Origin of the sequence: Serratia sp. AS12 (assembly GCF_000214195.1) — a bacterium.
GTDB classification, from domain to species: Bacteria; Pseudomonadota; Gammaproteobacteria; order Enterobacterales; family Enterobacteriaceae; genus Serratia; species Serratia plymuthica.
This window is the reverse complement of the sequence record NC_015566.1, coordinates 4,916,304-4,973,974: the sequence shown is the minus strand read 5'-3', so window position 1 is coordinate 4,973,974 and position 57,671 is coordinate 4,916,304. Positions and strand designations below refer to the sequence as shown.

General features: G+C 57.8%; 47 protein-coding genes and 1 riboswitch (2 of these 48 cut by a window edge). Of the genes, 25 read left to right on the top strand and 22 right to left on the bottom strand.

All coding sequences use genetic code 11. The features are described from left to right. The 3 genes from gntU to iclR all read right to left on the bottom strand — a co-directional run. On the bottom strand, positions 1-388 hold the start of the coding sequence (gntU, locus tag SERAS12_RS22950) for a gluconate transporter (RefSeq protein ID WP_013814774.1). Its footprint begins 950 nt before the window's first position; only the first 388 of its 1,338 coding nucleotides appear in the window; the start codon lies at positions 386-388; the stop codon falls past the left edge of the window. Next, on the bottom strand, positions 385-924 hold the full coding sequence (gene gntK, locus SERAS12_RS22945) for a gluconokinase (protein ID WP_004948892.1): 540 nt from the start codon (positions 922-924) through the stop codon (positions 385-387). Before gntK ends, gntU begins: the two co-directional genes overlap by 4 nt. A gap of 236 nt (positions 925-1,160) precedes the next feature. Next, complete coding sequence (iclR, locus tag SERAS12_RS22940; protein WP_013814773.1) at positions 1,161-1,991, bottom strand: glyoxylate bypass operon transcriptional repressor IclR; 831 nt, start codon at positions 1,989-1,991, stop codon at positions 1,161-1,163. A gap of 183 nt (positions 1,992-2,174) precedes the next feature. Between iclR and metH the strand changes: the two genes are divergently transcribed. Next, on the top strand, positions 2,175-5,885 hold the full coding sequence (metH, locus tag SERAS12_RS22935; protein WP_013814772.1) for a methionine synthase: 3,711 nt from the start codon (positions 2,175-2,177) through the stop codon (positions 5,883-5,885). A gap of 77 nt (positions 5,886-5,962) precedes the next feature. On the opposite strand, the gene SERAS12_RS22930 is transcribed toward metH, so the two are convergent. Beyond that, complete coding sequence (locus SERAS12_RS22930) at positions 5,963-6,688, bottom strand: UTRA domain-containing protein (protein ID WP_013814771.1); 726 nt, start codon at positions 6,686-6,688, stop codon at positions 5,963-5,965. 318 nt (positions 6,689-7,006) lie between these two features. Here SERAS12_RS22930 and SERAS12_RS22925 point away from each other — a divergent pair, with 318 nt between their 5' ends. The 6 genes from SERAS12_RS22925 (at position 7,007) to SERAS12_RS22900 (ending at position 13,470) form a co-directional block, all read left to right on the top strand. Then, positions 7,007-8,068 carry an ABC transporter substrate-binding protein gene (locus SERAS12_RS22925; RefSeq protein WP_004948876.1) on the top strand — a complete coding sequence of 354 codons (1,062 nt, stop codon included), beginning with the start codon at positions 7,007-7,009 and terminating at the stop codon, positions 8,066-8,068. A gap of 11 nt (positions 8,069-8,079) precedes the next feature. Further along, complete coding sequence (locus SERAS12_RS22920; RefSeq protein WP_013814770.1) at positions 8,080-8,877, top strand: alkaline phosphatase family protein; 798 nt, start codon at positions 8,080-8,082, stop codon at positions 8,875-8,877. A gap of 9 nt (positions 8,878-8,886) precedes the next feature. Then, a complete protein-coding gene (locus tag SERAS12_RS22915; RefSeq protein WP_013814769.1) occupies positions 8,887-9,726 on the top strand; it encodes an ABC transporter permease subunit in 840 nt (279 codons plus the stop codon). Between the two features lie 17 nt (positions 9,727-9,743). Then, on the top strand, positions 9,744-10,529 hold the full coding sequence (locus SERAS12_RS22910) for an ABC transporter permease (RefSeq protein WP_013814768.1): 786 nt from the start codon (positions 9,744-9,746) through the stop codon (positions 10,527-10,529). Between the two features lie 3 nt (positions 10,530-10,532). Next, positions 10,533-11,525, top strand: coding sequence for an ABC transporter ATP-binding protein (locus SERAS12_RS22905; protein WP_013814767.1), 993 nt, complete (start codon positions 10,533-10,535; stop codon positions 11,523-11,525). 295 nt (positions 11,526-11,820) lie between these two features. After that, the gene (locus SERAS12_RS22900) at positions 11,821-13,470 is read left to right on the top strand and encodes a Na/Pi cotransporter family protein (RefSeq protein WP_013814766.1); all 1,650 of its coding nucleotides are present in this window, start codon (positions 11,821-11,823) and stop codon (positions 13,468-13,470) included. 51 nt (positions 13,471-13,521) lie between these two features. On the opposite strand, the gene SERAS12_RS22895 is transcribed toward SERAS12_RS22900, so the two are convergent. The 5 genes from SERAS12_RS22895 to SERAS12_RS22875 all read right to left on the bottom strand — a co-directional run bounded on the left by SERAS12_RS22895 (position 13,522) and on the right by SERAS12_RS22875 (position 25,076). Next, the gene (locus tag SERAS12_RS22895; protein ID WP_013814765.1) at positions 13,522-18,345 is read right to left on the bottom strand and encodes a hemagglutinin repeat-containing protein; all 4,824 of its coding nucleotides are present in this window, start codon (positions 18,343-18,345) and stop codon (positions 13,522-13,524) included. Positions 18,346-18,390: 45 nt separating this feature from the next. Further along, entirely contained in the window at positions 18,391-20,067 is a 1,677-nt protein-coding gene (locus tag SERAS12_RS22890; protein ID WP_013814764.1) for a ShlB/FhaC/HecB family hemolysin secretion/activation protein, read from the bottom strand. Between the two features lie 411 nt (positions 20,068-20,478). Continuing rightward, positions 20,479-21,396 carry a ketopantoate/pantoate/pantothenate transporter PanS gene (gene panS, locus SERAS12_RS22885; protein ID WP_013814763.1) on the bottom strand — a complete coding sequence of 306 codons (918 nt, stop codon included), beginning with the start codon at positions 21,394-21,396 and terminating at the stop codon, positions 20,479-20,481. A gap of 147 nt (positions 21,397-21,543) precedes the next feature. Further along, complete coding sequence (lysC, locus tag SERAS12_RS22880; protein WP_013814762.1) at positions 21,544-22,911, bottom strand: lysine-sensitive aspartokinase 3; 1,368 nt, start codon at positions 22,909-22,911, stop codon at positions 21,544-21,546. A 109-nt stretch (positions 22,912-23,020) separates the two neighbouring features. After that, a riboswitch (Lysine riboswitch) is annotated at positions 23,021-23,215 on the bottom strand. 52 nt (positions 23,216-23,267) lie between these two features. Continuing rightward, on the bottom strand, positions 23,268-25,076 hold the full coding sequence (locus SERAS12_RS22875) for a sodium:proton antiporter (protein WP_013814761.1): 1,809 nt from the start codon (positions 25,074-25,076) through the stop codon (positions 23,268-23,270). 228 nt (positions 25,077-25,304) lie between these two features. Here SERAS12_RS22875 and pgi point away from each other — a divergent pair, with 228 nt between their 5' ends. Next, a complete protein-coding gene (gene pgi / locus SERAS12_RS22870) occupies positions 25,305-26,951 on the top strand; it encodes a glucose-6-phosphate isomerase (protein WP_013814760.1) in 1,647 nt (548 codons plus the stop codon). 63 nt (positions 26,952-27,014) lie between these two features. Here the strand turns inward: pgi and SERAS12_RS22865 are convergent, their stop codons facing one another. Beyond that, on the bottom strand, positions 27,015-28,451 hold the full coding sequence (locus SERAS12_RS22865; RefSeq protein WP_013814759.1) for a capsule assembly Wzi family protein: 1,437 nt from the start codon (positions 28,449-28,451) through the stop codon (positions 27,015-27,017). A 224-nt stretch (positions 28,452-28,675) separates the two neighbouring features. Between SERAS12_RS22865 and psiE the strand changes: the two genes are divergently transcribed. Further along, entirely contained in the window at positions 28,676-29,083 is a 408-nt protein-coding gene (psiE, locus tag SERAS12_RS22860) for a phosphate-starvation-inducible protein PsiE (protein ID WP_004948831.1), read from the top strand. Positions 29,084-29,236: 153 nt separating this feature from the next. Here the strand turns inward: psiE and malG are convergent, their stop codons facing one another. From malG to malE, 3 genes are all read right to left on the bottom strand, one after another. Further along, positions 29,237-30,127: a maltose ABC transporter permease MalG gene (gene malG, locus SERAS12_RS22855; RefSeq protein WP_004948829.1), complete on the bottom strand. Its 891-nt coding sequence runs from the start codon at positions 30,125-30,127 to the stop codon at positions 29,237-29,239. Between the two features lie 11 nt (positions 30,128-30,138). Then, positions 30,139-31,716: a maltose ABC transporter permease MalF gene (gene malF, locus SERAS12_RS22850; protein WP_013814758.1), complete on the bottom strand. Its 1,578-nt coding sequence runs from the start codon at positions 31,714-31,716 to the stop codon at positions 30,139-30,141. A 63-nt stretch (positions 31,717-31,779) separates the two neighbouring features. Next, positions 31,780-32,973: a maltose/maltodextrin ABC transporter substrate-binding protein MalE gene (gene malE / locus SERAS12_RS22845; RefSeq protein WP_013814757.1), complete on the bottom strand. Its 1,194-nt coding sequence runs from the start codon at positions 32,971-32,973 to the stop codon at positions 31,780-31,782. A 360-nt stretch (positions 32,974-33,333) separates the two neighbouring features. Between malE and SERAS12_RS22840 the strand changes: the two genes are divergently transcribed. The 4 genes from SERAS12_RS22840 (at position 33,334) to malM (ending at position 37,732) form a co-directional block, all read left to right on the top strand. Continuing rightward, entirely contained in the window at positions 33,334-34,305 is a 972-nt protein-coding gene (locus SERAS12_RS22840; protein WP_013814756.1) for an alpha-amylase family glycosyl hydrolase, read from the top strand. Further along, the gene (malK, locus tag SERAS12_RS22835; RefSeq protein ID WP_013814755.1) at positions 34,298-35,407 is read left to right on the top strand and encodes a maltose/maltodextrin ABC transporter ATP-binding protein MalK; all 1,110 of its coding nucleotides are present in this window, start codon (positions 34,298-34,300) and stop codon (positions 35,405-35,407) included. Before SERAS12_RS22840 ends, malK begins: the two co-directional genes overlap by 8 nt. A 29-nt stretch (positions 35,408-35,436) precedes the next feature. Then, positions 35,437-36,732, top strand: a complete 1,296-nt coding sequence (locus SERAS12_RS22830; protein ID WP_143760047.1) for a maltoporin — start codon at positions 35,437-35,439, stop codon at positions 36,730-36,732. A 97-nt stretch (positions 36,733-36,829) separates the two neighbouring features. Then, positions 36,830-37,732, top strand: coding sequence for a maltose operon protein MalM (gene malM, locus SERAS12_RS22825; protein ID WP_013814753.1), 903 nt, complete (start codon positions 36,830-36,832; stop codon positions 37,730-37,732). Positions 37,733-37,787: 55 nt separating this feature from the next. Here malM and SERAS12_RS22820 read toward each other — a convergent pair whose 3' ends face one another. Continuing rightward, positions 37,788-38,690, bottom strand: coding sequence for a nucleoside hydrolase (locus SERAS12_RS22820; RefSeq protein ID WP_013814752.1), 903 nt, complete (start codon positions 38,688-38,690; stop codon positions 37,788-37,790). A 106-nt stretch (positions 38,691-38,796) separates the two neighbouring features. On the opposite strand from SERAS12_RS22820, the gene ubiC reads away from it, so the two are divergent. Both ubiC and ubiA read left to right on the top strand, forming a co-directional pair. Then, positions 38,797-39,321, top strand: a complete 525-nt coding sequence (ubiC, locus tag SERAS12_RS22815; protein WP_006328360.1) for a chorismate lyase — start codon at positions 38,797-38,799, stop codon at positions 39,319-39,321. A gap of 17 nt (positions 39,322-39,338) precedes the next feature. Further along, positions 39,339-40,211, top strand: a complete 873-nt coding sequence (gene ubiA / locus SERAS12_RS22810) for a 4-hydroxybenzoate octaprenyltransferase (RefSeq protein WP_013814751.1) — start codon at positions 39,339-39,341, stop codon at positions 40,209-40,211. Positions 40,212-40,273: 62 nt separating this feature from the next. Here ubiA and plsB read toward each other — a convergent pair whose 3' ends face one another. Continuing rightward, a complete protein-coding gene (plsB, locus tag SERAS12_RS22805) occupies positions 40,274-42,739 on the bottom strand; it encodes a glycerol-3-phosphate 1-O-acyltransferase PlsB (protein WP_013814750.1) in 2,466 nt (821 codons plus the stop codon). 149 nt (positions 42,740-42,888) lie between these two features. On the opposite strand from plsB, the gene SERAS12_RS22800 reads away from it, so the two are divergent. From SERAS12_RS22800 to SERAS12_RS22785, 4 genes are all read left to right on the top strand, one after another. Beyond that, entirely contained in the window at positions 42,889-43,257 is a 369-nt protein-coding gene (locus SERAS12_RS22800) for a diacylglycerol kinase (protein WP_013814749.1), read from the top strand. Between the two features lie 118 nt (positions 43,258-43,375). Then, positions 43,376-43,984, top strand: coding sequence for a transcriptional repressor LexA (gene lexA / locus SERAS12_RS22795; RefSeq protein WP_004948794.1), 609 nt, complete (start codon positions 43,376-43,378; stop codon positions 43,982-43,984). Between the two features lie 101 nt (positions 43,985-44,085). Next, entirely contained in the window at positions 44,086-45,423 is a 1,338-nt protein-coding gene (dinF, locus tag SERAS12_RS22790; protein ID WP_013814748.1) for an MATE family efflux transporter DinF, read from the top strand. Positions 45,424-45,739: 316 nt separating this feature from the next. Beyond that, the gene (locus SERAS12_RS22785) at positions 45,740-45,949 is read left to right on the top strand and encodes a CsbD family protein (protein WP_004948789.1); all 210 of its coding nucleotides are present in this window, start codon (positions 45,740-45,742) and stop codon (positions 45,947-45,949) included. Between the two features lie 111 nt (positions 45,950-46,060). On the opposite strand, the gene zur is transcribed toward SERAS12_RS22785, so the two are convergent. The 4 genes from zur to SERAS12_RS22765 all read right to left on the bottom strand — a co-directional run bounded on the left by zur (position 46,061) and on the right by SERAS12_RS22765 (position 48,587). Continuing rightward, a complete protein-coding gene (gene zur / locus SERAS12_RS22780) occupies positions 46,061-46,573 on the bottom strand; it encodes a zinc uptake transcriptional repressor Zur (RefSeq protein WP_013814747.1) in 513 nt (170 codons plus the stop codon). Positions 46,574-46,759: 186 nt separating this feature from the next. After that, the gene (locus SERAS12_RS22775; protein ID WP_013814746.1) at positions 46,760-47,518 is read right to left on the bottom strand and encodes an anti-sigma factor; all 759 of its coding nucleotides are present in this window, start codon (positions 47,516-47,518) and stop codon (positions 46,760-46,762) included. Further along, complete coding sequence (locus tag SERAS12_RS22770; RefSeq protein WP_013814745.1) at positions 47,515-47,964, bottom strand: RNA polymerase sigma factor; 450 nt, start codon at positions 47,962-47,964, stop codon at positions 47,515-47,517. Before SERAS12_RS22770 ends, SERAS12_RS22775 begins: the two co-directional genes overlap by 4 nt. A gap of 89 nt (positions 47,965-48,053) precedes the next feature. Continuing rightward, on the bottom strand, positions 48,054-48,587 hold the full coding sequence (locus SERAS12_RS22765; RefSeq protein ID WP_013814744.1) for a tetratricopeptide repeat protein: 534 nt from the start codon (positions 48,585-48,587) through the stop codon (positions 48,054-48,056). Between the two features lie 204 nt (positions 48,588-48,791). On the opposite strand from SERAS12_RS22765, the gene dusA reads away from it, so the two are divergent. Together dusA and pspG are read left to right on the top strand one after the other, a co-directional pair. After that, complete coding sequence (dusA, locus tag SERAS12_RS22760; RefSeq protein WP_013814743.1) at positions 48,792-49,802, top strand: tRNA dihydrouridine(20/20a) synthase DusA; 1,011 nt, start codon at positions 48,792-48,794, stop codon at positions 49,800-49,802. A 156-nt stretch (positions 49,803-49,958) separates the two neighbouring features. After that, a complete protein-coding gene (gene pspG, locus SERAS12_RS22755) occupies positions 49,959-50,177 on the top strand; it encodes an envelope stress response protein PspG (protein WP_013814742.1) in 219 nt (72 codons plus the stop codon). A 307-nt stretch (positions 50,178-50,484) separates the two neighbouring features. On the opposite strand, the gene SERAS12_RS22750 is transcribed toward pspG, so the two are convergent. Beyond that, positions 50,485-51,468, bottom strand: a complete 984-nt coding sequence (locus SERAS12_RS22750; protein ID WP_006317799.1) for a quinone oxidoreductase — start codon at positions 51,466-51,468, stop codon at positions 50,485-50,487. A 180-nt stretch (positions 51,469-51,648) separates the two neighbouring features. Between SERAS12_RS22750 and dnaB the strand changes: the two genes are divergently transcribed. Both dnaB and alr read left to right on the top strand, forming a co-directional pair. Then, complete coding sequence (dnaB, locus tag SERAS12_RS22745; protein WP_013814741.1) at positions 51,649-53,073, top strand: replicative DNA helicase; 1,425 nt, start codon at positions 51,649-51,651, stop codon at positions 53,071-53,073. Between the two features lie 17 nt (positions 53,074-53,090). Next, complete coding sequence (gene alr, locus SERAS12_RS22740) at positions 53,091-54,170, top strand: alanine racemase (RefSeq protein WP_013814740.1); 1,080 nt, start codon at positions 53,091-53,093, stop codon at positions 54,168-54,170. 44 nt (positions 54,171-54,214) lie between these two features. On the opposite strand, the gene SERAS12_RS22735 is transcribed toward alr, so the two are convergent. Together SERAS12_RS22735 and SERAS12_RS22730 are read right to left on the bottom strand one after the other, a co-directional pair. Further along, positions 54,215-54,982 (bottom strand): transporter substrate-binding domain-containing protein, encoded by a 768-nt coding sequence (locus SERAS12_RS22735; protein ID WP_013814739.1) that lies wholly within the window; start codon positions 54,980-54,982, stop codon positions 54,215-54,217. A gap of 13 nt (positions 54,983-54,995) precedes the next feature. After that, positions 54,996-56,384 (bottom strand): amino acid permease, encoded by a 1,389-nt coding sequence (locus tag SERAS12_RS22730; protein WP_013814738.1) that lies wholly within the window; start codon positions 56,382-56,384, stop codon positions 54,996-54,998. Positions 56,385-56,738: 354 nt separating this feature from the next. Here SERAS12_RS22730 and SERAS12_RS22725 point away from each other — a divergent pair, with 354 nt between their 5' ends. Both SERAS12_RS22725 and SERAS12_RS22720 read left to right on the top strand, forming a co-directional pair. After that, a complete protein-coding gene (locus SERAS12_RS22725) occupies positions 56,739-57,206 on the top strand; it encodes an Lrp/AsnC family transcriptional regulator (protein WP_013814737.1) in 468 nt (155 codons plus the stop codon). 313 nt (positions 57,207-57,519) lie between these two features. Next, positions 57,520-57,671, top strand: the beginning of a protein-coding gene (locus SERAS12_RS22720; RefSeq protein ID WP_006317804.1) for a YitT family protein. The gene runs 466 nt beyond the window's last position; only the first 152 of its 618 coding nucleotides appear in the window; its start codon is at positions 57,520-57,522; its stop codon lies beyond the right edge, outside the window.

Sequence of the window (57,671 nt, the reverse complement as noted above, 5' to 3'; positions counted from 1 at the left end):
AGACGATGCCGATCAGCAGCACCACCGCCACGTCAAAGAACAGCGGCAGGGCGCAGATCAAACCGGCGATGCCGAGGGCATAATGCGCCTTGCTCTGACCGAAACGTTTCAGTAAATGCGCCGCAATTTGGTCCAGCGCGCCGACCTCATGCAGGATCTTGCCGAACATGGCACCCAGCGCCACCACAATCGCCAGAAAGCCCAGCGTATCGCCCATGCCTTTTTGCATGGTGTCGGCGATGCGGTCGAGTGGCATGCCGGAGAAGATACCGGCGGCGATAGACACCAGCATTAACGCGACGAAGGCGTGCATGCGCGCCTTCATCACCAGGAATAACAGCAGTAAAACCGAGCCGACTGCGGTACCGACCAGCGTTATCGTACTCACGCGCACACGTCCTGTGGCAGGAAGCTTTGGATATGGCGCACCGTATCGGCAATTACGCCTTCCAGCGGCTGATTGATGTCGACAGCCATCACGTCGCTTTCATCGACGCCTGGCTGTTCCAGCGCGGCGAACTGGGTGACCAGCATTTGCGGTTTGAAGAAGTGGCCGTTGCGCGCCGCCAGACGGGCTTCGATCACCGGGAAATCGCCGTGCAGATAGATGAATGACAGGTTGCCGTTACCGGCGCGCAGGCGATCGCGGTAATGCTTTTTCAGCGCAGAGCAGACGATGATCGACACGCTGTTGGTGCGCTGCATGGCGAAGGCGGCGTCGTTGAGCGCGGCCAGCCACGGAGCGCGGTCATCATCGTTGAGCGGCTCACCGGCGGCCATTTTCAGGATATTGCTGCGTGGGTGCAGGAAATCGCCGTCGAGGAACCCGGCGGACAGTTGGCGGGCGGTCGCCGCGGCCACGGCGGATTTGCCGCTGCCGGAAACGCCCATGATGACGTAGATCCGGTTTTGATTGTTGGTCATGGCTTAGCTCCAAAACGGCAAACAGGGTTAACTTACATGCATTGTTACCGGTAACATGTTATCGGTAACATTGTCGAAGGAAGTTTGGCCGGTTGCAATGGGCTTTAGCGGTGAGGATCGTTAACTGTGATCGGCTTCAAGGTTTTTTCGGGGCTGGAAACACTCTGCCTACAGAGTTTTACATGCTGACAACAGCATGGGATACGGGGCGCCGCTGGCGGCGCCCCGGGGTAACTTCAGCGTACGCCGCCGTACTCCAGGCTGATCTCTTTCGCGGCGTGGATCACCAGCGCGCCCAACTCAATTACGCGGTTGTCGGTGATGCGCGACACCGGGCCGGAGATCGAAATGGCGGCGAAGGCTTCCCGGTGCTCATCGAAGATGCAGGCCGCCACGCAGCGCAGGCCGAGGGCATGCTCCTCGTCGTCGAAGGAAAAGCCCTGTTTGCGGATCTGCGCCAACCCTTCCTTCAGGTTATGCGGCGTCATCGTATGTTGGGTGTAGGTCTGCATGCCCTTTTTATGCAGCAGTTTGGTGACTTGCTCATCCGACAGGGTAGAGAGAAAAGCCTTCCCCGCACCGGAGGCGTGCATCGGCAGTTTACCGCCGATCGGCGCCGACATGCGCATCAGCGCGGTGCATTGCACCTGATCGATAATGATGGCCTGATACTCGCTGGTATCCAGCACGGCCAGATTGACCGTCTCGCCGGATTCTTCCATCAGACGGCGCAGCGTCGGGTGCACCATCGCCAGCAGGTTACGGCTCTGCAGAAAGCTGCTGCCGACCACAAAGGCGTGTGAGCCAAGGGTCCACAGGCCCAGATCGCCCACCTGCCGCACGAATCCCTGCTGTTGCATGGTGGTGAGCAGGCGGTGGGTGGTGGAATTCGGCAGCCCGGCCTGCTGGGCCAGATCGGTCAGCGCCACGTTTCCCTGGGCTTCGGCAATGTATTCCAGCAGTTTCAGGCCACGGGTCAGCGATTGAACCTGACCGGTCGCCGCGCTGGCGGCCGGCGAGGCGGTGCGGGGCTTTTTGCCGCGTTTGGCGGGAGCGGGGGTGACCATAATTCGCATTCCTCTTTCCGTATTATGGAATTCATTTTCGTTTTTTGCGTATTAATTGCAAGCCGTCTGTCATCTCATCGGATGTGTTGTCGGGCAACCTGAAAAACTCTCAATAGCCGCGCGCCACTTTGGCCCTACAAGCTGTGCTAGGATGACTCGTTGGTTTTTGCGGCAGTTTAAGCGATGGGTTGGATGGCAATCGAAGGGGTTACAGTGACAAATCGAGTAGAACAACTGCGCCGGCAGTTAGCACAGCGCATTTTAGTGTTGGACGGCGGCATGGGCACCATGATCCAGAGCTACCGGCTGGAAGAGAGCGATTTTCGCGGCGAACGTTTTGCCGACTGGCAGAGCGATCTGAAAGGCAATAACGACCTGCTGGTGCTGACCAAGCCGGAAGTGATTACCGCGATCCACTACGGGTATCTGGAAGCGGGCGCCGATATTCTCGAAACCAACACCTTCAACTCCACTTCCATCGCCATGGCCGACTACCATATGGAGTCGCTGTCAGCCGAGATTAACTATCAGGCCGCCTGTCTGGCGCGCGCCTGTGCCGACGAATGGACCGCACGCACGCCGGATAAACCGCGCTACGTAGCCGGGGTGCTTGGTCCGACCAACCGCACCGCATCCATCTCGCCGAACGTCAACGATCCGGCATTCCGTAATGTCTCCTTCGACGAACTGGTGGCAGCCTACCGCGAATCAACGCGCGCGCTGGTGGAAGGCGGCGTCGATCTGATCATGATCGAAACCATTTTCGATACCCTGAACGCCAAAGCCGCCGCCTTTGCGGTGGAAACCGAATTCGAAGCGCTGGGGGTGGAATTGCCGATCATGATCTCCGGCACCATCACCGACGCCTCCGGCCGCACCCTGTCCGGCCAAACCACCGAAGCCTTCTATAACTCGATGCGTCACGTCAAGCCGCTGAGCTTTGGCCTGAACTGTGCATTGGGGCCGGACGAGCTGCGTCAATACGTTGCCGAGCTGTCGCGCATCTCGGAAACCTACGTCACCGCGCACCCGAACGCCGGTTTACCCAACGCTTTCGGCGAGTACGATCTGGACGCGCAAGAGATGGCGAAACAGGTGGGTGAGTGGGCGCATGCCGGTTTCCTCAATATTATCGGCGGTTGCTGCGGCACCACGCCGGAGCATATCGCCGCAATGGTCGATGTGGTGGCGGGCGTACCGCCGCGCCCCTTGCCGGATATCCCGGTAGCCTGCCGTTTGGCCGGCCTTGAACCGCTAAATATCGACGCCAAAACGCTGTTCGTCAACGTCGGTGAACGGACCAACGTTACCGGTTCTGCACGCTTCAAACGGCTGATCAAAGAAGAAAAATATAACGAAGCCTTGGCCGTGGCACGCCAGCAGGTGGAAAGCGGCGCGCAGATAATAGATATCAACATGGATGAGGGGATGCTGGACGCCGAAGCGGCGATGGTGCGTTTCCTCAGCCTGATTGCCGGCGAGCCGGACATCGCCCGGGTGCCGATCATGATCGACTCCTCCAAATGGTCGGTGATTGAAAAAGGCCTGAAGTGCATTCAGGGCAAAGGCATCGTTAACTCCATCTCGATGAAAGAAGGCGAAGAGGCCTTTATTCACCATGCCAAACTGGTGCGCCGCTACGGCGCGGCGGTGGTGGTCATGGCGTTTGACGAGGTTGGCCAGGCCGATACCCGCGAGCGCAAGTTCGAGATCTGTCGCCGCGCCTATAAAATTCTGACCGAACGCGTCGGCTTCCCGCCGGAAGACATTATTTTTGACCCGAACATTTTTGCCGTCGCCACCGGTATCGAAGAGCATAACAACTATGCCGTCGACTTTATCGAGGCCTGCGCCGACATCAAAACCCACCTGCCGCACGCGATGATCTCCGGCGGGGTGTCCAATGTGTCGTTCTCGTTCCGCGGCAACGATCCGGTGCGCGAAGCGATCCATGCGGTCTTCCTGTACCACGCGATCCGCAACGGTATGGACATGGGCATCGTCAACGCCGGGCAACTGGCGATCTACGACGATCTGAGTGACGAACTGCGTAACGCGGTGGAGGATGTGATCCTCAACCGCCGTGACGACGGCACCGAACGCCTGTTGGATCTGGCGGAGAAATATCGCGGCAGCAAAGACAACGAAGTGGCGGTGCAGCAGGCGGAATGGCGCGGCTGGCCGGTGGAAAAACGGCTGGAATACTCGCTGGTGAAAGGCATTACCGAGTTTATCGAGCTGGACACCGAAGAGGCCCGGCAGCGTGCGGATCGTCCGATCGAAGTGATCGAAGGGCCGCTCATGGCAGGGATGAACGTGGTTGGCGACCTGTTCGGCGAAGGCAAGATGTTCCTGCCGCAGGTGGTGAAGTCCGCCCGCGTGATGAAGCAGGCGGTGGCCTATCTGGAACCCTACATTGAAGCCAGCAAGCAGAAAGGCACCACGGCGGGCAAAATCCTGCTGGCGACGGTGAAGGGCGACGTGCATGACATCGGCAAGAACATCGTCGGCGTGGTGTTGCAGTGCAACAACTACGAAATCGTCGATCTGGGCGTGATGGTGCCGACGGAGAAAATCCTGAAAACCGCACGCGAACAGAACGTGGACATCATTGGCTTGTCGGGGCTGATCACCCCGTCGCTGGATGAAATGGTCAACGTGGCGAAAGAGATGGAGCGCCAGGGCTTTACCCTGCCGCTACTGATTGGCGGTGCGACCACCTCCAAGGCGCATACTGCGGTGAAGATTGAACAGAACTACAGCGGCTCGACCACCTACGTGCAAAATGCCTCCCGCACCGTGGGCGTGGTGTCGGCGTTGCTGTCCGATACTCAGCGTGACGATTTTGTGGCGCGCACCCGCAAAGAATACGAAACCGTGCGTATCCAGCATGCGCGTAAAAAACCGCGCACCCCGCCGGTCAGCCTGCAGAAAGCGCGCGATAACGCCATGGCGCTGGATTGGGAAAACTACCGGCCACCGGTGCCGAAGCAGCTTGGGGTACATGCGGTGGAGGCCGGCATCGAGACGCTGCGCCAGTACATCGACTGGACACCGTTCTTTATGACCTGGTCGCTGGCAGGTAAATACCCGCGGATTCTGGAAGACGACGTGGTGGGTGAGGAGGCCAAGCGCCTGTTCGCTGATGCCAACCAGATGCTGGATATGCTGGCCGCCAACGGCAGCCTCAATCCGCGCGGCGTCTACGGCTTGTTCCCGGCCAACCGCGTCGGTGACGACATCGAGGTGTATCGCGACGAAAGCCGCGATGAGGTGCTGGTGGTCAGCCGTCACCTGCGCCAGCAGACCGAGAAAACCGACTTCCCGAACTACTGCCTGGCGGACTTCGTCGCGCCGAAAAGCAGCGGCAAGGCCGACTATTTCGGCGCTTTCGCCGTGACCGGCGGTCTGGAAGAGGATGAACTGGCGGCGGCCTATGATGCGCAGCATGATGATTACAATAAAATCATGATCAAAGCGTTGTCCGATCGCCTGGCGGAAGCCTTCGCCGAGTACTTGCATGAGCAGGTGCGTAAATTGCACTGGGGCTTTGCCGCTGACGAGAATCTGAGCAACGAAGAGCTGATCCGCGAGAACTACCAGGGCATCCGCCCGGCACCGGGCTACCCGGCCTGCCCGGAGCATACCGAGAAAGCGGAGATCTGGCGCCTGTTGGACGTTAACCGCCACACCGGCATGGAGCTGACCGAATCCTTCGCCATGTGGCCGGGAGCGGCGGTGTCGGGCTGGTACTTCAGCCATCCGGAGAGCAAGTACTTTGCGGTGGCGCAGATCCAGCGCGATCAGGTGGAAGACTATGCGGTGCGCAAAGGCATGAGCATCAGTGAAGTTGAACGTTGGCTGGCGCCTAACCTGGGCTACGACGCCGATTGATGACGGAGGGGCGCGGCATGCGGCGCCCCTGTCAGCCAGTTCCTCTCGCAGGGGGCCCACATGTTGGCCCCGCCTTCTTATCCTTCGTCGTTCGCTACCGCCTCCACATCAATGTGCAGTGCGTCGTAGCGCCAATACTCCAAATCGCAATCAATCACCCGATCGTGCTGATCCCGGTTCACCCGGGTAATAAACAGCGACGGACTGCCGTAGGTGACCTTCAGCATCGCGGCTGCCTCCTGCGGTAACAGGGTCGGCAGCATATCGAAGCGCACCCGGCCATAACGGATACCGTAGCGCTCTGCGTACAGCGCGGTCAGCGACTGCGTCAAATCGGCATCCAGGATACCGGCGAAGTAGGCCGGGTTGAGGTAGTGCTCGCAATACAGCACTGCACGCGCGTCGATAAAGCGTAGCCGGCGGATGCGGTAAACCTCTGCGCCCTCCGGCAGTTCCAACCGTCGCGCCAGGGCGGCGTCGGCCTGCACGTGGCCACTGTCGATAACCTGGGTGTGGGCGCCGCGCCCCTGCTGCTGAGCCATGGCGTGGAAGTGGCTGCGCTGCAACGGGTTGTACACCAACCGTGGCGGTGAGATAAACCAGCCGCGCCTCACCTGACGGTAAATCACCCCCTGCGCCTCCAACTGGCCGAGCGCTTCCTGCAGCGTAATGCGGGTGGTGGAAAACTGCTCGCTCAGGGCGCGTTCCGAAGGCAGCTTGCCGCCGGCGCTGAATTCCCCCGCGATGATGCGGGCGTTCAACGTCTGGCAGATTGCCGCCACGGTGGTTGATCCTTCACTCATGACACATGCCCCATTTCAGTGCGTTTATACCCGTCGCCTTTCAAGTTGCAGCGTTGTTACCTGCACTCGCTCACCCAGGTTACTTACTTAAGTAAGCGCTCAGGGATGAGCGAGCTGGGCGCCTAGCTGCAACTTGAAATTCATAGGGTATAACTCTGTAGTTAAGGTAGACCAGCGGGCGGCCCCTCGAGGCGTAAATGAGATAAAACTGCTGCTTTTTTGGGCTGACATATAATTATCACATTCGTCCGTTAGATTGGCTTGGTTCTTGCTGGACTAGTCCAGCCACTTCCCACACTACCACCTGGAGCATCTGTTATGAAACGTTTGTGCGCTTCTGTGTTAACCAGTGCCATTGTACTGACCAGCCAGATGAGCTGGGCTGCGGATCCCGATCTGGCTGCGCTGGAGCAGGCTGCCAAGAAGGAAGGTGAAGTCAACAGCGTCGGCATGCCGGACAGCTGGGCCAACTGGAAAGACACCTGGCAGGATCTGCAGAGCAAGTACGGCCTCAAGCATCTCGATACCGACATGAGCTCGGCGCAGGAAATCGCCAAATTCGACGCGGAAAAGGGCAATGCCACGGCGGATATCGGTGATGTGGGCGCGGCATTCGGCCCCATCGCGGTGCAAAAAGGGGTAACCCAACCTTATAAGCCGTCCACCTGGGAGCAGGTGCCTGGCTGGGCGAAAGACAAGGATGGCCATTGGGCGCTGGCCTATACCGGCACCATTGCCTTCATTATCAACAAACAGCAGGTGAAAGAGATCCCGCATAGCTGGGCCGATCTGCTGAAAGGCACTTATCAGGTCACCATCGGTGACGTCGGTACCGCCTCGCAGGCGGCAAGCGGCGTGCTGGCGGCCACTTACGCCATGGGCGGCAACGAGAAAAACCTGAAACCGGGTCTGGAGTTCTTCGGCAAGTTGGCCAAGGCCGGGCGCCTGAGCCTGAGCAACCCGGTGATCGCCTCGTTGGAAAAAGGCGAAGTGCAGGTCGGCGTGGTGTGGGACTTTAACGGCCTGAACTACCGTGACCAGATCGACAAAACCCGTTTTGAAGTATTGATCCCGTCCGACGGCTCAATCACGTCAGGCTACACCACCATCATCAACAAATTCGCCAAACACCCGAACGCCGCCAAGCTGGCGCGTGAATACATCTTCTCCGACGCCGGTCAGATCAATCTGGCGCGCGGTTATGCTCGCCCGATCCGTGCGGAACACCTGACGCTGCCGGACGACGTAAAAGCCAAGCTGCTGCCGGCCGAACAGTATAAAAACGCCCACCCGATCGCCGATCCGGCAGCCTGGGAACAAAGCGCCAAAACGCTGCCGCGCCAGTGGCAGGAAAACGTCATTATGTTTATGCAGCAGTGAGTTAAGCCATCATGAAAACGATCCTCGTACTGCTGGACGGCCTGAACTATCAGGTGGCGCATGACGCCATGGGGTATCTGCAGGCCGAGTGTGCGGCAGGGCGCGGACGGTTGTATCAGCTGGAGAGCGAGCTGCCTTCGCTCTCTCGGCCGCTGTATGAATGCATCCTCACCGGCGTGCCGCCGGTGGAGAGCGGCGTGGTGCATAACCAGGTATCGCGCCTCTCGCATCAGCAAAGCGTGTTTCACTATGCGCGCGCCGCAGGGCTGACTACCGCTGCGGCCGCCTACCATTGGTTCAGTGAGCTGTATAACCGTACCCCGTTCGACGCCGCGCGCGATCGCCATACCGACGATGCCGGGCTGCCCATTCAGCACGGCCATTTTTATTACGACGACCGCTACCCGGACTCCCATCTGTTTGACGATGCCGAAAGCCTGCGCCGCCGTCATCAGCCCGATTTCCTGCTGATCCATCCGATGAACATCGACGATGCCGGACACCGCTTCGGCCTGTCTTCACCGCAGTACCGTAACGCGGCGCGCAATGCCGACGGTGTGCTGTCGCGCTATCTGGGCGACTGGCTAAGTGCCGGATATCAGGTGATGGTGACGGCCGATCACGGCATGAATGACGACCGCAGCCACGGCGGTGTATTGCCGGAGGAGCGACAGGTGCCGCTGTTCGTGTTCGGTGCGGCTTTCAGCCAGAACGACGCCAACCCGCAGCAAACCGACCTGTGCGGCACGCTGTGCGAGGTACTGCAGGTAGCGCACGACAAACCGCGTTGCCGTGCGCTGTTGGCATAAGGGTGAATAATGAAAGCTAAGTGGATTGCCGCGCTGTGCCTGCTGCCGTTTATCCTGCTGTTCGGCGCGTTTCAAATCGCGCCGCTGGTGTGGATTGCGGTCAGCAGTTTTTTCAGCCAGACCAGCGGTTGGGGGCTGGGCAATTACGTTGACGTCCTGACCTCGCCGTTCTATCTGCAGGCGTTTCAGTTCTCGCTGGAGATTTCCCTCTGGTCGAGCGTTTACGGGCTGCTGATTGCCCTGGTCGGCAGCTACTCGCTGCGTCAATTGGGTCAGACGCGGTTCCACGATTTTGTGATGTCGTTTACCAACATGACCAGCAACTTTGCCGGGGTGCCGCTGGCCTTCGCCTTTGTCATCCTGTTGGGGTTGAACGGCTGCCTGACGTTGCTGCTGCGCAAATACGGCCTGATGGAGAGCTTTAACCTTTACTCCAAAACCGGGCTGATCGTGCTTTACACCTATTTCCAGATCCCGCTGGGCGTATTGTTGTTGTACCCGGCGTTCGACGCGCTGCGTGAGGACTGGCGCGAGTCGGCCTCGCTGCTCGGCGCCAGCCCGTGGCGCTACTGGCGGCATATCGGCCTGCCGGTGCTGGCGCCGGCGCTGATGGGCACCTTTGTCATCTTGCTGGCTAACGCGTTGGGTGCCTATGCCACGGTATATGCGCTGACCACCGGTAATTTCAACGTGATACCGATACGTATTTCGTCGCTGGTGGCGGGGGATATTTCCCTCGATCCGAACCTGGCCAGCGCGCTGGCGATGCTGTTGGTGGCGATGATGGCGTTCATTACCCTGATCCACCAATGGCTGTTGCGCAGGAGTTACCTGAATGCGCGCTCATAATGTTGCGGAGGGCGGCCATGTCCCGTTTTGAAACCGGCTACCACCGCGTGGTGACCAGTCTGCTTTTGTTGATCCTGCTGTTACCGCTGGCGGCGACGCTGATTTACGCGCTGGCCACTCAGTGGGGCGCCACCATCCTGCCGGACGGTTTTACCCTGAAGTGGGTGACGGCGCTGTGGAGCGATCCTCGTTTCCTGTTGGCGCTGTGGCACTCATTGCTGATCTGTTTCGGCACCCTGGTGCTGGCGGTGGTGGTGATTTTGCCGATGATGTTCGTGATTGCGTACTATTTTCCCAAACTGGACGCGGTGATGAATGTGCTGATCCTGTTGCCGTTCGCCGTACCGCCGGTGGTGTCGGCGGTCGGGTTGATGCAGCTGTTCGCCGCCGATCCGCTGCCGCTGCTCGGCACGCCCTGGATCCTGATCGGCTGCTACTTCTCGATTGCCCTGCCGTTTATTTACCGGGCCATCAGCAACAACATGCAGGCGATCAACCTGCGCGATCTGATGGACGCTGCACACCTATTGGGCGCCAGCACCTGGCAGGCGGCGCTGCTGGTGGTGCTGCCGAACCTGCGCAAGGGCGGAATGATTGCGGTGCTGCTGTCGTTCTCGTTCCTGATTGGCGAATTCGTCTTCGCCAACCTGCTGGTGGGCAGCCGGTATGAAACGCTGCAGGTTTACCTCTATAACATGCGCAACGGCAGCGGCCACTTCACCAGTGCACTGGTCATTTCTTATTTCGCCGTGGTGTTGATTGTCACCTTACTGGCGAATTTGCTGAATAAAAATAAGGGCTAACGCATGGCATATCTCACTGTCACCCGCCTCAACAAACACTACGGCCAGACCCAGGTGTTTCAGGATATCGATTTTACCGCCGAGGAGGGCGAGTTCGTCACGCTGCTCGGGCCGAGCGGCTGCGGTAAATCCACGCTGCTGCGTTGCCTGGCGGGACTGACATCGGTCGACAGCGGGCAAATCTTGCTGCAGGGCCAGGATCTGGTGCCGGTGCCGCCGCAAAAGCGCGGCATCGGTATGGTGTTCCAGAGTTATGCGCTGTTCCCGAACATGACCGTTGAAGGCAACGTGGCGTTTGGCCTGAAAATGCAGAAACTGGCGGCCGGGCAGATCCAGCATCGGGTAGAGGAAGTGCTGGCGCTGGTGGAGTTGACCGAACTGGCGAAGCGTTATCCGCATCAACTGTCCGGCGGGCAGTGTCAGCGGGTAGCGCTGGCGCGATCGCTGGTGACCCGCCCGCGTCTGCTGCTGCTCGACGAGCCGCTGTCGGCGCTGGACGCACGTATCCGCAAGCATCTGCGCGAGCAGATCCGCCGTATCCAGCGTGAATTGAACCTGACGGCAATCTTCGTCACCCACGATCAGGAAGAGGCGCTGACGTTGTCGGATCGCATCGTGCTGATGAACAAGGGCCAAATCGTGCAGAGCGGTGATGCGGAAACCCTGTATACCCAGCCGGCTAACGTCTTCGCCGCCGGGTTTATCGGCAACTACAATCTGCTGAGCGCCGAACAGGCGAGCGCGCTCACCGGCCGCAGCTACGCCGGCAAGGTGGCGATACGCCCTGAATCCATCGCGCTGCTGCCGGCCGGGCAGGGGATCGAGGGGATGATCCTCAGCCATAGCCTGCTGGGGAATGTGGTACGCTACCGTGTCCAGGTTCGTGGCGTTGAGCTGTTGGTTGACGCGCTCAACCGGTCGGTCGAGGATTTGCGGCCCGACGGCAGCGAAATTGGACTACACTTGGAAACTGTTACATTACGGGAAGTTGCATGACTTCGCTGCGGCAATCAATGATAACTCCAGGGTAATTCCTGCCGTTGCGTTAACCCTCCAATATGCGGTCTGCAGCCTGTTACCGCTGTCCTGCCCGACTACCGCCCGGCAGGCAGGATAGCCTGCTATACCCGTCGCCTTTCAAGCTGCAGGTGTGTTGGCCGCGCGGTCTCACCCCAGTCACTTACTTGAGTAAGCTCCTGGGGATTCACCCGCTTGCCGCCGTCCTGCAGCCCGAAATTCATAGGGTATGGATTTGATTTTTCCTGCCGGGTGTTAATGGAGCGTATTTTCCGTGTTGACCCTTCTCCACCTGCTTTCCTCCGTGGCGTTGTTAGTGTGGGGTACCCACATCGTGCGCACCGGGATTATGCGGGTCTACGGCGCTAACCTGCGCCGGGTATTGAGCGACAGCGTCGAGAAAAAACCGCTGGCGTTCGTCTCCGGTATCGGCGTAACCGCGCTGGTACAAAGCAGCAACGCCACCGCGCTGCTGGTCACCTCTTTCGTCGCGCAAGGGTTGGTGGGGCTGGCGCCTGCGCTGGTGATCATGCTGGGTGCCGACGTCGGCACCGCCTTGATGGCACGGGTGCTGACCTTCGATCTCTCCTGGCTGTCGCCGCTGTTGATTCTGGTCGGCGTTTTCTTGTTCCTCAGCCGCAAGCAAACCCGGGTTGGCCAAATGGGGCGCGTGTGCATCGGCCTCGGGCTGATCGTACTGGCGCTGGAGCTGATCGTGGCCGCCGCGACGCCCATTACCCAGGCGGCGGGTGTGAAAGTGCTGTTCTCGTCGCTGACCGGCGACGTGATGCTGGATGCCCTTACCGGCGCGCTGTTCGCCATCGTCAGCTATTCCAGCCTGGCGGCAGTGTTGCTGACCGCCACCCTGACCGCATCCGGCGTGATCTCGCTGAAAGTGGCGCTGTGTCTGGTGATTGGCGCCAATCTCGGCAGTGGCCTGTTGGCGGTCATCAATACCAGCGGCCAGAACGCCGCCGGCCGTCGGGTGGCGCTCGGCAGCCTGTTGTTCAAGCTGATTGGCTGCGTGCTGGTGCTGCCGTTTGTCTCTTATCTGGCAGAGGTAATGACCCGCCTGCCGGGCGAAAACGAAGAACTGGTGATCTATTTTCACGTCTTCTACAACCTGATCCGCTGCCTGATACTGATCCCGTTGGCCGGGCCGATGGCGCGTTTATGCGAAACCCTGATTGCCGACGTGGCGGCCGACGATCCCCGCCTGCGGCCGCGACACCTGGACGCCAGCGCGCTGGATACGCCGACGCTGGCGCTGGCCAATGCGGCGCGTGAAACCCTGCGTATGGGCGACGTGGTGGAACACATGATGATCCTGCTCCGCGAAGTGCTGCACGGCAAGAATGGGCAGGATAAAGAGGTGCGGCGGTTGGACGACGATGTCGACGTGCTGTATACCGCCATCAAGCTGTATCTGGCGCAGATCCAGAAAGAGGATTTGGGCGAAGAGGATTCGCGCCGTTGGGCGGAAATCATCGAAATGGCGCTGAACCTGGAGCAAGCCGGGGATATCATTGAGCGCATGACCGGCGACGTGGCGGCGAAATCGCACGCGGCGCGGCGGGCGTTCTCGGCGGAAGGCTTGGCGGAGCTGGATACGCTGCACGAGCGGCTGGTCGGCAACCTGCGCCTGAGCCTGTCGGTATTCCTGTCCGGCGATCTTACCAGCGCCAAACGGCTGCGACGCTCCAAACACCGTTTTCGCATTCTGGATCGCCGCTACGCGCATGCGCACGTCGATCGTCTGCATCAGCAAAACGTGCAAAGTATCGAAACCAGTTCGCTGCATCTGGGGCTGTTGGGGGATATGAAACGCCTGAACTCGCTGTTCTGCGCCGTGGCGTATAACGTGTTGGATCAGGATGAGCGCGATGATGAGCGTGAGTGGGACGATACGCCGAGCACGCTGTAAAAAAATGCCCCCGGTTAGGCCGGGGGCAGTGCCAGGTTTATTTAACGCGGGTTATTTACCCGAAAAGACCCCCGCCTTGGCATCGGCGGCCTGATTATTGATGTAGCCGCCAACCGGCGTTTCCAGTTTGACCGCGCTTTTACCGGCAATACCGAGCAGCGCGCCGGCAGACGCCGCCGCATCAAGATGCCCACCGCCCTGATAGCGGTTGCCCGCCACGTCCTGCTGTTCCACCTTGCCGTTACCCAGCGCTACCTGGCCCTGCTGGCTACGGATCTCACCGCCGGTCAGGTGGGTTTCGCCTTGCACGTTCAGCGCAACGCCATGTTTCCCGCTGATGGCGGACTGCACGCCAACCGCATCGTTATCGACCACATCGGCGTTCACCTTGAACTGCCCTTGCAGCCCGGCAGGGCCGGTCAGGGCTTCTTTGGACTTGTTGCCCAGGAAGCGAGCGCCGCGATCCCACAAGGGGCCTTTCTCTTTTGCACCCGCCGGCGCTTCCGGCAGCGTCACCTTGCCATCGGCCTTGCTGAAACTGACCGCCCCGGCGGTGTCCTGCTTCGGATCGAGGCGACGCGCTACGCTGTTGTACTTATCGGTGGTCGCGTCGGCCACTTTATTGATGCCGCCTTCCAGCTTCTCTTTCACGTTACCCGCATAGCGCGGGGTGCCCACTTTCGACAATTTGGAGGTGATGCTGCTGGCCGGATCGTTGGTGTGGCTCAGGCTGACATCCACATTGACCTTCACGCTGCTTTCGCTGTCTTTGCGGCTTTCGACGTGCAGATCGCCATCGATCTTGCCCTGCACCTGATCGGCATCCACCCTGGCGCCGGCCAGTCGGGTATCTTTACCGCTGTTGAGCGTCACTTTCCCGGCGTTAATCAGGGTATTGCCCTGAGTGGTTTTCTCCAGTTTATCCACGCCGACCTTCACGCCGGCACCCAGGGTGTGGGGGTCGCTGCCGCTGGTGGCATCAACCTGGCCGTTGGCATCCTTGTTGAAGGATTGACCGCCTTTGGCGTTGGCCTTCAGCCCCAGGTTCAGATTGTTTTTCTGCTCCTGATTCTGCACTGATTCCAGCACGATACCGCCGTTTTTCGCTTCGAGCGTAGCGCTATTACCGGTGACTTCAGCCCCCTGTAAATGCAACGCGTTACGCCCCGTGCCGCCGGCGGTAATCTTAACTGCGCCGCCGCTGGTGATCTTGCCGCCCTGATGGGCGTTGGAGGCTTCATCCACCTTGGCGATATCAAATGCGCCGCCAAGGGAGATGCCGCCACCGCTCTTTTTGGCGGAGTCGGTGCTGTTGCCACCGAGATCGATATTGCCCGACAGGCTGTCATCTTTACGCGTCTGGTGGGCGTTTGCCGCCGTCAGTGCAACCTGATTGCCCGCCTTGAGCGTAACGTCACCGTCGCTGCTCAGCACGCTGCCTTGCAGCGACAGGTCCTGGCCTGCGTCCAGCTCCACGCCCTGTTTGCCGCCGATGTTGCTGACGTGTGCGCTACTGCCGTCACTTTCACCCTGGTGGCGACCACCGCCTAACCCGACGCCAACGTTTTTGGTTTCTGGCGTGGAACCGCCTTTGGCCGAGGCTTTGACCGTGAGGCCACTGTGGCTCTCATGGTGGGTATCGGTGGCCTGATCAAAACGGATGCTGCCCTCTTCGGCTTTCACCCGCACCTTGCCGTCACCGGCGTCCAGTGCGGTGCCCTGATAAACGGCGTCCTTTTTAACCCGGATGTCGATACCCTTGGCGGCGCTGATGCTGCCGGTGACCGCCTGGCTGGCCGAACTGTCACTGCGTTTGTTACTGCCTTCGCCTTTGGCGTCAACGGTCAAATCACTACCGGTGGTGGTATAGACGCGTAAGCCGGCGCTGCCGTGAGTTTCGCTTTGGTTTTCCTGTTGGCGGTTTTCCGCCGCCTCACTGCGATGGCTGTCCGCCGTCAGCGTGACTGCACCTTGAGTCGCCTGATATTGGGTACCGCGATCGTGGATCTCGCCGGTGGCGGTCACCTCTATCTCCCCGGCGGTAATTTTGCTGACTACCGCCTTTGAATCGCCGGTGTGTGTTTCACTGCTGCCGCCCTTGGCGCCGATATCCAGCCCGACATTTGGCGCGCCGATACCGCCGATTTCGTTAATTACGCCGTTGGCATCCAACTGGGCAACTTTGCCCACCGCGCGTTCCACCGGGCGGGTGACAGCGCTGTAATCGACGTTAGCGCCGATATCCACGCCGACGTCTGTTTTGCGGGTAGTGCTGCTTTCGCTGTTAGTGGCCTCAAGATGGGAGACGTTGGCGACGTTTTCCTGATATTTCCCACCTACCAGATGCTGCGCGCCCTGCTGGGTGAGCCGATTTTTAGCGGTAATGGTCAGGTTGCCTGCGACATGGGTACCGGAGGTGACGGCCTTGCTGCTTTCTGCATGGGTTTTGCTGTTCTCATAGCCCCCTTCGATGCCGGAACCGAGTTTGTCGATGCCGCCGGTGTAATAGACGCCGCCGCCGATGTTGGTTTGTTCTGTGTCAGAGGCGGTTTTGTTATCGGCCGCCAGGAAAGCGACATTATCGCCGCTGATACTGGCATCGCCCTGGGTGGTGACCAGTTTGGAACCGCTGAAGGTCACGTCTTTATCCGCGTTCAGCGCCACGCTGCCTCCGCTCAGCAGGGCTGCCTGGTTCTCGGTGCGGGTGGTTTTCTCGCTGTCGCGGGTATGTTCGATGCGCAGACCGGCACGGTATTGTTTATCGCCTTTCTCGTTGGCATAGCCGTTGAGGGTGAGCGCAGTTTTCTGTTCGTCGATGCTTTGCTGCTGCTCGGCGGTCTTGACGTTGATATTGCCGCCGGAGCGGACGTCCAGTTTGCCGACGCTGCTCACCTGGCTACCCACCACGTCGGTATCTTTATGGCTGACCAACTGCAGATTGGTATCGGAAACCAGCTCACTGGCACTCGTCTGCTGGTGGCTGTTGTTGGATTTCTGCGAGCTGCTGGTGATGTTGAAAACGGTGCCCGTGCGGGCATCAATCTTGTCTATGGTAGTGCTGAGGGCGTTATCAATACGCAGACCACCTGCGGTGGCTTCAACGAAACCGCCCTGTTTGCCTCGCGCTTTGCTGCCGGTAATGGTCACGCCCTGTTTGCCGTTAAGCCTCAATACGCCATCGGCGGCCAGTTCGGAGGCGTTGCTGATCTCGCGGCGGTTGCTGTTGTCTTTATTATTGCCGCCGCCGATCCCGCCCCATGAGGTTGTATTGTCGCTAACCGTTTTCGTATTGACGGTCTTTTGTACGCCGATGTTGATCCGTTCTTTGGCGTTTATCGTGAGGTTGCCCTTCGTATGGAGCTTGGCTCCCTGAGTGATCAGGCTATTGCCGGCCGTAAGATCCAGCTCACCGCCGGCGTGCAAATCGCTGGCCTTCAGGCTCTCGGTTTCGTTGCTGTTGCTCCAATTGCCGGTGCGCAGGCTGGAAGTATGGTTGCGCTGGTAACCGCGTTCGCTGGTTTTGTCCCGCTCGACCAGCCCGGCGATCTGCACATCGCGCCTGGCTTCGATTTTTAGCGCGTCGCCTGCTGCAACCGCGGCGCCGAGCAACTTCACATCTTGCACCGTGGCAGTCAGCGTGGCGTTTTTGGTCGCGGTAATGGTACTGCCAATCTGCTGGAGCTGCTCATTTTCACGAGTAACGTCGTACTGCGAGGAATAGAACCATCGGTCGTTGGTCTGACCCTGGGTTTGCTTCAGTTGTTGGCCGTCGAGCGTCAGGCTGGCGCCTTGCAGCTTTATCTCATCGCCGCGAATATCGGTAGCGGTCAGGTGGTTGTTGTTATCGGCCAGCAGGCTGATATTTTTGCCCGCCAGCTCGGTACGGGTCAGTTTCTGAGTGGTGCTGCGGTCGTTGATGTAGATGCCACCGCGATAGTTTTGGTAGTTCTCACTGCTGTCATGCTGGGTGCCGGCGTTGCTGATCTGGCTTTCGGCGCGAATGTCATAGGCTTTCACGCTGATGTCGTCGCTGCCCCGCAGGCTGCCTGCCAGCTTCACGCCGCTACCTGCTGCGGTGTTGATGATGTTGATGCGCCCGGCCTGCATGCTGCCGAGGTAGTAGCTGTCCAGTGCACTCAGCGGCTGCTCGCTGCTGAGCACTCGCGCATCGCGCGATACGCGGTTATTGCCGCTGATGGCATTAATATCCGACACCATGTTTCCGGTTTTTTTATCGAATACCGGTGCGATGATCACCTCGCCACGGCTGTCGATTTTCGGCGCGATCAGATCCAGCACGCCACCGGCGTTCAACTTACCTTCCAGGCTCAAGACATTGCGGTTGCCCAGCGTACTGTAGCCTTGCAGCATGCCGTTTTCGACCAACGGGTTACCCACCACCAGCGATGAACGACTGGTATTGATAAAGCCGCAGCCATCGCAACTGATACCATTCGGATTCGCCAGTACGTAGTCGGCCGCCATGCCAAAAATTTCCTGTTGGCCGTGCAACAGTGACGGGTTGCGGCTGATCACTTCATTGAGGATCACGCTGGCTGCCTGGCCATTCAGATTTGGGTTGGCACCCAGTTGACCGGCCAGCTGCGACAGCCCGGCGTCGCGTGAGTTATTCAGCACGGCGCCAGGCTGGTTGACGTTAAAGTCCTGATACTGGTTATGCGACAGTCCGTGATCGTTGGGCGTCACGATGTTGACTACCTGCGCGCCGGTGGCGGCGGTTGAAACGCCGGGGCCATTAGCCCCGTTGGCCGCCACGATCTCCCCCGCGTAGCCGGCGCCGTACGAGGCGAGAATGATCGCCAGTGACGCGGCCAGCTTGCCCGTTGCGGAAAGCCTGAAATTATTGTTTTTCATCCATGTATCTCCCTATATCGCTGTGGTAGTGCAAAAAACCGCTGACTAAAAAGTGTATGAGAAGCGCGCCAGTAGCTGGATCGGATCATCGGGCATCGGGTGCCCGGAGAGGATCCAGCCACGGCTGGCTTCTACGTCGAGAATTGCCCGCTGGTAACGCAGAGTGACACCGGTACTCAGACCGGCGCTGCTTTGCCAGCCCGATGGCCGGTTGTCGCGCGGCAGGACCCGGCCGACGTCGGCGCCGACGCGCGGGGTGAGGGTGCTCTGGCCCAGGTTGAAGCTGCGCGACAGGGTATTTTGCAGATACCAACCGTTGTCGCCGGACAGCGTGCTGCGGCTGAACCCGCGGACTGCACTGCGGTCGGTCAGGCTGAGCCATTCCACGCCAGGCAGGCTGTCGCGGCTGTATTGCCCATACAGCAGGTTACTCAGCTGATAAGTTGAGCCGGCAAGCTGCACACGTTGGCTGAGGTTGGCAAACAGCTTGCCCTTGGTGAATTGAGCGTCGGGTAGCCCGGCAGCGGCGTGGCGGTCCGCGCCAAACCAGGGTAATCCCTGTTCCACGCTGAGGTTGGCGCTGATCAGGCCGGTGGGCAGGATCTGCAGGTGGTTGATCCCCAGTTCAAACAGGCTGAGCGTTGGGCTGTTGAGGCCGATGCGCACGGTGTCAAAATAGTTGTCGATGCGTTTATGGGTGAGCTGGCCGCTGAGGGTGTTGATCTGATCGCGATCGCGGTAAAACACATAGTCGCTGCGCAGGCCGTATTGCTGAGTCTGGCCGTGCAGCTTATAGCGGTTGAACGTCAGCTGTTGATGGTTCACGTATTCCGAATAGCTGGCGAATCCGCTAAAGGTGAAAGCGCCATAGGGCAGGGAATAAAGCAGGGTGTAGGCACGGTTATAGCGCTGTGCCGGATCTGTTAGCGTGCTGGTGGCGTTCAGGCTGACGAAATCCGACAGGCCGAATGGGCTGTCCAGCGTGGCGGTCGTACGCGCCAGCCACTGACCGGTCGTTTTTTGGCCATAATTGTCCGCCGTGGCGGTCAGTTGCCAGGGCTTGGCGTGCTGGTTATTCAGGCGAATAATAGAACCGCCCGTTTGGGTGCCGGGCAATATATCCAGCCGGGTTTTGTTTGATTGCAAACGATTGGCCTGATCCAATCCCTGATCGAGCTGAGTTAATTTCAAGGGCTTGCCTTCGAGCCCTGGAAATAATAATTGGCTATTCACCCAGCGGTCGCCGCCCTCTATTTTTTCGATAAACCCTTCGGTGACCCGCAGCCCTAATTCGCCATCGGCATTAGGGCGAATAAATTGCACACGCGCGGTGATGTAGCCTTTATCAACGTATAAGCGGGTTAATTCGCGCGTCAGTCGGTTAATGTCATTGCTGCTGATACAGCGCTGCGGCAGTGCGCTTAGCGCCGCCAAATCCTGCGCAGACAGCAGGGTGATCCCCTGTAAATACACGCCGGCGATCGGCAGGCACTGCGCAGAATGCGGTAGCGCCGGGGCTGCAGGCGCAGGTTCCGCCAACAATTGTTGCTGCTTGAGCTGCTGATAACGGCGCTGTTCTATCTGCTGATTCACTTCACGCGTGCTGTCTTGCAGGGCGCGACGTGATTCGCTCATCGGTGAAAAATCGCCCATTTCGGGCAGGGTAGCGGCGGGAAGTGCGGTGCTGAACAGCAGCGCCAGGGCGGCAGTTTTTTTAATCATTGTAATCCATTATGAGAAGCCGCCGGGGCAGCCTGCTCAATCCATGAGGTCAATAACGGACGGCCGGCGGCCGGCCCGAAACAGCGAGCGACAATCACATTGCGGGGTTCTTTTATTGCTCAGGGCAAATAAGAAGGTGGGTTTTTATTCTTACTAATAATAATTAGGCTGCTTGTTTTTATTTTTCAATGCATACCCATTAATTACCTCAAAGGAGGTAATAAGACCCACTTGTAGGGTTTTTTCTTTTTCGCTCTTACTCCCGGTTATCGGCAGGATTAAGAAGAATCTGAATTTTATTTTGTCGGGGGATAATAAGGGATGGGGATAATTCTGACAATCCAACCGGGAGGAAATACGAAATTTCGCAGAAGTGGAGCGGGGCGCAAATGGCTGCGCCCCGGAGTGAGATTATTTTTTCTTGATTGGCCGCCCGGACCAGTAACCTGCCAGCAGCGAGCCGGAGAGATTATGCCACACGGAGAACAGGGCACCCGGCAGCGCGGCCAGCGGTGAGAAGTAAATCTTGCCCAGCGTCGCCGCCAGCCCGGAGTTCTGCATGCCGACTTCAATAGCCAGCGTGCGGCAGGTGGATTCGTCGAAGCCGAACAGTTTGCCGCCCCAGTAGCCGCTCAGCAGTCCGATGCCGTTATGCAGGATCACCGCGATGATCACCACCAGCCCGACGGAGGCGATGTGGCTCTGGCTACCTGCGACCACTGCACTGATAATCGCCAGGATGCAGACCATCGACAGCGCCGGCAGGAAAGGCTCAATGCGTTTGACCGTTTTGGTAAAGGTGTGATGCACGATCAGGCCGAGGCCAATCGGGATCACGACGATCTGCAGGATGCTCAGCAGCATGCCCATGACATCGACGCTGATTTCGGTATCGACATACAGGCGGGTCAGCAACGGCGTGGCGAATACGCCCACCAGCGTGGAGACCGCCGAAATGGTCACCGACAGCGCAACGTCTCCTTTTGCCAGATAGATCATCACATTGGAAGCGGTACCGCTGGCGACGCTGCCGACCAGCACCATACCGGCGGAAAGATCCGGTGGCATATGGAACAGCATCGCCAGCAACCAGGCCGCCAGCGGCATGATCAGGTAATGCAGAAAGATGCCGGCGGCCACCGGAGCGGGGCGCGACAGCACGCGCTTGAAGTCATCCAGCCGCAGCGTGACGCCCATGGCGAACATGATCAGCATCAGCAGTGGGCTGACGTACGGGCCAATACCGGTGAAGGTGGTGGGCGTAGCGTAGGCGGCGACGGCGAGCAGCACCGCCCACAGAGGGAATAATCGGGTTAGTAATGCCAGCATGAATACGGTTTTCCTTAGCCAAAAAGGGAACGGTGGGATGGCGTTGTGTTTTTTGCGGGCTCAGCGTGCTGGACCCCTGCGAATGATGAACGGCCTTTTTAGACGTTGGGGCGCAGCCTGCTGCGCCCGCAATAGGATGAGAGCCGGTTATTCGAACAGATTGTGGTGCAGAGTACGTACTACCTGTTCGGCGTCATCGCCCGGTACCAGGAAGCACAGGTTGTAGCTGCTGGCGCCGTAGCAGATCATGCGGATATTGAACGGGTCAAGCACACCGAACACCTCTTTGCCCACGCCGCAGGCCTGGGAAAGCTTGTTGCCGATTATCGCCACCAGCGCCAGGTTCTCCTCCACTTCTACCCGACACAGCGACGACAACTCGGTCAGTAGCGAGGTGGTCAGCAGGCTGCCGCCGGTGGAGGTGGAGCCGGTGGTGTCCATGGTCAGCGCCACGCTGACTTCGGAGGTGGTGATCAAATCCACCGAAATATTGTGGCGTGCCAGAATGCTGAACACTTCAGCCAGGAAACCGCGTGCGTGCAGCATATTGAGGCTGTGCAGCGTTAACAGGGTTTGTTTGCGGCGCAGCGCCAATGCGCGGAACAGCGGTGGGTTCTTGGTGGTATTGCACACCAGAGTGCCGCCGGCGGACGGATCTTTGCTGGAGCCGACAAACACCGGAATATCGCTGCGTACTGCCGGCAGCAGGGTAGCCGGGTGCAGCACTTTCGCGCCGAAGGTGGCCATTTCGGCCGCTTCTTCAAAGGTGATTCTGTCGATGCGCTTCGCCGTAGGGACAACGCGCGGGTCGGTCGTGTAGATGCCCGGCACGTCGGTCCAGATATCTACCCGGCTGACGTTCAACGCTTCGCCCAACAGGGCGGCAGTGTAATCGCTGCCGCCACGGCCCAGCGTGGTGGTACGGCCCTTCGGCTCGCTGCCGATAAAGCCTTGAGTGACCACCAGCGCTTCCTGCAGGCGCGGTTTGAGCAGGGTTTGGGTGAGTTCGTTCAATGCGGCGCTGTCCGGCGTGGCGCGGCCGAAATGATCGTCGGTGTGCATCACTTTGCGCACGTCAAACCACTCAGCCTGCACGTTACGGCTCCGCAGGATCTCAACGAAAAGCAGGGTGGACATCAGTTCGCCGTGGCTGACGAGCTCGTCGGTCAGCGCCGTAGAGGTCGCCAGCGCTGCCGCTTCGGACAGCATGGCGATGTTTTCCAGCATGCGGTCGATTTCGTCGCGGATCACCGCCGGCTTGTCGAGGCTGTCGAGAATGGCGTACTGGATGCGGCGGATTTCATCGAGCCGGGCGCTGCGTTTGTCGCCATCGCAGCCTTCAGCCAGCGCGACCAGCAGATTGGTGACGCCCGCCGAAGCGGACAGGACCACCAGGCGCACTTGCGGATTGGCGAGCACGACGTCGGCGCTGCGGTTCATGGCTTCATAGTCGGCAACGCTGGTGCCGCCGAATTTGGCCACAACGGTAGAATTTTGGGGTACTGCTTGGTTCATGTAAAACCTCGTGTCAGGGTTGCCCTATTTTGAGAGCACTTTTTTCCATAGCCTTGGCACAAGGGGAGAGCGATAAACAGGGGGCAGACGTAGAGGTTGAAACTACGATACACCCAGAAGCGCCCCACCTTGCTGATTGCCCCCGCGGGGCAAACTTTGGTGACAACCCAGGGGATTCAGCCCCTGTAGCCGATACGATGAATGCCGTACATCACCCTACCTCGGCGTCGCTCCCCCTCAAGTGCCGTCATGGGAAAACGGCTCCTCTGACACTTTACCTGGGCGACGCGCCTCTTCTGGCTTGCGCACCGGGTGCGCAAGTAGGCTGATAGGAATAGCCGGTTATTGCGCTTGTGTCAACGGTCAGACGTTGAGGTATTTTCAATTTGCACTAACGCTATCAGCGTGCAGGGCATGGCGGGAACAAAACCGGTGCCTATCGGTTGCAGCTTGCCGTCCTCGCCTTGGCACAACAGCGGGATAACGCCCTGATGTTTTTCCAGATATTCCAGCCAGCCAAAGTTTTCGTTCAGCTTGGTGGCTTTGATGGTGGCGCCTTTGGCGATCAGACTGCTCAACCGGCCGTAGGTAGCCTCTTGATTGAACAGGATTTCGTGCCGGCGGAAGCGCGAGCTTTCCGCGCTGTTGCCGCGCCCTTTCAGCGGCGCGCCGGAGCGGATGGCGAAGACCTGGTCGTCACCGAAGAGATGGCTGAAGTGGTATACCGCCAGCGCATTCTGATGGCGGTTGGGCGAGAGCGCCAACACTTGCGCGGTATCACTCAGATCGAGATAGTTCTCGGCATGTTCGGAGTAAGCATGCCCATAATAGGCGGGAATACCCTCCATACGCGCCTGGCGGTAATATTCCCAGCTGCTGTCGGTGACGAGCACCGGGATATTCATTTTGATCAACGCCTGCGCCAGCATGCGCGCCACGCTGTTGGCACCGACGATCAGCACGCCACGCGGTTTTTGCTGCTGTACTCGCAGCCAGCGCGCCATCATGCCGCTGGTCAGGCTTTGCAACACCACGGTGCCGATGATGACGGCGAACACCACGGTCACCAACCGATCGGCGCCCTGATAACCGCTGCGTTGCAGCGTTAGGGCGAACAACGAGCTGACCGCTGCGGCGACGATGCCGCGTGGGGCTATCCAGCACAGCAGCAGGCGATCGCGCCAATGCAGGGAAGAACGCCAGGTCGACACCGCAATGCACAGCGGCCGGGCGATAAACTGTACCGCCAGCAGCAGGCCCAACAGCGGCCAGCCCATGTTCCACAGCGCATGAATATCCAGCCGCGCCGCCAGAATGATAAACAGCGCAGAAATCAGGATAGCCGACAGTTCTTCCTTGAATGCCAGAATGTCGCTGGTATCCACGTCGCGCATGTTGGCCAGCCAAATGCCCATTACCGTCACGGTCAGCAGACCGGATTCGTCGGCAATGGCATTGGACACGCCAAAGGCGGTCAACATGATCGCCAGCACCGCCAGGTTTTGCAGGTAGCGCGGCAGCCAGACGCGGCGCAACGCCACCCCCAGCAAATAACCGAACAGCGCGCCGATCGCCAGGCCGACGGCGGCGGTAATGCCCAGCGTCCAGAACAGGTGGGTATAGGACTCCGAATGCTGCTTCAGCACGATAAATTCAAATACCAACAGGGTGAAGATAGCGCCAACCGGGTCGATCACTATCCCTTCCCAGCGCAGCACCTGGTTGATATTGGCATTGGGCCGCACCACGCGCATCAGCGGGGCTATCACCGTAGGCCCGGTCACCACCGTCACCGCGCCGATCAGCGCTGCCAGCTCGGGCGGAAAGTCCAGTAGCCACCAGCAGGCGACGCTGATCACCAGGAAGGTCATCAGCATGCCGATGGTCACCAGGTTACGCACCACGCCGCCGAGGCCGCGTATCTCCTCTACCCGCAGCGTCAGCGCGCCTTCAAATAAAATGATCGCCACCGACAGCGACACCAGCGGGAACAGCAGATCGCCGAACAGCGCGTCCGGCTGGACCAGATGCACCGCCGGCCCCAGCACGATGCCAAACAGCAGCAGCGGCAGAATGGCAGGCAAGCGCAGCAGCCAGGCCAGCCATTGCGCCAGCAGTGAACTTAACCCGATGATCACCAACATCAGTGGGGCAGATAATTCCATGGCGGAGGTCCTTCTCTAATTGGCTATCAGCAACAATGGCACATTTCAGTGACAGTTCGGCAACCCTGATAACAGGCTGTTATCCAAAAGTATAGGGGAATGGCTGAAACGATGCAGGAGAGGTTTGACAGTTAGCGCCTATCGTAAGAAAAGAGATCATAATCACAGTCGAACAGGCTACAATCGGACAATCACGTCACATTTATTCTCAAGCCTAAGAGTGTTGCTATGAAAAATATCAATCCTAGTCAAACCGCTGCTTGGCAAGCCCTGCAGCAACATTTTGAACAGATGAAAGACGTCCGGATCAGCGATCTGTTCGCTCAGGACAAAGAGCGTTTCTCCCGCTTCTCAGCCACCTTCAACGATCAGATGCTGGTGGACTACTCTAAAAACCGCATTACCGCAGAAACGCTGGAGAAGCTGCAGGCACTGGCGAAAGAGACCGATCTGCAAAGCGCGATCAAATCGATGTTTGCCGGCGAGAAAATCAACCGTACCGAAGACCGTGCGGTGCTGCACGTTGCCCTGCGCAACCGCAGCAACAGCCCGATTATCGTTGACGGCAAAGACGTGATGCCGGAAGTGAACGCGGTGCTGGCCAAGATGAAACAGTTCTGCGACCGCGTGATTGGCGGCGACTGGAAAGGCTACACCGGCAAAGCGATTACCGACGTGGTGAATATCGGTATCGGCGGTTCGGATCTCGGCCCTTATATGGCTACCGAAGCGCTGCGTCCTTACAAAAATCACCTGAATATGCATTTTGTCTCCAACGTTGACGGCACCCATATCGCCGAAACGCTTAAACCGCTGAACCCGGAAACCACTCTGTTCCTGGTGGCGTCCAAAACCTTCACCACCCAGGAAACCATGACCAACGCCCACAGCGCGCGCGACTGGTTCCTGAACACCGCCGGCGATCAAAAGCACGTGGCGAAACACTTCGCGGCGCTGTCCACCAACGGCAAGGCGGTAGGTGAGTTTGGTATTGATACAGCCAATATGTTCGAGTTCTGGGACTGGGTCGGCGGCCGTTACTCGCTGTGGTCGGCGATTGGCCTGTCTATCGCGTTGTCGTTGGGCTATGAGAATTTCGAGCAGTTGCTGAGCGGCGCGCACGAGATGGACAAGCACTTCGCGCAAACGCCGGCGGAGCAAAACCTGCCGGTACTGCTGGCGCTGATCGGCATCTGGTACAACAATTTCTTCGGCGCAGAAACGGAAGCGATTCTGCCGTACGACCAGTACATGCACCGGTTTGCCGCTTACTTCCAGCAGGGCAATATGGAATCGAACGGCAAATACGTAGACCGTAACGGCAATCCGGTGGATTACCAGACGGGCCCAATCATCTGGGGCGAGCCGGGCACCAATGGCCAGCATGCGTTCTACCAGCTGATTCACCAGGGCACCAAACTGGTTCCTTGCGACTTTATCGCGCCGGCCATCAGCCACAACCCGCTGAGCGACCACCACGCTAAATTGCTGTCGAACTTCTTCGCGCAGACCGAGGCGCTGGCGTTCGGCAAGTCGTTGGAGGCGGTGGAAGAAGAGTTCGCCGCTCAGGGCAAGACTGCGGCAGAAGTCAAACACGTGGCGCCGTTCAAGGTGTTTGAAGGCAACCGCCCGACCAACTCCATCCTGCTGCGCGAGATCACGCCGTTCAGCCTGGGCAGCCTGATTGCGCTGTATGAACACAAGATCTTCACCCAGGGTGCGATCCTGAACATCTTCACCTTCGACCAGTGGGGCGTAGAGCTGGGCAAACAGCTGGCTAACCGTATCCTGCCGGAGCTGGCGGGTAGCGAGAAAGTCAGCAGCCACGACAGCTCAACCAACGCGCTGATCAACCGCTTTAAAGAATGGCGTTAATAGCTGTATCTGATTGATGCCAATAAAAAACCCGCCGCGGCGGGTTTTTTTACATCTGGATGATTACAGATTGATAGGCACTTCGAAACTGATGCCTGCGCCCACGTCATCGGCGGTGCTGGCATTGTTATCGGTATACCACAGGCTGGTATCAAACTTGACCTGGGAATCCAGGGTGTAACCCCAGCCGAGCTGAATGCCTTTCAGCGTGTCGGATTTCGGGAACGCCTGGTTGATTGACTGGTTCTGCGGGTTCACTTTGGCGTATACCAAACGGGTGCTCCAGCGTTGGCTGTCATCCAGTACCAGTTCTACACGGCCGGACAGCATTTGGCCATCGCCGCCCATCGCATGGCCCAGCGGATAACCCTGCTGATAGTAGCCGCCTTTGTAGATGTAATGGTTATACACATAGTTTTTGCGGTTCATATCGGCGCGGGTATCAGCCCCTTCGATAGACCAGTTGATGGTGGTCGTGCCCCATTCTGGATGCCCTTCCAGCCCCAGTAAATAGGTGTTTTGTGACGGCAACATACCCGCTTCGTCTTCACCTACCAACTGACCATACAAGCTTACCGGCAGGCCAATCAACGGCTGCATTTTCAACTTGAAGTCGAAGCCGGCAAGCTGGTTACCCGGATCGTTGCCTTTGCCAGAGTCATCGTTATCATTACCGGCAAACGCATTCCAGAAAGAACTCCAGGACTGAGGCCGACCTTCACCCCCCCATTGCATGATGCGTGAGGCACCCAATTCTACGAAGTCGGTCGGCATCATGGTGAAACGACCGCCAATCAGCTTGGTATGGGGAACTGCAGCATATTGCGACAACTGGCCTGCGGTCAGTTGGTACTGCCAGCGGCCAATCCACGACAGCCAAGGCGTTTCAAACGGAGACTGGTCGGCGCGTTGCAGCATAAAGCCAGCCACCGGGCGAGCGGCGTCGGAGCGAATCAGGCTGCCGTCGTAACCCGGGCCCCACCATTGGGAGACTTCACCGAAGGACAGCCATTGGTTCCAGATTTTTACTGCACCGTAGGAGCCATTCAGGTTGAATTTTGAACCGTCGCTGACGCGTTGATCGCCCTCGACAGAACCTTGTACACGCACGTCCCAGAATTCGCCGTTGGCACCTGCGCCGATAGTCAGGCGGTCATCAGCATATTCATTCTGGCCGAAGCCCTGCGGGGTGCCGGGTTTGTCGGTAGAGGCGTAGCCGCTGACGCGGATATTGGCTTTCAGGGAATCGACACGGCGCTGAACGCGGTCAATGACGCTTTTCTCGGTACTGGTTACCGGCTTGGCCTGTGAAATAACCGAGCTGATTTCTTCCTGGCTCAGCGGCCAGGTGGACAAGCTGACGTTAATCACGCCGCGGTCTGACAACCAGGCAAGATCGTTACGCAGATCGTTATCAGGAGTGACCAAGCCGGCGGCGTGGCCGGTTAATGCACAGGTAAACAGGCCCGCCGCGACCAGTCCGTTAAGTTTAGCGCGCATAAAGAATTCCCTTGTTAATTCGAGGTTATTAGTTTTATGTAAAGATCTATGTCCCATCATAGTTGACATTTCAATTTGCTACAAATATATCAACCAGAAATATCCTAATGTAACTGATTGAATTAAATTGAGTTTAAAGTGATTTCATCAGGGGCAATGAATTTTAAGATAATGCCTATGTTAGGATGCGCGGATAATTTCAGTGGTATTTAAGGGGAGTTCTTATGGCGAAAACATCGCGTTCGATAATGATTGCGAAGGGGTTACAGCGGGTGCTGAACGTTGGGCTGCTGCTGCTGGCGGCGATCCTGATCGTTTTTTTGGTGAAAGAAACTATTCATTTGGCGAAAGTCTTGTTTGTAAACAGTGAGGAATCATCGTCCTACTTGTTGATCGAAGGCATCGTGATTTACTTCCTGTATTTTGAGTTTATCGCCTTGATCGTCAAGTATTTTGAATCGGGATATCATTTTCCGCTGCGTTATTTCATCTATATCGGCATTACCGCGATTATTCGTTTGATCATAGTGGATCATAAAAATCCATTTGATACCTTGATTTATGCCGGAGCGATATTGCTGCTGGTAGTGACTCTCTATTTGGCCAACACCGACCGCTTAAAACGCGAATAAATACCCTTCATATTTGAAGCTGCAGCAGCCTTGGTTGCAACGCCAATTATTTTTGGATAGGCCGTAAAAATGGCGGCCCGCAGGGCCGCCGAAGACACAGGTATTGATCGGAAAGAACTGAAGTACATCAAGCGCATTGCAGTGGCAAAAACCTTAACCTTTCACCCCGCCGGCCGTCAGGCCACCCACCAGCCAGCGTTGAGCCAGCAGGAATACGGCGGTAATTGGAATGGCCGACAACACCGCCGCAGCGGCAAAGTCGCCCCATAAATAGTTTTGCGGGTTCAGGTATTGCTGCATCCCTACCGCCAGCGTGTAGCTGTTGACGTCGCGCAGCAGCAAAGACGCTACCGGCACCTCGGTAATCGCGGCGATAAACGACAGAATAAACACCACCGCCAAAATCGGTACCGACAGCGGCAGCAGCACCAGGCGGAAGGCCTGCCACGGGCTGGCACCATCCAGCGCCGCCGCTTCCTCCAGCGAATTGTCGATGGTTTCGAAATAGCCCTTGATGGTCCAGACGTGCAGCGCAATACCGCCCATGTAGGCGAAGATCACCCCGCCGTGGGTGTTCAGGCCGATAAACGGAATGTACTGGCCCAGGCGATCGAACAACGCGTACAGCGCCACCAGCGACAGCACCGCCGGGAACATCTGGAAAATCAGCATGCTTTTCAATAACGTGCTTTTACCGCGAAAGCGCATGCGGGCAAAGGCATAGGCGCAGGTGGTGGACAGCGTGACGATGCCGATGGCGGTGATTACCGCGATCTTGATCGAGTTCCACAACCACAGCAGCACCGGGAACGGCGGCGGGGTGACGCTGCCATCGGCGTGCGTCACGCTCATGCCGAGCGCCAAACGCCAGTGATCCCACGAAATCTGCTCCGGTATCAGGCTGCCGGTGGCAAAGTTGCCGGAGCGCAGTGAAATCGTCACCACCATCAGCAACGGGAACATGATCAGGGCAATAAAGCACAGCATCAGGGTGTGAGTCATCCACAGGCGCAGGCGCTGGGATTTGGGTTGGACCATAGCCATTCTTTTTCTCCCTAGTCGAAGTTCATCTTGCTGGCTTTCAGATTCAGGATCGCCAGGGCGCCTACCAGCAGGAAGATCAGCGTGGCAATCGCGGCCGCCAGACCGAAGTCTTGCCCGCCGCCGCCTTCAAAGGCGATGCGGTAGGTGTAGCTGACCAGCAGGTCGGTATAACCGGCCGGCGTGGTGGTGCCGATCATGTCCGGCCCGCCGTTGGTCAACAGCTGAATCAAGACGAAGTTGTTAAAGTTAAAGGCGAAACTGGCAATCATCAGCGGCGTCAGCGGCTTGATCAACAGCGGGAGAGTGATGCGGAAAAAGTTCTGCATCGGGGTGGCGCCGTCCATTGCCGAGGCTTCGTACAGATCGTCGGGGATCGCTTTCAACAGCCCCATGCACAGGATCATCATGTACGGATAACCCAGCCAGGTGTTGACGATCAGAATCATGCTTTTGGCGGTAATGGGATCGCTGAACCAGGCCGGCTTGATGCCGAACAGGTGGCTGAGCATCATGTTGATTTCACCGAAGCTTTGGTTAAACAACCCCTTGAAAATCAGAATCGAAATAAACGACGGTACCGCGTAGGGCAGTATCAGCATGACGCGGTATACCGCTTTGCCTTTCAGCGCTTCCCACTGCACCACGCAGGCCAGTACCATGCCCACGGCCACGGTGAGGATCACGGTCATCACCGAGAACACGATGGTCCAGATAAAGATCGACACGAAGGGTTTTTTGATGCCTTCATCCTGCAAAACGCGCAGGAAGTTTTTCCAGCCGATGGTGACGGTATATCCTGGGCTAAGGGTTTCTTTGGCCCAGTTGCCGTCGGCAGTCAGCGCCTGATAGAAACCAATGTCCGGGTTCGGCCGGTATTGAATATGGGTCTGTTGGTCGGTCAACACCTTGCTGTCTTTATCCAGCAGATACAGCGGAGAGGTGCCGGAAAACTGGCGCAGTGAGCTCATGCGCAGCTCGCCGCCTTCCGGTAACTGCGCTACCAGTTGGCTCAGTGCCTGGCGGTTCTGAGTAATCACCCGCAACGTGGCGCGTTCTCCTGCCGGTTCGGCGTTTTCCTCCGTCAGTTTCAGCGTTTGCGGCGCGTTGGCGTCAAAGCTGAACGGCCCGGAAATCAGTTGTTGGCCACTGTCGGGGTGGGTTAACTGGAGGCGCCATTGTTGGTTTTCCGCCGGATACAGGCCGAAGGTAAAGGTCTTGCCGGTCTGGAACTGACGTTGCATCAGCACCGACTGGGCGCGCTCAAAGGTGAGCTGGTTGGTGCTGCTGTAGTTGGTAAAGGCGATGGCGATGGTGCAAATCAGCGGAAACAGGACAAACAGCCCCATGCCGGCGATGCCCGGATAGACGTAACGCCAGGCGTAAGCGCGGCGGTTGGCAAAGACGTAAAGCCCGGCGCTGGTGAGGATCAACGTGAGAATGGCAAACAGGTATTCACCCTGTGCATACATCAACACAATCAGGTAGCAGGTAACCAGACTGAACAGGCCGATCACCAGCCATTTCAGTACGTCACTCTGCCACCACTTCGACTTCTTGCGCGCAGGCGACCCGGCGTGAGCTAATTGCATAGGGCGTTCCTTTCTGTGGATCAACAGCGGGGCGTTTTGGTGCGCCCCGCACAGCGTCGTTTGTTACTTGGTAATACGGGTTTGCACGTCGTCCAGCGCGGCTTTCACCGTCTGGCGGCCGCTGACGGCGTTGATCACCGCACTGCGTTCGGCGTACCAGAAGGCGCTCATCTGCGGGATATTCGGCATGATTTCGCCGGTCTGCGAGTTTGCCATGGTGGCGGCAATCTTCGGATCTTTCGCCAGTTGTTCCTGATATGACTTCAGCGCCACGGCGCCCAGCGGTTTGTCCTTGTTGACGTCAGCCAAGCCTTCGTTGGTCAGCAGGTAGTTTTCCAGGAATTCGGTCGCCAGCTCTTTGTTCGGGCTGGCGGCGTTGATCCCGGCGGTCAGCACGCCGACGAAGGGTTTGGACGCCTTGCCTTTGAAGGTCGGCAGCAGGGTTACGCCGTAATTGATTTTGCTTTGCTCGATGTTTGCCCACGCCCAAGGACCGTTAATGGTCATTGCGGTCTGGCCTTTGTTGAACGCCGCTTCGGCAATCGAGTAATCGGTATCGGCATTGATGTGTTTGTTTTTCACCAGATCGACGATGAACTGCAGGCCGGCCTGCGAACCGGCGTTGGCGACGCCGACATCCTTGATGTTGTACTTGCCGTTCTCATACTTGAAGGCATAGCCGCCGTCGGCGGCAATAATCGGCCAGGTGAAGTAGGGTTCTTGCAGGTTCCACATGATGGCGCTCTTGCCTTTGGCGCGCAGCGCTTTGTCCAGCGCCGGGATCTCTTCCCAGGTTTTAGGCGCGTCTTTGATCAGATCTTTGTTATAAATCAGCGACAGCGCTTCTACCGCGATCGGGTAGCCAATCAGCTTGCCGTCATAACGCACCGCGTCCCAGGTGAACGGGAACAGCTTGTCCTGGAAGGTTTTGGAAGGGTGGATCTCGGCCAGCAGGCCGGACTGCGCGTAGCCGCCAAAGCGGTCATGAGCCCAGAAGATGATGTCCGGGCCGTCACCGGTGGCGGCTACCTGCGGATATTTTTCTTCCAGCTTGTCCGGGTGCTCAATGGTGACTTTGATGCCGGTGTCTTTCTCAAACTTTTTGCCGACTTCGGCCAGGCCGTTATAGCCTTTATCGCCGTTGATCCAGATAACCAGTTTCCCTTCCTCGATCTTGGCGAAGGCGGAAGAGGAAAGCACCAAGGTGGTCAGAGCGGAAAGCACCAGCGTACGGGCGGTGGTAAAGCTGCGAGTCATAATCCAATCCTTCTTTTTTGTGGGCACGTAAATCAAGGAGAGAGGTTTCGCAGTAATAGTGGGTCACAAAGCGACACATTCTCATCCTCCCCCCCTCTACGCCCCACGCCTGCGGAGTGTGATCCAGTTAACGTTGCGCCCTATTCTGTGGGGGAAGACACAAAATAGGGTGACGATTTTTGCCAGACGGATCACAGATTTGCTTTTAGCTTTGAACTTCTCGCCGCGACGGTCGTTCTCTCATCCTCCCATCTCCTCCCCCATGAAAAATCTTGTTACGGATGATTACCCCTTGTGGGGATTCCCGCACTATCGGCCACATTGATTTTTCATCGTCACGTGCAGCAGGGAACCGGATTTATGTCGCTAATGCCTACCGTCACTCAACCCACCTTGTACCGGATCCATCCGGTCAGTTTCCGTGATGGAAACGGGGACGGCGTGGGCGACGTACACGGCATGGTTTCGGCGCTGCCTTATCTGAATACGCTGTCGATCGATGGGCTGGTATTGCCGTATGAGCTGTCGGCGCAAGCCGCCGCTGCGGTAGCCGCTCAGGGGCTGGGGCTGTGGTACTGCGACGGGCACAGCCCTGTCCGGCACTCTGTTGCCCCACAGCAGTACGTCCGCAGCCCGTTGGCGCTGGAGGTCATGCCCTTCAGCATCGAGCGGCTGGTTGAGGTATTGCATGCTCGCCGCGCCACGCTGGCAGACAGCCTCTGGAGCACCGGTGATGCCGACCAGCCACGGGTGGTCAGCCATTGGGGACAGGGGAATTTACGCTCCGCCGATGCGTTTTTGACGCTGCTGGCGATGTTGCCTGCGCCTGTCTGCTTGTATCAGGGCGAAGAACTGGGCCTGCCGCACGCCGCCGGGCTGCAGGATCCGCTTGGCGCGCAAACGCCGATGCCGTGGCACGAGGCGCCGGAACAGGTGACTGCCGGTGAGATCCACTGGTATCAGCAGGTGGCGATAGAACACCGCGCGCTGGCGATTAGTCGTCAACAGCATGACAGCCAATCCACTTTACGTTACTGCCAATCGCTTCTGGCGCTGCGTCGCTTGCCGGTGATCCAGCACGGTGAACTGAGCGCAGTCAGCCAAAAGAACGGTGTGGTTCGTTTACTTATTACCCATCAGGATCAATGCCTTGAAGCGCTGATTAATCTGCAGCCTTATACTCAGCCGGCCGCGCCGTCTGAGGCGACCTTGCCACTGGCATGGCAGCACGGCGCGCAGCAAGAGGGTCATCAATGGGTTTTGGCGGGGTTTGCGTCCGCCATTTTTACACGAAATGTTAACTGCGAAAGCAGGGGAGTAACGCATGGCTAGCGTCACACTGCGCAGCGTTTATAAGGCCTTCGGCGAAGCTGTGATTTCCAAAGACGTCAATCTGACCATCGATGACGGTGAGTTTGTGGTGTTTGTCGGGCCCTCGGGCTGCGGTAAATCGACGCTGCTGCGCATGATCGCCGGGCTGGAGGACATTACCTCCGGTGACCTGCTGATCGGCGATAAACGCATGAATGAAGTGCCGCCGTCTGAGCGCGGCATCGGCATGGTGTTCCAGTCCTATGCCCTGTACCCGCATCTGTCCGTCGCCGACAACATGTCGTTCGGTCTGAAGCTGGCGGGCGCCAAGAAAGCGGAAATCAGCCAGCGGGTGAATCAGGTGTCGGAAGTGTTGCAACTGGCTCATCTGCTCGACAGGCGACCCAAAGCGCTGTCCGGCGGGCAGCGTCAGCGGGTAGCGATCGGCCGTACGCTGGTGGCGGAACCTGATGTGTTCCTGCTCGATGAGCCGTTGTCGAACCTCGACGCCGCGCTGCGGGTGCAGATGCGCATCGAGATTTCCCGCCTGCACAAACGCCTGCAGCGCACCATGATTTACGTCACTCACGATCAGGTGGAAGCGATGACGCTGGCCGACAAGATCGTGGTGCTGGATGCCGGGCGAGTTGCCCAGGTCGGCAAGCCGTTGGAGCTGTATCACTATCCGGCCAACCGCTTTGTTGCCGGTTTTATCGGCTCGCCAAAAATGAATTTCCTGCCGGTCAAAGTGACCGCCGCAGACCCGCAACAGGTGCAGGTCGAACTGCCTAACCGCCAGCTGGTATGGCTACCGGTGGAAGGTACGCAGGTTCAGGTCGGCGCGAACATGTCTCTGGGCATCCGCCCGGAACATCTGCTGCCCAGCAATGCCTCTGAAGTGACGCTGGAAGGTGACGTACAGGTGGTGGAGCAACTCGGTAACGAGACGCAAATCCACATCCAAATCCCGGCAATTCGTCAGAACCTGGTTTACCGCCAGAACGACGTGGTGCTGGTAGAAGAAGGTGCAACATTCGCTATAGGCCTGCCGCCTCACCGCTGCCACCTGTTCCGTGAAGACGGTACGGCATGTAAACGGCTGCACCAGGAGCCGGGCGTTTAAAGCATCACAGTCTGTATAACAGGAGAATAATGATGACTACTCTGCGCAAACTTCCTCTGGCACTGGCAATCGCCGCAGGTGTGCTGACCACCCAGGCAATGGCCGTTGATTTTAAAGGCTATGCACGTTCCGGCATCGGCTGGACCGGCAGCGGCGGTGAACAACAATGTTTCAAGGCCACCGGCGCCGACAGCAAATACCGTCTCGGTAACGAATGTGAAACCTACGCTGAATTAAAGCTGGGTCAGGAAGTGTGGAAAGAAGGCGATAAAAGCTTCTACTTCGATACCAATCTGGCTTATTCCGTTTCACAACGTTCCGACTGGGAAGACGTGACGCCAGGCTTCCGTGAAGTAAACGTGCAGGGTAAAAACCTGATCGATTGGCTGCCGGGCGCCAACATGTGGGCAGGTAAGCGCTTCTATCAGCGTCATGACGTCCATATGATCGACTTCTACTACTGGGATATCTCCGGCCCGGGCGCCGGTCTGGAAAACATCGATCTGGGCTTCGGCAAGCTGTCTGCTGCCGTGACCCGTAACTCCGAATCCGGCGGCTCCTACGGCTACCTGGACAATGAGTGGAAAGAACGTCCAACCGTCAACGACACCTTCGACGTGCGCCTGGCCGGTCTGGAACTGAACCCGGGCGGTACGCTGGAGCTCGGCGTGGACTACGGTCGCGCCAACGCGCAGGATAATTTCCGCCTGGCCGACGGTGCCAGCAAAGACGGCTGGCTGTTAACTGCTGAGCATACCCAGAGCATCCTGAGCGGTTACAACAAGTTCGTGCTGCAGTACGCCACCGACTCTATGACCTCGCAAAACAACGGCCGCAGTCAGGGCGCGACCATTAATAACGACGGCAAGATGATCCGCGTGTTGGATCACGGCGCTATCGACTTCAACGATCAATGGGCGCTGATGTACGTCGGCATGTTCCAGGATATCGATCGCGACAACAACAACGGCACCACCTGGTACACCGTGGGCGTTCGCCCAATGTACAAATGGACGCCAATCATGAGCACCTTGCTGGAAGCCGGTTACGACAACGTGAAATCCCAGCGCACCGGCGATAGAAACGGCCAATACAAAGTCACCCTGGCGCAACAGTGGCAGGCGGGCAACAGCATCTGGTCACGTCCGGCTATCCGCGTATTCGCAACCTACGCCAAGTGGGATGAGAAATGGGGCTACGCCAACAGCGATTCCGGCGCCGGTTATACCTCGGGTACCGCGTATAACGACACCAGCGTACACACCTTCAGCCGCGGCAATGACGATGAAGTCACCTTCGGCGCCCAGATGGAAATCTGGTGGTAATGACAGGACGGGGAGGGCCTTGCGCTCTCCCCAACATGTATTCGCCGACGCCGGCTCTCTTGCCTGACCTGCATCGGCGCTGATAGAGGGTATAACAATGAAAAAGAATCTGCTGTCACTCTGCTTGTCACTGGCGTTGAGCCTTGGTGCGCCATTGGCGGCCAATGCCGACACGCCGGCTAATGTTTCCGTTGCCCCGGCCATCAGCGCCGCCACGCTGCAAAGCTTGCCATGGCAACCGCTGGTGCCGCCGGTCAGCCAGGAAGTGAAACTGGATAATGTCAGCCCGCAAATCAATCAGGGTGATATTCAGGGCGCCATTGCCGCCTATACGCTGCCGGCCGATCGCGGTTCGCTGGAAGTTACGCTGAGCAGCATCAGCAAGAATAATTCGATTTACGCGCCAAGCGTGTTGGTGCTGGATGAGCATCTGCGCCCGGCGGCGTATTACCCGAGCAGCTATTTCCCGTACCAACCGCCGGGGGCGATGTCCTCCGATCGCCTCGAGGGCACGCTGAAGCTGACTCCGGCGCTCGGTCAAAAACAGATTTATATGTTGGTGTACACCACCCGCCAGGATTTGGCCAAAACCACCCAACTGACCAACCCGGCCAAGGCTTATGCCGCCGGCGTGGGTAACGCGATACCGGATATCCCGGACCCGATCGCCAGCCACAGCGCGAGCGGAACGCTCAAGCTGAAGGTGACCGCTGAACAGGGTTCCGGCAACGTGATGATCGGTATGCTGCAACCGGCGCCGACCGCTGCACCGGTGGTGGTGGGGTCAACCGCGCCGGCCACCGTGGCACCAGCCGCAGTACCGACCAAGCCTTCGGAGCCGATGCTGAACGACACCGAAAGCTACTTCAATAACAGCATCAGGCAGGCGGTGAAGGCGGGCGATATCGATAAGGCGCTGAAACTGATGAATGAAGCTGAAAGACTGGGTTCCACCACAGCGCGTGAAACGTTTATTGGCAGCGTGAAAGGCAAGGGGTAGTACCCGACGCTGCCGATGCTGGCTCGATGATTGGTGCGCCTCGGCGCACCTTTTTTCATGCGCGGGCCAGCGTTTCGCCAATCAGCGCCAGCAGACGGGCGTTATCTACTTGCTCCATCACCCGTACCGGTTTGCCCTGCGGCTCCGGCATGCCGACCGTCAACCGCAGGCCGTCCGGTCGCCAGCGGCGAGAGCTGCCGCGCGTCATGGCGCCTTCCAATGCCACATCCACATAATACTCCGCGGTGGTCACCAACTGCGGCTCAAGCAACCAGGCAATCACCAACGCATCGTGGATCCAGCAACCCGGCAGGTGGCGGGTCTGGCGCGAATAATCGATCCAGGGCTGGGTAGTGGCCCGCAGATAGCGGCACAGCGGTGTATCCGGTTGCGTCATATGCGCCAGATTCGCCTGAGTGAGCATGGTTTGCGTAGTGACGTCCAGAGGCGCGAGCGTGATGTTGGCGCCGCTGGTCAGCACCTGTCGGGCGGCTTCAGGATCGAGACCGAAATTGGTGTCCTTAAGGTAACCCTCCACGTTGAACACCCCGCCCATAATCACGATTTCCTTCACCGCCTGCGCCATCTGCGGGTAGAGCTGCAGAGCATGGGCGACATTGGTCAGTGGGCCTATCGCCGCCAGCGTGATTTCACCTGGGTTATTGCAGATCAGTTCGCCAAGGGTCACGGCGGCGTTTGGCGTGACGATCGCCGCCGTGTGCGGGTAAGGGACGTTATGCCACAGGCCGGCCAAATCCGGCCGGGTAATCGCCCGGTCAAGGTGGGCGCGCCAGGGTTCCGGCGGTTCGCTCAATGCGCAGGCGGCTCCGGCCACGACCGGCACCTGGTAGCCGGTTTGCAGCAGCAGGTGGTTGGCCACGGCAAAGCCGACGTCGCGTGGCGTATTGCCCGCTACGATGCTGATCAACTCCAGCGATTTTGCTGCCTGCCGCGCCACGAATCCGCCTGCCGCTTTTGGATTTCTGCGTTACAATGAATTTCTGTTAACAGTTTGTATGGTCTGGTGCGGCCGCAGGGTGCGGCGCCAGGCCTGGAGTAGAACAATGTCTGGCAATAGGGATTCCATCCTGCCGCCGCTTGAGTGGTTATCTGCGCAACACCCCCCGGTACCCGCCGCCGTCAGCGACTGGCTGATGGAGCCAGGCTCCATGACCCGCCGTTTTGAACGCCACTGTGGGCGCGTGCACGTTGAACCGCAGCGCGAATGTTTCGTCACCCGCGACCAGTTGGGTGAAGAGGCCGAACACCTGCCGGATAGCCCGCGTTACTGGCTGCGAGAGATAATATTGTTGGGCGATAACCAGCCTTGGCTGCTGGGGCGCACGGTGATCCCGCAAGAGACCCTGACCGGACCGGATCAGGCGCTGGTGGATTTGGGCACGCTGCCGCTGGGGCGTTACCTGTTCAGCAGCGGTGAATTGACTCGCGATTACATTCATATGGGGCGGCAGGATGCGTTATGGGCGCGCCGCTCCCGTTTACGGCTGGCGGGCAAGCCCTTATTGCTGACCGAACTGTTTTTACCGGCTTCGCCGTTGTACGCGGCGGGCAGCGCGGAAATCGCATGATGAGGAGAGGAAATACCTTGGAGGGAAGCGTGACTCAAAGCAAATGGCGGGCTTACGGCCATCTGATGCGCCTCGATAAACCGATCGGCAGCCTGCTGCTGCTGTGGCCAACGCTGTGGGCGCTGTGGATTGCGGGGCAGGGTGTGCCGCCACTGTCTATCCTGCTGGTGTTCGTCATTGGGGTGTTCCTGATGCGTGCTGCCGGCTGCGTGGTGAATGACTATGCCGATCGCGCCGTTGACGGTCACGTGAAGCGAACAGCGGGGCGCCCAATGCCGAGCGGCCGGGTGAGCGAGAAAGAGGCCAAGATCCTGTTCGTGGTGTTGGTGCTGGTCTCGTTTGGGCTGGTGCTGACGCTGAACGCCATGACCATCTGGCTGTCGCTGGCGGCACTGGCGCTGGCGTGGATCTATCCGTTCATGAAGCGGGTTACCAATCTGCCGCAGTTTGTGCTGGGAGCGGCGTTTGGTTGGGGCATCCCAATGGGCTACGCCGCCGTTAGCGAGGCACTGCCGCTGAGCTGCTGGCTGCTGCTGCTGGCCAATATCTGCTGGACGGTGGCTTACGATACGCTGTACGCGATGGTGGACCGTGACGATGATCTGAAGATTGGCGTCAAATCCACCGCCATCCTGTTTGGCCGTTACGACAAGCTGATCGTCGGTCTGCTGCAGTTCGCGACGCTGCTGCTGCTGCTGTGGGTGGGCTATCTGGCCCAACTGAGCGGGGCGTTTTATTGGTCGTTGCTATTGGCGGGTGCCTTGTTTATTCATCAGCAAAAGCAAATCGCTACCCGCGATCGCGACGCCTGTTTCAAGGCGTTCCTGGATAATAACTATGTCGGGCTGGTGTTGTTTATCGGTATCGCATTGAGTTATTGGCGGGGCTAACGGTATTTTCGGCAATAAAAAAGGCACCTGACGGTGCCTTTTTGTTTTTGATTATCAATCAATTATTCGGCTTTCTCTTCCACTGTCGCCGTTTCCGGCTGCACGTTGGTTTCCGCCGGCATGCTGACGCTTTCGATAGTCAGCTTGATTTCCGGGGTAATCAAATCGCTCAACATGCTGTACACCTCCAGGGTGTGCTCACGGACTGCATCGCCGATATCGTTGATGTAGCCTTCTTCACGCAGCGTCGCCACCAGGGTAGAGAACACCGCCTTGTCGAAGAACTCCGGCGCGTTGATGCCGTGCAGCACCGAAAGGCGCTGGGCCATGATGCGGCTCTCTTTCTCCAGCGCGCCGCGGTTGATGCTCGGGTTGGCGCTGAGGATAGACATGGTGATGGCATAGCGCTGCAAGGTTTCGCGCACGCCGGCTGCCAGCAACTGCAGAGGGCGAATGCGCGCCGGGTTAAGCACCAGATCCTCGCCTTTGTCGCAGATGAGCTGCTGGCGGATCATTTCCTCGATCAGCGGTCGCAGCACTTCCGGCAGGTGTTCCTTGTCGTTATGCAGGAACAGTTCGGCCTTCAACATCGGGTAAATCAGGCCGATCTGCCGCAGCAGTTCAGCGCGGGACACCCGGCGGTGATGCATCACTATGGTGGCGATCAGCGAAGGCAGCACCAGCAGATGGTGGATATTGTTGCGGTAATAGGTCATCAACACCGCCTGCTCGCGCGGCAGGATGATGATATCGCCGATGTTATCCTTCTCCACCTCGAACTTGTTCATGTTCAGCGCGTGATCGAGCAGCTCGTCCGGCGTCTGGGTCGGCACGGTGACGTCGCCGGCGTAAGGCACGTTGCGCATCAGTTGCAGATAACACTCCAACTGCTCAAGCAACTGCTCGCGAGTCAGCGAGCGCTGGCGTGAGGCCAGCAGCGCCGTGGAACACAGGTTCATGGCATTGGCGGCGGCCGCGTTGTTGATGCGTACCATGATCTTGGCCGCCAGGTCGTTGACCGTTGGCGTCAGCCAGCTTGGACGTTGGGCTTCGATCGGGTCAATCGATTCGCGCCACTGCGGCACGTTCTGGTTCAGGTAGGTGGTCAACGGCAGCGGATCGCCGAAGTTGACGTAACCCTGGCCGAGATTACGCAGCTTGCGCAGGCCGCGCAGCATCTGCAACAGGCTCTCTTTTTCCTTGGTCGCACCGCGCAGCTCTTTGGCGTAAGTACCTACTTCCATCACGTGTTCGTAACCGATGTAGATCGGGACCAGCGTGATAGGGCGAGTACCACCGCGCAACATGGCCTGGATGGTCATCGACAGGGTGCCGGTCTTTGGTTCCAGCAGGCGCCCGGTACGGGAACGGCCGCCTTCAACGAAGTATTCCACCGAGTAGCCACGGGTAAACAGCTCGCCGAGGTATTCGCGGAACACCGTTGAGTACAGCTTGTTGCCTTTGAAGGTGCGGCGGATAAAGAACGCGCCCAGGCGACGGAAGATCGGCCCGGCCGGCCAGAAGTTGAGGTTGATGCCGGCGGCGATGTGCGGCGGCACCAGGCCCTGGTGATACAGCACGTAGGACAGCAGCAGATAATCCATATGGCTGCGGTGACACGGCACATAAACGATCTCGTGGCCGTCCTGCGCCAACTGGCGCACGCGCTCGGCGTTGGTGACGTTGATGCCCTGATACAGCCGGTTCCAGGTCCAGCTCAGCACGCGATCGGAAAGGCGCACCGTCTCGTACGAGAAGTCGGCGGCGATCTCTTCCATCAGCGCAATGGCGTTCTGCTGGGCCTTTTCATGGGAAATTTTCTTGCTGCGCGCTTCGTCCTCGACCGCTTTTTCGATCGCTTTGGACGCCAACAGCTTATTGAACAGATCCTGACGCGCCGGCAGGCTTGGGCCGACGGCGGCCAAACGTTGACGCGAGAAATGCATGCGCGCCACGCGCGCCAGTTTCTGTGCGATAGTTTTGTCCGTACCGTGTTCGGTCGCCATTCGGCGCAGCGAAACGGTGTTGGAGAAACGCACGAAGCTGTCGCGGCCCAGCCACAGGACGGCGAAGAATTTCTGGACGCCGTTCAGCAAGCGCAGATGCGGCGTGCCGTGACCTTCGCGGCCTGGGGAGCGGCCAAACATCACCGACACCGGCAGCATCTGAATATCGAGATCCGGATTGCTGCGGTGCAGATCCAGATAGTCGTGAAACAGTTTTACCGACTCTTCTTTCGGTGTGTAGTAGCGGAACACGCGCGGGCCGTCGTGAATGAACACGTGGCTTGGCAGTACGGTGCCGTCTATCTCCAGCGGATTGAGGGGGTCGGGCAAATCCTGTGCCAGGCACTGGGTGCGTAGCGTCAGTAAATCCGCCTTGGAATTATAAGGTAAAACATACAAAATCGGCCGTGAGGGATCCAACCCTAACTCCGTGACCGGATCTGAAGGGATAACCTTACTTCTTACCAACAATTTGAGTGGTAAATTCAATAATTTATAATAAATTTTACGCCAACCTGACATAACAACGTGAAGCCTCTTGTTAGCAATGCGCCGCAAGCATACCAGAAACCGGGTAGCAGATCTGTGGTGTTGGAAAACCGTGAGCCGGGAGAGTTTCCTGACCCAAGCTCTATAATTATGACTTACCTCTGTGAAAGGCACTAAAAAACATGGCAAACCAAGCAACCGGCCTGACCCGTATTATTAAAGCCGCCGGCTACTCATATAAAGGCTTTTCTGCTGCCTGGCAGCACGAAGCCGCATTCCGCCAGGAACTGGTGGCGACCGTGCTGGCTATCATACTGGCGATCTGGCTGGATGTGGGTGCGATAGCGCGCATTTTGCTGATCGGATCGGTGCTGTTGGTCGTGATCGTCGAGATGCTGAACAGCGCGATTGAAGCCATTGTCGATAGGGTGGGCACGGAACACCACGAGCTTTCCGGCCGAGCGAAAGATATGGGATCGGCGGCGGTAACGCTGGCGATCATCCTGGCGCTGTTTGTCTGGGGTTCGGTACTGTGGCAGCACTTTGTCTGAGTGGTTCGCCCCGTCGCGGCGGGGCGCTAATCCCTGATTTTTATTCATTCTTCGGTTCCCAAGCCGCGCTTACCTGTATATACTCACAGCAAGACTGTATAAACAAACAGGGGGCGGAATGAAAGCACTAACTACCAGACAACAAGAAGTCTATGATCTGATTCGCGATCATATTTCGTCAACTGGCATGCCGCCAACGCGCGCCGAGATCGCCATGCGTCTGGGGTTCCGTTCGCCAAATGCTGCAGAAGAACATCTGAAAGCGCTGGCGCGCAAGGGCGTGATCGAGATCGTCTCCGGCGCTTCACGCGGCATTCGTCTGCTGATGGAAGATGAAGAAGGTTTACCGCTGATTGGCCGCGTGGCCGCCGGTGAACCGCTGCTGGCGCAACAGCATATCGAAGGACACTATAAGGTGGATCCTTCTCTGTTCAAACCTAGCGCGGATTTCCTGCTGCGGGTCAACGGCATGTCGATGCGTGATATCGGCATTCTCGACGGCGATCTGCTGGCGGTGCATAAAACCCAGGACGTGCGGAACGGCCAGGTAGTTGTGGCACGTATTGAAGATGAAGTTACGGTCAAGCGCCTGAAAAAACACGGCAATGTGGTTGAACTGCTGCCAGAAAACAGCGAGTTCCAGCCTATCGTGGTCGATCTGCGTCAGCAGAATTTCACCATTGAAGGTCTGGCGGTCGGCGTGATCCGCAACGGCGACTGGATTTAATCGCTGCGCCTGAACGTCCTCCTCTGATTTAAATCGCCCCAGCTCTGGGGCGATGTCATTTCTGATTCATTCAAACCCTACCGCCACGGGAACATTTCACTATGCGCCTGCTTTCTGCCTTCACCAGCGATACTGATAAAGCCCTATGGCGCCTTGCTCTGCCAATGATCTTTTCCAATATTACCGTGCCGCTGCTCGGGCTGGTGGATACTGCGGTGATTGGCCACCTGGATAGCCCCACCTATCTGGGCGGCGTTGCGATTGGCGCCATGGCTACCAGCTTCCTGTTTATGTTGCTGCTGTTCCTTCGCATGAGCACTACCGGACTGGCGGCACAGGCGCTCGGTGCACAGGATCCGCAGGGGTTGGCGCGCGCTTTTATGCAGCCGTTGTTGCTGGCGGCGTTGGCCGGTGTGGCTATTGTGCTGCTGCGCCATCCGTTGATCGATATGGCGTTGCAGATCGTGGGCGGCGATGGCGCGGTGCTGGAACAAGCCCGGCTATTCCTCGAAATCCGCTGGCTAAGTGCGCCGGCGGCGTTGGCCAACATGGTGATCCTGGGCTGGCTGCTTGGCGTGCAATACGTGCGTGCACCGGTGATCTTGCTGATTATCGGTAACCTGCTGAATATCGTACTGGATATCTGGCTGGTGATGGGGCTGAGGTGGAACGTGCAAGGGGCGGCGACGGCGACCGTCATCTCTGAATATGTCACCCTGTTGCTGGGGCTATGGCTTGCCTGGCGGGTGATGCGTATTCGAGGGATTTCCGCGCCGATGCTGCGCCAGGCCTGGCGCGGAAATCTGCGGCGCTTGTTGGCGCTGAATCGCGACATCATGTTGCGTTCACTGTTGCTGCAAGTGTGTTTTGCCTCACTGACCATCTTCGGCGCCCGGCTTGGCGGCGACGTGGTGGCGGTAAACGCGGTATTGATGAATTTGCTGACCTTCACGGCCTACGCGCTCGACGGCTTTGCCTACGCGGTAGAGGCGCATTCCGGCCATGCCTATGGCGCTCGCGACGACAGCCAACTGCGCAAGGTGTGGCACGCCGCCTGTCGCCAGGCTTGCCTGGTGGCGCTGGCTTTTGGGGTGGTGTATGCCGTTGCCGGGCAGCAAATCATCTCGGCATTAACCTCTTTACCCGAGTTGCGTACGCTGGCGAGCCATTATCTGCCGTGGCAGGTGGTGCTGCCGTTGGTCGGTGTGTGGTGTTACCTGCTGGACGGCATGTTTATTGGCGCGACCCGCGGTGCCGAAATGCGCAACAGCATGGCGGTGGCGGCCGTCGGCTTCGGCCTGACGTTGTTTACCGTCCCTGTGTTAGGCAATCACGGATTATGGCTGGCGCTGGCGGTGTTTTTGTCGCTGCGGGGCATTGCGCTGGGCTGGTTCTGGCACCGTCACCGGCTGCGCGGTACCTGGTTTGCGGTGCAATAAGTCCGAGAGTTTTTTAGATTATTGAGTAATTTTTCTTATGTTTTTATTTATATTTTCTTACATATCCCGAAGGATATTCCATTCGGGTAGTGCTTTGTTTGTTGGCGTGTTTTTCTGATAAAGTGTTTTTTAATGGATTTTTATTCTGGTTTTTATTCTATTTTCGTTATCTGCGTCTACAATTAATCATGTGGCTGGCTAAATGAATGGGGAGTGGCAACCCTTTGGTTTGCGGTAATAGACCATGAAAATTGCTTGGTTAGACGCCCGGTCAGCACAGCATCAAACTGATTTACGACAGGTTAACGGAGAGACTATGAACAAAGATCAAGCCGACGGTAACTGGAAACAGTTTAAAGGGAAAGTGAAGGAACAGTGGGGCAAGCTGACCGATGACGATTTGGCCGTCATTGAAGGGAAACGCGAACAGCTTGTCGGTAAAATCCAGGAGCGCTATGGCTACCAGAAAGAGGCGGCCGAGAAAGAAGTGAAATCCTGGGAAGACCACAGCAAGTATCGCTGGTAGCGAGCAGGGCCACAGCGTACGGTGGCCGTAATCGACTGTAGCCGGCCTGGCATCATCCCCTTAACGCCACGGCCACAGGTACAGGGAAGTGCCTGACCAACCCCGCTTAATTTATTTCTTCTTGATGGCAATGCTGTGATCGTGCTCGCCGCAATCATGCTTGCTGTCGCAGGCTTCCACTTCAACACAGCCCGAACACAGACCATGCGCTTCCACCACGCTGTGGCGCAGCACAAAACCCGACTCTTTCGCCAGTTTTTGCAGCGTTTCCTCCACCCCTTCGGTGGTGCGTTCAGTCACCTGAGCACAGCGATCGCAGATAAACAACGCGGAGGTATGCATCGGTTGTTCGAAATGATGGCACAGCACGTAGCTGTTGGCTGACTCCACCCGATGAATAAATCCTTGTTCCAACAGGAAATCCAGCGCGCGATAGACCGTTGGTGGTTTCGCCTGCGGTTCAGCCACGCGCAGCAGATCCAGCAGGTCATAAGCACTGATGGCACCGGGTTGTTGTGCCATCAGGCGTAACACTTCCAGCCGCTGCGGTGTCAGCCGCACATTGCGTTGCTGGCAGAGTTGTTCAGCCTGCGCCAACAGTTTTTCCTGGGTGCTTGAGTTCATGGCAAATATCCCGGTACGTAAAAAAACCGATTTTACCATGATTAAGCGCAATCGCCGAGAGTCGCCCCCTTTTCCGCTGATAAGGAGCAACCTGATGCGGAGATATGGCGGGTGCGATGAAAAATGAGTGATAGTTTCACGCGCTACACCGTCATCTGAGCGGTGGGCAAGCGGCGTGATTCCTTCTCAGGTGGAAAGTGAACGCTGCAAACGCTCTGCCAGCCTGGTCATATCCGCCGCCGGATTATGGCCAATCAGCATAAAGCTGTGGCTGCCATCGGCCCAATACACCACATTCATTCCCTGTCGGCGTTCGCTTTGTGCGGACTCCGGCTTGCCCGGTTGCTGAATAATGCACAGCGCCAGCGGGCCAAACTGTGTGTCCAGCCAGGTCAACTGAGCAATGCGACGATCGTCGTAAGCCAGCACGCGGGCATTTTTCAGCTCTGCGCCGTTCAATGCCAGTTTGGGAGCGGGGAGGGCAATGCCGAGCCGTTCGCCGGTGTGCTGCAATTGACTGGCGAGTAACGCAGGGGAGCTATCGAAGCCCGCCAGCGTTTCCGGGGTGTAAAGCGCCATATATTGGGCTACCAGGCCGCGCCAGTTGTCTTCTGGCTGACTCGCTTGCAGCCAGGCGCGATCGCCTGCGACACCGAGCGCCAGAAAACCGACGGCAGCGGCAATCAGGGCACGGCGGCTGACGCCGCGTTGTGGGACCGGCATGGCAAGTGGCCACCTGTCCTGCAGTTGTTGCACCGGTGCTTCATCCAGCAAAGGGGCGAACGCCTGTTTGAACGGCAGATTGCTGCGTTCCAGCAGCGACAAACGGTCGGCCAATGCCGGTTCGTCGACCAGGCGCTGTTCCAGGCTGCGGCGCTGCTGGGGATCCAGTTGATTGTCCAGATAGGCGACCAGCAGTTCATCCGCAGTATAGTATGAGCTCATGATCGTTCTCCTTTTGACTGCGGGATATGGGGTTGCAGCACACTGTCGTTTGCAAGCCGCAGACGTGCCGCTGCCAGGCGGCTCATGATGGTGCCGATGGGGACGTCCAGCACCTCGGCCGCTTCCCGGTAAGAAAGCTCTTCTACGTACACCAGGAATAGCGTATTGCGCTGTGCCTCCGGCAAGCGGTTGACCCGCTGCATCACTTCATTGGCCCATATCGTATCTTCACCGTTTTCCTCGCCGGCCAGATCGTCGGCATCGACAAAACCCTGCCCCTGACGGATATGCCGGGCACGGACTTCGTTCAGCCAAATGGAATGCAGAATCGAAAACAGCCAGCGATCCATACGCGAGCCCAGAGTAAACTGTGCGGCGCGCTCCAGCGCCCGCACACAGGTGGCTTGAACCAAATCGTCGGCGATATCCCGCCGGTGGGAGAGCACTAAACCATAGCGCCACAGGCGGGAAAGATACTGGCCGATTTCGTTGCGGATTGCGTCGTTGCTGATGCTCGCCTCCGGGCCTGGCTGCCTTATGATTCGGGATGGTGATCGATGGCTGCCGCCAGGTCGCGGTACTCTTCGCAACCGGTGCCGCACAGTGACTGGATCACCGTGAGTTGTTCTTTCGCCAGGTCCGGACGGCCTTTCACCATATAGGCTTCACCCAGGTATTCGCGGACTTTTGGGTAGTTGGGATCGAGCGCTACTGATTTTAAATAGTAGCCGATCCCTTCATCCGTGCGCCCGAGCTTGCGGGTGGCGTAACCCCGGTAGTTCAATGCCACGGCGGTGTTGGGGTTTTTCAGGGTGTTCAGCACGTCGAGGGCATCCTGATAGCGGCCGCTTTTTGCCAGTGCATAGGCGTAGTTCGCCCGATCGTTGTCGCCGATCATGCTGCTTTTATCCACCATGCAGGTCTTGGTTTTTGTATCGTATATCTGGCCTTTCGGGCAGGTCGGCGTGGTTTGGCCGCTGCCGTCACCCCCCATTGCCAGGGCCGCGCCGGAAAACAGCAGAGAGCCGGCAATCACGGGCAGCAACAGGCGTTTAACGAAACTGTTCATGGTTTTTTCCTCATTGGAGGGGAGACGAATTGCCCCCTTGGTGAGAGAACACCTGAAGAAGCGTTTTTATTCGTTTTTTCTTTTTCTTTTTGGCCTGATGGCACGGCGGTTTTCCCAACGCCGCCGATTGTCGTTATAATAGTCGTTTGCGGCAGTACGCCGTTCGTTGAATCCCAGACAGAATCAGGTAGCCAGTAACTCAGCATGACGACAGACAACCACGCCTCAAAATATGCCGCCAATCGTTTCTCCATTGCGCCGATGCTCGACTGGACCGATCGTCATTGCCGTTACTTCCATCGCCTGCTGACCAAAGAAACGCTGCTGTACACCGAAATGGTAACCACCGGCGCGATTATTCACGGCAAGGGCGACTATCTGGCCTACAGCGAAGAAGAACATCCGGTAGCGTTGCAGCTGGGCGGCAGCGATCCGGCTGCGCTGGCGCACTGTGCCAAACTGGCCGAACAGCGCGGTTACGACGAGATTAACCTCAACGTCGGTTGCCCGTCCGATCGCGTGCAGAATGGCATGTTCGGCGCCTGTCTGATGGGGCAGGCGACGCTGGTTGCCGACTGCATCAAGGCGATGCGCGACGTGGTGTCGATCCCGGTGACGGTCAAGACCCGTATCGGCATCGACGACCAGGACAGCTACGAGTTTCTGTGCGATTTTATCGCCACCGTTGCCGGGCGCGGCGAGTGCGACATGTTTACTGTCCATGCGCGCAAGGCCTGGTTGTCTGGCCTCAGCCCGAAAGAAAACCGTGAAGTGCCGCCGCTGGACTATCCGCGTGTGTATCAATTGAAACGTGATTTCCCGCAGCTGACTCTCGCCATCAACGGTGGTGTGAAAACGCTGGAAGAAGCAAAGCAGCATCTGGAGCATCTGGATGGCGTAATGATGGGGCGCGAGGCTTATCAGAATCCGGGCATTTTGGCGCGGATCGACAGCGAGCTGTTTGGTCGCCAGACCGAGGTCATGGACAGCGTGGCGATTATCGAATCGCTGTATCCGTATATTGAACGTGAGCTGTCGAACGGCACCTATTTGGGGCACATCACCCGCCATATCCTCGGCCTGTTCCAGGGCGTGCCGGGTGCGCGCCAGTGGCGTCGCCATCTGAGCGAGAACGCCCATAAGCCGGGTGCCGATGCGCGCGTGGTGGAAGCTGCGCTGGATCTGGTTCGTCTGCCGCGTACCGAAGTGGCGTAATACACAAAGAATTTGACTAACAGTTAGTCTTTTTCATCAGGCACTCAGCGCTATGCTGTTTGCCTGTTTTTATATTTCAACTACTTATCTTTTCCGCCGTTCTGGCACGCATCTTGTAATACTCCTGCAGAGACTTTGTTTTGCGAAGGAGCAATCATGTTAGAACTCTTCTTTCTCATTGGCTTTGTAGTGATGCTGATGGTGACCGGAATTTCGTTGCTGGGCGTATTCGCCGCGTTACTGGTCGCGGCGGCATTTATGCTGCTGGGCGGCCTGTTGGCGATGGTGATCAAGCTGCTGCCCTGGTTGATTTTGGCGGTGGTGGGCGTCTGGATATACCGTTCGATGCAGAAGCCGCAAATACGCCGTTACTGATTTTTTATCGAGTAATCAGACAGTCACGCTGAAATTTGCGTAACGAATGCATCGTGAATGCGGCGACGATCACACCTTGGTGTTTTAAATGCAAATGCGGCACATTAAGCGTGTTTTTTGCGTTTAGGGGCTGGTAGGATATTTGTCGATGCAGCGATGCGACCTATTTCATCACCGCAAGAGACAATAGTACCCAATACGAGCGTTGCTGAAGCAACCCCCCTGTCTCTGGCGGACTCTGCTCTACCCCTACAAATGCAGTAATAGAAAGGGCTCCTTACGGAGCCCTTTTCTTTTGCCAGGGGAATCAGGGGATCAGCAGGCTTGAACCGCTGGTATTGCGGCTTTCCAGCACCTCATGCGCACGTTGCGCATCGGCCAGCGCAAATTTTTGCTCTTCTTTTACGTCGACCTTGATAGCGCCACTGCCGATCAACGAGAACAGCTCATTGCTGGCGAATTGCAACTCGTCGCGGTTAGTGACGTAACCGTTAAGCGAAGGACGGGTGACGTACAGCGAACCTTTCTGGTTCAGCAATGCCAGATCGACGCCGGTTACCGGGCCGGAGGCATTACCGAAGCTGACCATCAGCCCACGGCGCTTCAGGCTATTGAGAGAAGCCTGCCAGGTGCTTTGGCCCACCGAGTCGTACACTACACCGACTTTTTCGCCCTGCGTCAGTTCAGCCACGCGCTGGGCGATGTCTTCTTTATGGTAATTGATGGTCGCCCAGGCGCCGGCGCGTTTAGCCAGTTCAGCTTTTTCGTCAGAGCCGACGCTGCCGATAAGCTTTGCGCCGAGCGCCTTGGCCCACTGGCAGGCAATCAGCCCGACGCCGCCTGCGGCGGCATGGAACAGGAACACTTCGCCCGGCTGCACTTCATGGGTTTGGCGCAGCAGATAGTGTACCGTCAGCCCTTTCAGAAACGAGGCGGCACCCTGCTCAAAGCTCAGGTTGTGCGGCAGGATCGCCACTTTTTCCACCGAAACATTGTGAACGTCGCTGTAGGCGCCGAGTGACGACTGGGCGTAAACCACGCGGTCGCCAGGTTTCACCGCGCTGACGCCGGCGCCGACCTTGATCACCACGCCGGCCGCTTCAGTGCCCAACCCGCTTGGCAGGCTGGCGGGCGCATAGAGGCCGCTGCGAATATAGGTATCGATGTAGTTGATGCCGATCGCCTTATTCTCAACCTGTACCTCACCGGCTGCCGGATCGATAGGTGTAAAATCAACGTATTGCAACACTTCCGGGCCGCCGGTAGCGGAGAATTGAATGCGCTTTGCCATTTCATTACCTCATTGGGGTGTCTGATTTCACCCTACGCGTTTTAGTATCGACGATCCAGTTTAGCCGGGTGCGGATTGATACCTTTTTTGCATCGGTTATGCCGCGGGAATCACAGATAAAAATCACGTATACTCTCGCGTCAGGATTCTCCATTCGCAACCGGATAAAGAATACGCTTCATGGCAGGAAAAAAACCAACCAACAAAACATACGCGGACGAAGCCAGAGATCGCCCCCGAGATCGCCAGATGGAAGGGCTGAAGATGCCGCCACATTCGCTGGAGGCGGAACAGTCCGTGTTGGGCGGTTTGATGCTGGATAACGAACGCTGGGATAACGTATCGGAACGCGTGGTCTCCAACGATTTCTTCAGCCGCCCGCACCGCCTGATCTTTACCGAGATGCAGCGGCTGTTGGAAATGAGCCGGCCTATCGATCTGATCACCCTGTCCGAATCGCTCGAGCAGCGCGGCGAACTGGATTCGGTGGGCGGTTTCGCCTATCTGGCCGAACTGTCGAAAAACACCCCAAGCGCCGCCAACATCGGCGCTTATGCCGACATCGTGCGTGAACGTGCGGTCGTGCGCGAAATGATCTCGGTAGCCAATGAGATCGCCGACGCCGGTTATGATCCGCAGGGCCGCAGCAGCGAAGATCTGCTCGATCTGGCCGAATCACGGGTATTCCAGATCGCGGAAAATCGCGCCAGTAAAGATGAAGGCCCGAAAGGCATCGAGCGTATTCTGGAAGACACCGTTTCGCGTATCGAGCAGCTGTATCAGCAGCCGCACGACGGCGTTACCGGGGTAGACACCGGCTATCAGGATCTCAACAAGAAAACCGCCGGTTTGCAAAAATCGGACCTGATCATTGTCGCCGCCCGTCCTTCGATGGGTAAAACCACTTTCGCCATGAACCTGTGCGAACACGCCGCGATGACGCAGGAAAAGCCGGTGCTGATCTTCAGCCTGGAGATGCCCGGCAACCAGATCATGATGCGTATGCTGGCGTCGCTGTCGCGCGTCGACCAGACGCGTATCCGTACCGGCCAGCTCGACGACGAGGACTGGGCGCGCATTTCCAGCACCATGGGTATCCTGCTGGAGAAGCGCAATATGTACATTGATGACTCCTCCGGCCTGACGCCAACCGAAGTGCGCTCCCGCGCGCGCCGTATTTTCCGCGAGCATGACGGCCTCAGTATGATCATGATCGACTACCTGCAGTTAATGCGCGTGCCGGCCCTGTCCGACAACCGTACGCTGGAAATTGCCGAAATTTCCCGCTCGCTGAAGGCGTTGGCGAAAGAGTTGCAGGTACCGGTGGTGGCGCTGTCGCAGCTGAACCGAAGCCTGGAGCAGCGTGCCGATAAACGCCCGGTCAACTCAGACCTGCGTGAGTCTGGTTCCATCGAGCAGGATGCTGACCTGATCATGTTCATCTACCGTGATGAGGTTTATCACGAGAACAGCGACATGAAAGGGATTGCCGAAATTATTCTGGGTAAACAGCGTAACGGCCCGATCGGTACCGTGCGCTTGACCTTTAACGGCCAGTGGTCGCGTTTCGATAACTACGCGGGGCCACAATATGATGATGAATAATCAGCTAAGGAACTGAAATGAAAGCGGCAACCGCTGTAATCGACCGCCGCGCTCTGCGACATAATCTGCAACAGGTGCGCCGTCAGGCGCCACAAAGCCGCCTGATTGCCGTTGTGAAAGCAAACGCTTATGGACATGGCCTGCTGGAAACAGCTCACACTCTGCAAGACGCCGACTGCTACGGCGTGGCGCGCATTGGCGAGGCGTTGATGCTGCGCTCCGGCGGCATCGTGAAACCGATCCTGCTGCTGGAAGGCTTTTTCTGCGCCGAAGATCTGCCGGTGCTGGTGGCGAATAACATCGAAACCGCGGTGCACAGCATCGAACAGCTTGAAGCGCTGGAGCAGGCCGAGCTGGCGCGCCCGGTGCCGGTATGGATGAAGCTGGATACCGGCATGCATCGCCTGGGCGTGCGTCCGGAACAGGCCGAGGCGTTTTATCAGCGTCTGAGCGCCTGCCGTAACGTGGCGCAGCCGGTCAATATCATGAGCCACTTCAGCCGCGCCGATGAGCCGGACTCTGACGCTACGCTCAAGCAAATGCAGTGTTTCGAAAGTTTTGCCCGTGGCAAGCCGGGCCAGCGCTCTATCGCCGCTTCGGGCGGCACCTTGCTGTGGCCGGATGCGCACAATGACTGGGTGCGGCCGGGCATTATCCTTTACGGCGTTTCTCCGATGGAAGAGTCCTGCGGCAGCCAGTTTGATCTGCAGCCGGCGATGACGCTGAAGTCCAACCTGATTGCGGTGCGCGACCACAAGGCCGGCGAGTCGGTGGGTTACGGCGGCACCTGGGTGAGCGAAGGCGACACTCGGCTGGGGGTGGTGGCGATGGGTTATGGTGATGGTTACCCGCGCAGTGCGCCCTCCGGTACCCCGGTATGGCTTAATGGCCGTGAAGTGCCGGTGGTCGGCCGGGTATCGATGGACATGATTTCGGTCGATCTCGGGCCGGATGCGACCGATAAGGTCGGCGATGAAGTGGTGCTATGGGGCAAGGCGCTGCCGGTTGAGCGCATTGCCGCCTGTACCGGCATCAGCGCCTATGAGCTGATTACCAAGCTGACGCAGCGCGTAGCGATGGAATATATCGGCGAATAGGCTGTCGTGGGCCGGCAATCTTACCGGCCCCAATCCTCAATGCGTTACTTCTTTACCGCCAGCCACTGATCGATAATGCTCTGATACTCACCGGTCGCTTTGGCCAGGTGCAGCCATTGATCCACATACAGCTTCCAGCTCAGATCATCACGCGGCAACATATAGGCCTTCTCTCCGTATTGCAGCGGTTTGTCCGGATTGACCGCACACAGTTTCGGATAGTGTTTTTGCTGATACAGCGCCTCGGAAGCGTCGGTAATCATCACATCGGCTTTCTTGTCCACTAACTGCTGAAAAATACCCACGTTATCATGGGTCAACGTCAGCTTGGCGTTGGGCAGGTAAGCATGTACGAACGCTTCGTTGGTGCCACCCGCCGGCTCCAACAGGCGCACGGACGCTTTGTTGATCTGCTCGACAGTGCGGTATTTCTTCACGTCGGTGCAGCGCACCAGCGGGATTTTGCCGTCGGTATCCAGCTTATCGGCGAAGAACACCTGTTTTTGCCGCTGTAGCGTGACGGAAATGCCGCCCATGGCGATGTCGCACTTACCGGCGACAAAGTCCGGCGTCAGGGTTTTCCAACTGGTTTTCACCCACTTCACTTTGGCACCCAGGCTCTTGGCCAGCGATTCCGCCATGGCGATATCAATGCCTTCGTAGCTGCCGTCTTCCTTCAAAAAGGTGTAGGGCTTGTAATCGCCGGTGGTGCAAACTTCCAGCGTGCCCTGTTGTGTCACCTTATCCAGATGGGATTGGGCACTGGCGCTCCCGGCGGCGACCAGCAGTGCGAGAGGTAATAGCTTTTTCATCTGTTTCCCTTGCTTATACGTTATTGGATTCAGCAATGGCGCCCGGCGCGGCGGCGTTCTTTTTCTTCAGCAGATAGCTTGCCGCCAGCACCAACAGCCAAACCGGAATCAACCATACCGAAATCCGGATGCCTGGCGTCATAAACATAATGACCAATATCCCGGCTAAAAACAGCAGACAAATCAGATTGGTGAACGGATAACCCCAACTTTGGAAACGCGTTTGCTGCCCGGCCAGCCGCTTGGCGCGCCGAAACTTCAGGTGAGTAATGCAGATCATTGCCCAGTTGATCACCAAAGCGGATACCACCAATGCCATCAGCAATTCAAACGCCTTGCCCGGCATCAGGTAATTGAGTAGCACGCACAGTGCGGTCACCAGCGCCGACACGCTCAGCGCCGCCAGCGGAATGCCGCGCCGGTTGATCTTCAGCAGTACACGCGGTGCGTTGCCCTGTTTCGCCAGCCCAAACAGCATGCGGCTGTTGCAGTACACGCAGCTGTTGTACACCGACAGGGCGGCGGACAGCACCACCATGTTCAGCAGCGTCGCCACCAGATTGCTGTCCAACGCATGGAAGATCAGGACGAACGGGCTGCCGCCTTCCACCACCTTCTGCCACGGATACAGTGACAGCAGCACCGCCAATGCGCCGACATAAAACAGCAGGATACGGTAAATCACCTGATTGGTGGCCTGCGGGATACTTTTCTCCGGGTTATCCGCTTCGGCGGCGGTAATGCCGACCAGCTCCAGACCACCGAATGAGAACATGATCACCGCCATTGCCATCACCAGACCGCTGATGCCATTAGGGAAGAAACCGCCGTATTGCCACAGGTTGGCCACGCTGGCGTCCGGCCCGCCGTGCCCGCTGGCCAACAGCCAGGCACCAAATGCGATCATGCTGATGATCGCTGCTACTTTGATGATGGAAAACCAGAATTCCATCTCGCCGTACACTTTGACGCTGGTCAGGTTGATGGCATTGATCGCCACAAAGAATACCGCTGCGGAGACCCAGGTCGGAATTTCCGGCCACCAGTACTGCACGTAAATACCCACGGCGGTCAGTTCCGCCATGCTCACCAACACGTACAGCACCCAATAGTTCCAGCCGGACATAAAGCCGGCAAAGCCGCTCCAGTATTTATTGGCAAAATGGCTGAAGGAACCGGCCACCGGCTCTTCCACCACCATTTCACCCAGTTGGCGCATGATAAAGAAGGCGATAACCCCGGCGATGGCGTAACCGAGCAGCACCGAGGGGCCGGCCATTTTTATGGTCTGGGCAATGCCGAGAAACAGGCCGGTGCCGATGGCGCCGCCGAGAGCGATCAGCTGGATGTGACGGTTTTTTAACCCTCTTTTCAACTGGTTTTCTGACTGATGATTGTCCATCTGTGTTCCCCAAAAAGGTAAATGCGTGTCGCTGGGGATTTAGCAACTATCGGGCCAGTGAGTATGGAGGATGGGGACGCATCACTAATAACCTGCTGAAAACGTTATTTAATTATTTTTTCACTTTAACTCACGAACCGTGCATTAAACTGTGTTTATTGTGGAGTTTATGGCGTTTTAACCTTTTTTTTCGCACGCAATGCCCGTATTGGGTGCCTGTGATGACCGGAAATGGGCCAGGGTGGTGCAATGAAATTGTGAGGCGTCGCCGGGGAATCAAAACGGGGGGATTACAGGGGCAAAAAAACTGATAGTCTGTAACGTCAACATTTCTTAACGGGTTTACAGGTGGCTATGTACAACATTGACGATTTTGATATGAAAATCCTGACGCTGTTACAGGCCAATGGCCGTCTGACCAATCAGGAATTGAGCGAGCTGGTGGGGTTGTCCGCTTCCCAGTGCTCGCGGCGGCGCATCAGCCTGGAACAGGCTCAGTTGATCCGCGGCTACCATGCGCGGCTGGCGCCGGAGGCCGTTGGGTTGGGGATGGTGGGGTTAATCGAAGTGAGCCTGACCAACCATGCCCAGGAGCATGTGGACAGCTTTCATCGCATGCTGGAAGAGGTTGACGCTGTTCTCGACGCCTATAAAACCACCGGCGACGCTGACTATCTGTTAAAGGTGGCCGTAGCCGATCTGGCAGCGCTGAGCGACTTTATCAGCAAAACTCTGTCGATGCACAAGAGCGTAGCGCACGTGAAAACCGCGGTGGTACTGAACCGGCTGAAAGAAAACGGGCTGCTGCCGGTAGCGCGCTGATCGGACATTGCCGCATCCATTTAATGAACCATTTAGGGGCAACATGCACCATTAATGGGCATTTAATGCGTGGGTTGGTCGATATATTTGCATTATATGCGTGATATTTGCGGTTATTTTGTTTTTTGTGCGCATTTTGTGCATTTTTTATTTTAAATAAAAACAGCGGCTTATTGTGCATAAATGCCGAACATCCTGCGAAATCGCATGATGACGGCTGTTTTACTTATCTTATGGTGTGGCTTTTGCATTATTCAGCGTACAAACCCGGTTCACCGGGCGGTGATGGCAACCTACTTTGAGTAATAACACCATGGATAACTGCATCAGCCCTGAAGACAATATTTCCCATACTCTGCTGGAAGACGTGCTGGCGATCCTGATCGGCACGCTGATGGTGTCGTTCGGCGTGATCCTGCTGCGGCAGGCCGGCGCGCTGACCGGCGGCACCGCCGGATTGGCTTT

What these genes read in the sequence shown, in the direction of transcription:
- gntK (WP_004948892.1), bottom strand. Translation starts at nt 924, where the DNA reads ATGACCAACAATCAAAACCGGATCTACGTCATCATGGGCGTTTCCGGC.
- iclR (WP_013814773.1), bottom strand. Translation starts at nt 1,991, where the DNA reads ATGGTCACCCCCGCTCCCGCCAAACGCGGCAAAAAGCCCCGCACCGCC.
- metH (WP_013814772.1), top strand. Translation starts at nt 2,175, where the DNA reads ATGGGTTGGATGGCAATCGAAGGGGTTACAGTGACAAATCGAGTAGAA.
- SERAS12_RS22930 (WP_013814771.1), bottom strand. Translation starts at nt 6,688, where the DNA reads ATGAGTGAAGGATCAACCACCGTGGCGGCAATCTGCCAGACGTTGAAC.
- SERAS12_RS22925 (WP_004948876.1), top strand. Translation starts at nt 7,007, where the DNA reads ATGAAACGTTTGTGCGCTTCTGTGTTAACCAGTGCCATTGTACTGACC.
- SERAS12_RS22920 (WP_013814770.1), top strand. Translation starts at nt 8,080, where the DNA reads ATGAAAACGATCCTCGTACTGCTGGACGGCCTGAACTATCAGGTGGCG.
- SERAS12_RS22915 (WP_013814769.1), top strand. Translation starts at nt 8,887, where the DNA reads ATGAAAGCTAAGTGGATTGCCGCGCTGTGCCTGCTGCCGTTTATCCTG.
- SERAS12_RS22910 (WP_013814768.1), top strand. Translation starts at nt 9,744, where the DNA reads ATGTCCCGTTTTGAAACCGGCTACCACCGCGTGGTGACCAGTCTGCTT.
- SERAS12_RS22905 (WP_013814767.1), top strand. Translation starts at nt 10,533, where the DNA reads ATGGCATATCTCACTGTCACCCGCCTCAACAAACACTACGGCCAGACC.
- SERAS12_RS22895 (WP_013814765.1), bottom strand. Translation starts at nt 18,345, where the DNA reads ATGAAAAACAATAATTTCAGGCTTTCCGCAACGGGCAAGCTGGCCGCG.
- SERAS12_RS22890 (WP_013814764.1), bottom strand. Translation starts at nt 20,067, where the DNA reads ATGATTAAAAAAACTGCCGCCCTGGCGCTGCTGTTCAGCACCGCACTT.
- panS (WP_013814763.1), bottom strand. Translation starts at nt 21,396, where the DNA reads ATGCTGGCATTACTAACCCGATTATTCCCTCTGTGGGCGGTGCTGCTC.
- lysC (WP_013814762.1), bottom strand. Translation starts at nt 22,911, where the DNA reads ATGAACCAAGCAGTACCCCAAAATTCTACCGTTGTGGCCAAATTCGGC.
- SERAS12_RS22875 (WP_013814761.1), bottom strand. Translation starts at nt 25,076, where the DNA reads ATGGAATTATCTGCCCCACTGATGTTGGTGATCATCGGGTTAAGTTCA.
- pgi (WP_013814760.1), top strand. Translation starts at nt 25,305, where the DNA reads ATGAAAAATATCAATCCTAGTCAAACCGCTGCTTGGCAAGCCCTGCAG.
- SERAS12_RS22865 (WP_013814759.1), bottom strand. Translation starts at nt 28,451, where the DNA reads ATGCGCGCTAAACTTAACGGACTGGTCGCGGCGGGCCTGTTTACCTGT.
- psiE (WP_004948831.1), top strand. Translation starts at nt 28,676, where the DNA reads ATGGCGAAAACATCGCGTTCGATAATGATTGCGAAGGGGTTACAGCGG.
- malG (WP_004948829.1), bottom strand. Translation starts at nt 30,127, where the DNA reads ATGGCTATGGTCCAACCCAAATCCCAGCGCCTGCGCCTGTGGATGACT.
- malF (WP_013814758.1), bottom strand. Translation starts at nt 31,716, where the DNA reads ATGCAATTAGCTCACGCCGGGTCGCCTGCGCGCAAGAAGTCGAAGTGG.
- malE (WP_013814757.1), bottom strand. Translation starts at nt 32,973, where the DNA reads ATGACTCGCAGCTTTACCACCGCCCGTACGCTGGTGCTTTCCGCTCTG.
- SERAS12_RS22840 (WP_013814756.1), top strand. Translation starts at nt 33,334, where the DNA reads ATGTCGCTAATGCCTACCGTCACTCAACCCACCTTGTACCGGATCCAT.
- malK (WP_013814755.1), top strand. Translation starts at nt 34,298, where the DNA reads ATGGCTAGCGTCACACTGCGCAGCGTTTATAAGGCCTTCGGCGAAGCT.
- SERAS12_RS22830 (WP_143760047.1), top strand. Translation starts at nt 35,437, where the DNA reads ATGATGACTACTCTGCGCAAACTTCCTCTGGCACTGGCAATCGCCGCA.
- malM (WP_013814753.1), top strand. Translation starts at nt 36,830, where the DNA reads ATGAAAAAGAATCTGCTGTCACTCTGCTTGTCACTGGCGTTGAGCCTT.
- ubiC (WP_006328360.1), top strand. Translation starts at nt 38,797, where the DNA reads ATGTCTGGCAATAGGGATTCCATCCTGCCGCCGCTTGAGTGGTTATCT.
- plsB (WP_013814750.1), bottom strand. Translation starts at nt 42,739, where the DNA reads ATGTCAGGTTGGCGTAAAATTTATTATAAATTATTGAATTTACCACTC.
- SERAS12_RS22800 (WP_013814749.1), top strand. Translation starts at nt 42,889, where the DNA reads ATGGCAAACCAAGCAACCGGCCTGACCCGTATTATTAAAGCCGCCGGC.
- lexA (WP_004948794.1), top strand. Translation starts at nt 43,376, where the DNA reads ATGAAAGCACTAACTACCAGACAACAAGAAGTCTATGATCTGATTCGC.
- dinF (WP_013814748.1), top strand. Translation starts at nt 44,086, where the DNA reads ATGCGCCTGCTTTCTGCCTTCACCAGCGATACTGATAAAGCCCTATGG.
- SERAS12_RS22785 (WP_004948789.1), top strand. Translation starts at nt 45,740, where the DNA reads ATGAACAAAGATCAAGCCGACGGTAACTGGAAACAGTTTAAAGGGAAA.
- zur (WP_013814747.1), bottom strand. Translation starts at nt 46,573, where the DNA reads ATGAACTCAAGCACCCAGGAAAAACTGTTGGCGCAGGCTGAACAACTC.
- SERAS12_RS22775 (WP_013814746.1), bottom strand. Translation starts at nt 47,518, where the DNA reads ATGAGCTCATACTATACTGCGGATGAACTGCTGGTCGCCTATCTGGAC.
- SERAS12_RS22765 (WP_013814744.1), bottom strand. Translation starts at nt 48,587, where the DNA reads ATGAACAGTTTCGTTAAACGCCTGTTGCTGCCCGTGATTGCCGGCTCT.
- dusA (WP_013814743.1), top strand. Translation starts at nt 48,792, where the DNA reads ATGACGACAGACAACCACGCCTCAAAATATGCCGCCAATCGTTTCTCC.
- pspG (WP_013814742.1), top strand. Translation starts at nt 49,959, where the DNA reads ATGTTAGAACTCTTCTTTCTCATTGGCTTTGTAGTGATGCTGATGGTG.
- SERAS12_RS22750 (WP_006317799.1), bottom strand. Translation starts at nt 51,468, where the DNA reads ATGGCAAAGCGCATTCAATTCTCCGCTACCGGCGGCCCGGAAGTGTTG.
- dnaB (WP_013814741.1), top strand. Translation starts at nt 51,649, where the DNA reads ATGGCAGGAAAAAAACCAACCAACAAAACATACGCGGACGAAGCCAGA.
- alr (WP_013814740.1), top strand. Translation starts at nt 53,091, where the DNA reads ATGAAAGCGGCAACCGCTGTAATCGACCGCCGCGCTCTGCGACATAAT.
- SERAS12_RS22735 (WP_013814739.1), bottom strand. Translation starts at nt 54,982, where the DNA reads ATGAAAAAGCTATTACCTCTCGCACTGCTGGTCGCCGCCGGGAGCGCC.
- SERAS12_RS22730 (WP_013814738.1), bottom strand. Translation starts at nt 56,384, where the DNA reads ATGGACAATCATCAGTCAGAAAACCAGTTGAAAAGAGGGTTAAAAAAC.
- SERAS12_RS22725 (WP_013814737.1), top strand. Translation starts at nt 56,739, where the DNA reads ATGTACAACATTGACGATTTTGATATGAAAATCCTGACGCTGTTACAG.